The sequence below is a fragment of the Thermoanaerobaculia bacterium genome (assembly GCA_018057705.1).
In the GTDB taxonomy this organism is placed as follows: Bacteria; Acidobacteriota; Thermoanaerobaculia; order Multivoradales; family JAGPDF01; genus JAGPDF01.
Window position 1 is genome coordinate 1 of the sequence record JAGPDF010000006.1, and the last position, 57,671, is coordinate 57,671.

Sequence of the window (57,671 nt, forward strand, 5' to 3'; positions counted from 1 at the left end):
GCGAACGGGCGGCGGGGGCGGCGGCGATCGCGGCGGAGCTGGGGCTGCCGTTCACCTCGGAGCGCCATCCGGTGCCGGAGCCCGCGCAGCGGCGCGAGGGCAGCGAGGCGGCGGCGCGCCGGGTGCGGTATGCGGCCCTCGAGGTCTTTCGCGAGCGCATCGGCGCCGACCGGATCCTTACCGCGCACCACCGGAACGATCAGATCGAGACCCTTCTTCTGCGAATCGCTGCGGGGAGCGGACTTGCCGGACTTCAGGGAATCCACCGCCGCCGAGGGGCGATTCTGCGTCCACTCCTGGATCTGGATCGGTCCGTTCTGGAGGCGTTCGTCGCGGCCAAGGGAATCGTCCCGCTCGCCGATCCCACCAATCTCGACCTCGCGATCGAACGCAATCGCATTCGCCATCGGCTCTGGCCGCACCTCGAGCGGGAGGAGCCCGGCCTGGGTTCGGCCCTGGCCGCCGTGGCCCAGGCGGCGGAGCGAGCCCGGAAAACCCTTGACGGCCGTCTCAGAAGGCTGCTGGTAAGGGAACATGACGATGCCCATCCCTGCCTCGAGGTCGGAGCCCTTCCTCCTTCAACGGCAGGAGAGCCCGAATTGGCCTCCGCGCTCGCTGCCGCGTCTGGAGCTGCAGCGCGAGCTCGCACCGCTCTCGGCCAGTGTTTCGAGAAGCTGCTGGCAAAGGAAGGCCGGGGCCTGCAGCCGCGCCTCGAGATCGCTGCGATTCTTCCTTTACCGGAGCCTTTGCCTTTTTTCGCCCTGGGCCTCCTCGAGCGTCTGGAAGGCCGGGAGAGGCCGGGGTCGACGCGGTCGAAACGCGAGCTGCTCCGCCAACTCTCCGCGGAGGTCCGGGTGCCAGGAGGGCTGGCCGGCGGGCGGTTCGCCGGCACGCCGAGGCTCGCGCTGGCGGCTGGGGACGGTCTCTTTTGGCAGGCATCCGGCGGCTTTTTGTGGCTCGCTCCCCTGCCCGCCGCCGTACCGGCCTTTTCATATATTCTGGAGCTGCCGGGAGAGGTGGAAATTCCGGAGCTGCACGGTCGTATCCGGCTCTCCCGAGAGCCTCTGGCACCCTGGATGCGCATCGGCGAGCGCCGGCGCGCGGCTATTGCCATCCCTTCCCGAAGCCCGGGAGCGGACCCGGTTCGGGTGGAGATTCGCAACCGCCGGCCCGGGGACCGCATCCGGTCCCTGGGAGCGCCTGGAATGCGGCGGCTGAAGGAACTGTTGATCGATCACAAGGTGCCGTCCGTGGAGCGGGACAGGATTCCCCTTCTCCTCATCGACGGCGCCATCGCCTGGGTACCGGGTATCACCGTTGCAGACCGGTTCCGGTTGCAGGACGAAAGTGACGCCTGGGTCGTCGAGTGGATCGACAACCCGAAGCGGGACTTTCGACGTATGACTATCGAAGCAGGTCCGGCCGACGGCCGGGAGGAGTCTCGAACTTGAGTGGAACCTTGCGCACGCTGCTGCTCTGGATGGTCATCTTCGTGGTGGTCATCCTGCTCTGGAACACCTTCCAGGTCGGCAAGACGACCCAGCAGGATCTCACCTACAGTGAGTTCAACGAGCAGCTCAACAAGGGCCAGATCGCCAAGATCACCCTGCGCGACCAGTCGATCACGGGCGTCTTCAAGGAGGGCGGAACGAACGCCAAGGACGCCGAGTTCAAGGTCGAGCTGCCGTTCCGGCCGGACGCCGAGTTCACCGACAAGCTGATCGCCGCCAAGGTCGAGGTTCTGGCCGAGCTGCCGAAAGAGAACACGCTGCTCACGATCCTCGTCGGCTGGGCGCCGGTTCTGCTGCTCGTCGGCCTGTGGATCTTCTTCATGCGCCAGATGCAGAGCGGTGGCAACAAGGCGATGTCGTTCGGCAAGAGCAAGGCGAAGCTCCTGTCGACGACCGGCAAGAAGGTCACCTTCAAGGATGTCGCCGGCGTCGAAGAGGCCAAGGAGGAGCTGCAGGAGATCGTCGAGTTCCTCAAGGATCCGCAGAAGTTCCAGAAGCTCGGCGGCAAGATCCCGAAGGGCGTCCTGCTCATGGGCCCTCCCGGTACGGGAAAGACCCTGCTCGCGCGCGCCATCGCCGGCGAGGCCAACGTGCCGTTCTTCTCGATCTCGGGTTCGGATTTCGTCGAGATGTTCGTCGGCGTCGGCGCCTCGCGGGTGCGCGACCTCTTCGAGCAGGGCAAGAAGAACGCCCCTTGCATCGTCTTCATCGACGAGATCGACGCCGTTGGGCGGCACCGCGGCGCCGGGCTCGGAGGTGGCCACGACGAGCGTGAGCAGACGCTCAACCAGCTGCTGGTCGAGATGGACGGCTTCGAGACCAACGAAGGGGTCATCCTGATCGCCGGCACCAACCGTCCGGACGTGCTCGATCCGGCGCTGCTGCGCCCCGGCAGGTTCGACCGCCGCGTCGTCGTCGACCGCCCGGACATGAACGGCCGGGTCGGCATCCTCGAGGTCCACACGCGCAACATTCCGCTCTCCGAGGACGTGAATCTCTCGGTGCTGGCGCGCGGCACCCCTGGATTCGCCGGCGCCGACCTCGCGAACCTGGTCAACGAAGCGGCGCTCATCGCCGCCCGGCGCAACAAGAAGAAGGTCGAGATGGTCGACTTCGAGTACGCCAAGGACAAGGTGCTCATGGGCGCCGAAAGGAAGTCGCTCGTCCTCACCGAGGACGAGAAGCGCGTCACCGCCTTCCACGAGGCCGGCCACGCGATCGTCGCCGCCTTCCTGATCGGCCACGATCCGCTGCACAAGGTCACGATCATTCCGCGCGGCCGTGCGCTCGGTGTCACGATGCAGTTGCCGACCGAGGACAAGTACACCTACACCAAGAACTACGTGTCGAGCCAGATCGCCATTCTCATGGGAGGCCGGGCGGCCGAGGAGATGACCCAGAAGGACATCACCACCGGCGCCGGCAACGACATCGAGCGCGCCACCGCCATGGCGCGCAAGATGGTCTGCGAATGGGGCATGTCGGAGTTGGGCCCGCTCGCCTACGGCGGCGACAGCGAACCGGTCTTCCTCGGCCGCGACTTCGCCCAGAAGTCGGGCTACAGCGAAGAGACGGCACAGCGCATCGACGCCGAAGTGACGCGCATCGTGCAGCGCGCCTACGAGCAGGCGCGCGACATCCTGAAGCGCCACCGTGCGGTGCTCGACCGGGTCGCCAACGACCTGCTCGAAAAGGAGTCGCTCGACGGCGTCGAGGTCTACGCCACGATCGCCGAGATGACCGGCGAGCAGCTCGACCCGATGCCGCGCCCGCGGCCCGAAGCCGCTCCGGCGGCAGAGGGTACTCCGCCAGGCGCCGACAGCCCGACGGGTCCGGCCTCCGGTCGGCCGGCGTCGGGACCGGCACTCAATCCCGAAGCGACTCCGGCCTGACGCCGCTGGCACTGCGCCCCGCACGGCGTCCCGCACTGCGTCCCGCACTGCGTCCGATGCGCCCCTGCGACGGCCTGCGCCTCTCCGTTAGACTTGCGGGCGGAAGCGTCGCGCCCAGGAGATGATCGCCCAACCCGCCCCAGCCGCTTCGTTCCGCCTCACGCTCGCGCGCGGGCAGGAGCTCGAGCTCATGCCGCGCCGGCCGCGTCTCATGGGTGTCGTCAACGTCACGCCGGACTCGTTCAGCGACGGTGGCCGGTTCCTCGCCCCGCAGAGCGCCATCGACCAGGCCCTCCGTCTGATCGAGGAGGGCGCCGATCTCATCGACCTGGGGGCCGAGTCGACCCGTCCCGGCGGCAGCGTCTACGGCGCGGGCGCGCAGGAGGTCGAGGCTCGCGAGGAGCTCGCGCGCCTGCTGCCAGTGCTTTCTGGCCTGCGGCGGCAGAGCCCGATTCCGATCTCCGTCGACACCCGCAAGGCTCTGGTGGCCCGCGCGGCCCTCGACGCCGGCGCCGACCTCCTCAACGACGTATCGGGCCTCGAAGACCCGGAGACCGCAACGCTCGCCGCGCGCACCGGCTGTCCAGTGGTGCTGATGCACCATCAGGGCATCTTCCAGCGCCCATGGTCGGCGGACGAGGGGCGGGTCTCTGAAACGCCGGGAACGCTCGGGCCGGCCGGAGCGGGCGGGCGGCTCGTCGAGCAGGTCCGTGCGGGCCTCGCCGCCATGCTCGCTCGCGCGCTCGCCGCCGGCTGCCGCCGGGAGCAGATCGTGCTCGACCCGGGACTCGGTTTCGGCAAGTTGGGTCGGCAGAATCTCGAGCTCCTCGGCCGCCTGGGCGACCCGGCGGGCCTCGCCGCGCTCGGCAGGCCGATCCTCGTCGGCGCGAGCCGCAAGAGCTTTCTCGCCAGCGCGTCTGCCGCCCGGCACGCAGCCCCCCCACCGCCGCCCGCGGAGCGCCTGCCCGAGAGCCTGGCGGCTGCGGCCTGGGCGGCGGCCGGCGGGGCCGCGATCCTGCGCGTGCACGACGTCGGCGCGACGCGCCGCTTCCTCGCCGCCTGGACGGCGATCGACGACTGCGGCACGACCGCAGGGAACGCCGATCGCGAGGAGATCCCGGCATGAGCTTCGGAGAGTTCCTGGAGCTCTTGACCTGGCAGGACCTGCTCGACGTCGCCATCGTCACGCTCGTCTTCTACAACCTCCTCCTCCTGATCCGGGGCACCCGCGCGGTGCAGATCCTGGTCGGCCTCGTCTTCGTGGCGGCGACCAGCTACCTCGCCCGCTGGGCGAATCTGGTCGCCCTCGAGACCCTCATCCAGAAATTCCTGATCATCCTGCCGTTCGCGCTCGTCGTGCTCTTTCAGCCCGAGATCCGCCGGGCGCTCGCCCGGTTCGGGCGCGGTCCGTTCTTCGGCGCCGCGCCCAGCAAGGCCCACGCCTACCTGCACGACGTGGTGCTCGCCGCCTCGACGCTCGCCGAGCGCCGGACGGGCGCGCTCGTCGTCTTCGAGCGCAAGGAGGGGCTGCGGGTCTACGTCGAGAACGGCATAGCGCTCGACGCCCGGCTCTCGTTCGACCTCCTGGTCAGCATCTTCACGCCGGACGCTCCGCTGCACGACGGCGCCATCATCATCCAGGCGGAACGCATCGCGGCCGCCTCCTGCTTTCTCCCGCTGACCGCCAACCCAGAGCTCTCGAAGGAGCACGGCTCGCGCCATCGCGCGGCCCTCGGGATCAGCGAGGAGACCGACGCGCTCGCCTTGGTGGTCTCCGAGGAGACCGGAGAGATCTCGCTCGCCGTCGCCGGCGAGCTCGAGAGGCATCTGGACAAGGCGCAGCTCTCCGCCCGCCTGCGCTTCCACCTCGTCACCGACGTCGACGCGTCGTCACGGGAGGATCGATGAGCCGGATGAGCGGCAAGCCGTGGGGACTCCGACTGCTCGCCATTTTCGCCGCGATCGCGGTCTGGTTTTCGGCGTCGTTCGTGAAGCGCGAGCGGGTGAGCGAGAAGTTGATCGACGCGACGGTGACCTACAACCCGGCGCGCGGCACCGTGATCCTCGACCCGATCCAAACGGTCAAGGTGCGCCTGCGCGGGCCCGACAAGCAGATCCGGACGCTTGCGCCGCACGTCGTCGACGTGGTGATCGAGGTTCCCGGTCTCGCGACCGGCACGCTCGACATCCAGCTCGACGAGAGCAACGTCCTGCGGCCCGAGAGTTTCGAAGTCCTGGCGATCGAGCCCAATTCGATCGCCTTGCGACTCGACCGCGAGAAGACCCAGATGCTCCGCGTCTCGCCCCGCCTGGTGGGCGAACCGGCCGCCGGCGCCGAGCCGCTCTCGCCGGTCGCCCGGCCCGACATGGTCCAGGTCACCGGACCGGAGTCGATTCTCGCCGGCATCACCGCCGCCACGACGAGCCCGATCAGCCTCGACGGCCACGCGCTGACCTTCAAGCAGACCGTGAGCGTCGTGCCACCCGATCCCCTGGTGCGCATCATTCAACCCTCGGTCGTCACCGTCGAAGTTCCCATGCACTTCCCCGGCGCCGACACCGACGAGGCCTCGGCCCGGGACCGCGCCGCCGACGCCGGACGACAGGAGAACCCATGAGCCGCCGACTGTTTGGAACCGACGGTATCCGGGCTCCGTTCGGAGTCGAGCCGCTCACGGCCGCGACGGTGCGACGCATCGGCTTCGCCCTGGGCCAGGAGCTCTTCGCGGCGCAGACCGAACCGAAGCCACCACTCGTGCTGCTCGGCGGCGACACGCGCGCGAGCTCTCCGGCGCTCGTCGAGTGGATGACCGAGGGTCTTCGGGTCGCGGGCGCGCGCACGCTCGACCTCGGTACGCTGCCGACACCGGCGGTCGCCTGGGCGGTTCCGCGCTGGGACGGCGCCGCCGGGGTGGTGGCCTCCGCGAGTCACAACCCCGCGGCCGACAACGGCCTCAAGCTGATCGATCGCGCCGGTTTCAAGTGGGAACCGGAGGCCGAAGCACGGCTCGAAGCCCGGCTCGCCGATCTCCTCGAGGATCGCACCGCTTCCGCCGCGGCCGCCGATGCCCAGGATGCCGACGGCCGCGATCGTCGCCTCGGGGCCGGGACGGCTCCGGGCCCGGCGGACTTCCAGCCCGCTTCGCCGGTCACGGCGCGCCCGACCGATCCGGAGGTGATCGGGCGTTACCTGCGTTGGCTGATCGGCGAGAGCGGAGGACGCCAGGCGCTCGCCGGGCTGCGCGTCGCCCTCGACACCGCGAACGGCGCTGCCTCGCGGCTCGCCGGCGAGCTCTTCGCCGGGCTCGGCGCCGAAGTCGAGCTCCTCTTCGCCCATCCGGACGGCAGCAACATCAACTGCGACTGCGGCTCGACCCACCCGGAGGCACTCGCCGCGCGACTCGCAACGGGCGACTTCGACCTCGGCTTCGCCTTCGATGGCGACGCCGATCGCGCGCTGCTGCTCGACGAGCGCGGCCGGCTGCACGACGGCGATGCCATGCTCTACCTCTGGGCCCGCGATCTCGCTCAGCGGGGCCAGTTGGTCGTGCCGACGATCGTCGCCACCAGCATGAGCAACTTCGGACTGGAAAGGGCCCTCGAGGCGCTGGGCGTCGGCGTCCTGCGCTGCGATGTCGGGGATCGCGCCGTCGTCGAGACGCTGCGCGACAACGGTCTGCGCCTCGGCGGAGAGCAGTCGGGTCACCTCGTCGACCTGCACTGTTCGACGACCGGTGACGGACTGTTGACCGCGGTGCGCATCGCGGCGATCGCCGCCCGGGCGGCGCGGGCCGGGCGCACGATCTCGGCCGAGCTCGCCGGTTTTCGCCGCTTTCCCCAGATCCTGCGCAACGTGCCGGTGGAGCGCAAGCCGCCCTTCGCGGAGCTCGCCGGCGTCGCCGCCGCGGCGCGCCGCGTCGAGGAGAGCCTCGGCTCCCAGGGCAGGCTGGTGCTGCGCTACAGCGGCACCGAGCCGCTGGCGAGAATCATGATCGAGGGGCCCGACGAGGCCTCGATCGGCGAGCTCGCCGGCAGCCTCGCTGACGCCATTCAGCTCGAGATCGGAGGCGCCCGATGACCGTCCCTGCGCTGCAGCTCTCGGTGAACGTCGACCATGTCGCCACGCTGCGCCAGGCGCGGCGGGGCGACTTTCCGGATCCGGTCGAGGCGGCCGCGGTCGCCGAGTCCGCCGGCGCCTCCGGCATCACCATCCACCTGCGCGGCGACCGGCGGCACATCCAGGACGGCGACCTCGAACGCCTGCGCGCCTCCGTGCGCGGCAAGCTCAACCTCGAGATGGCGGCGAGCGACGAGATGATCGCCATCGCCTGCCGCTCGCGCCCGCATCAGGTGACCCTCGTGCCCGAGAGGCCGGAAGAGCTCACCACGGAGGGCGGGCTCGACGTCGTCTCTCACCTCCCCCGCCTGCTGGCCGGCGCCGAGCGCCTGCGCGCCGCCGGCATCGACGTCTCGCTGTTCGTCGACCCCGACCCGAAGCGCATCGACGCGCTCGCCCCGCTCGCCGGCCTCGCGACCGGCATCGAGCTCAACACGGATGCCTACACGCGCGCCCGCGGTGGATTCGCCGCCAGCCGCCGGGCCGAAGCCGCGCGCGCCGCGGACATGGCCGCCGCACTCGGCTTCCGCATCTACGCCGGCCACGGCCTGACCGCCGGCAACGTCGGCGGTATCGCCTCGATCCTCCGGATCGAAGAGCTCAACATCGGGCATGCCCTGATCTGCCGCGCCGTCATCCTCGGCCTGGAAGGCGCGGTGCGCGAAATGCTCGCGGCGATGCAAACGGCGCGGGACACCGCCCGCGCCAGTGCGGGTGCCGGTGCCACCGGCGCCGCGCCCGCCCTCGCGCCCTAGCGCTCGATCTCGATCAGCGGCTCGCGCTCGAGCTCGGGCTCGGCGGCGAGGATGAAGGTGCGCGCGATCGGCAGGAGCGAGCGTCGGTAGGACCCACCGAGCTGCAGGTTGACCTCGTAGAAGCCTTGCGGCCAGATCGTCAGCAGACGTCCGCGCTTGGCCTCGCCGGTGATCGAGTCGAAATAGACGAGAACGTCAGCCGGGGTTTCCATGGTTCACTCCTGGTAGTAGCCCTGATCCTTGTAGTCCTTGAGCTTGCGCTGCAACGTGCGGAGGCCGATATCGAGAAGCCTGGCGGCCTCCACCCGGCGGCCGCCGGTGCGGTCGAGGGCGGCGAGAATAGCGTCGCGTTCGATCTCGTCCATGGTCTTCGTGCCGCGCGGTGCCTCCGCCGTGGCTGCCGGCGCCCCGCCGGGCAGGATCGATCTGCGGAAGAACGGCTCCTGCTCCGCCGGGAGCTCCTCGGCGTCGGCCTGCTCCAGGTCCAAGGCGGCTCCGCCCGGTTCGGTCTCCTCGGCGCAGGCCTGCACTTCCGGCGGCAGGTCGCTCACCCGGACGACGTCGCCGCGATGGAAGATGACCACCGACTCGACGGCGTTGCGGAGCTCGCGCACATTGCCGGGCCAGGCGTAGGCCGAGAGCGCACCCAGCGCTTCGCGCGAAAAGCGCTTCGCTTCACGCCCGTGCTCGCGGCAGATCAGATTCAGATAGTGCTCGGCGAGGCGCGGAATGTCGTCGCGCCGCTCGCGCAGCGGCGGAATCCTGAGCGTCACGACCTTGAGCCGGTAGTAGAGGTCTTCGCGGAACCGCCCCTCGGCGATCTCCTTCTCGAGATCCTTGTTGGTGGCCGCGATCAGGCGGAAGTCGACGTCGATCAGCTCGCTGCCGCCGACCCGCATCACCTGCCGCTCCTCGAGCACCCGCAGGAGCTTGACCTGGAGCTCCGGATAGAGCTCGGAGATCTCGTCGAGGAAGAGGGTGCCCTTGTGCGCCAGCTCGAACTTGCCGATCTTCCTCCCGATGGCGCCGGTGAACGAGCCGCGCTCGTGGCCGAAGAGCTCGCTCTCGAGAATGTCCGGCGGGATCGCGCCGCAGTTGATCGCCAGGAAGCGCTCGTTGCGCCGCGGGCTGGTGAGATGCAGCGCGTTCGCGACCAGCTCCTTGCCGGTGCCGCTCTCGCCGATGATGAGCACCGTCGACTTGGTCGGCGCCACCAGGCGCATCTGCTCGAAGAGCGCCTCCATTTTCGCCGAGCGGCCGATGATGCTCTCGAAACCGAAGCGCTTGTCGAGCTGCTGATTGAGCTCGACGACCTTCTCCTTGAGCTGGCGCTTCTCGAGCTGCATCAGGACGCGCTTGCGAAGCTCGTAGAGGTCCACCGGCTTGGTCAGGTAGTCGTCGGCGCCGACCCGCATCGCCTCGACGGCGGACTCGATCGAGCCGAAACCGGTGACCAGGATGACCGCGAGGTCGAGCCCCCGCTTGCGGACTTCGTTCAGGAACCCGAGTCCGTCGAGTCCCGGCATGCGGAGGTCGCAGACGGCGAGTTGCGGGGTGTCCGTCTCCTCCAGAAGCTCGAGCGCCCGACGGGCGTCGTCGAAGGTGCGAACGGCGAATCCGGCACGCTGGATGGCCAGGGCCATCGACTCGCGCGAGCCGGTTTCATCATCAATCACAAGGACTTGCGGCTCCTGCGCCATAGAGTGCCATTCTGGCACAGGTTGACCCTCGGCCCCTCCTGGAATTGCCGCAGCAAGAACAAGAAAGGCTGCTGGTAAAGAAAAAGAAACCGATCATCGCGGCTGAGTCGAACCATCGGCGCGGGCGGCCCACGCCGGCGTTCTGGATGCGAAAGCGAGTCGTCGCAGCCACGAAAGGAACGCCCCCAGCACCCTTTACCGAGCTTTTTTCAGAACCTTGCCAGTCGTTTCAGGAACCCGGCTTCGTCGAGGATCTCGATCCCGAGCGCTCTCGCCTTGTCGAGCTTCGAACCGGCGTCCTCGCCGGCGACGACGAAGGAGGTCTTCGGGGACACCGAGCCGGCGACGCGGGCCCCCAGTGCTTCGAGCTGCGCCGCGGCCTCCTCCCGGCTCATCGACGCGAGCTTGCCGGTGAGGACGACCGTCTTCCCGGCGAGCGGCATGGACGCCGCCGTCGGGCGCGAGACAGCGGGCGGCTCGACGCCGGCGGCGGCGAGCGCCGCGAGCCGCCGCTGCTGACGGGGATCGGCGAAGAAGGCGCGCACGCTCGCCGCCACCTTGGGTCCGATCTCGTCGACCACCTGGAGCTCCTCCTCGCTGGCCGACTCCAGGGCCGCGAGAGAGCCGAAGTGCTGCGCCAGGAGCTTCGCGGTGCGTTCGCCGACCATGCGGATGCCGAGGCCGAAAAGTAGGCGGGCGAGCGGACGATGACGGCTCTCGGCGAGCGCCGCGAGGAGGTTGTCGGCCGACTTCCCGCCCCAGCCCGGCAGCGCCGCGAGCGCCTCGCGGTCGAGCTCGTAGATCCCGGGGATGTCGGTCACCATGCCGGCGGCCACGAGTTGGGCGATGCGCTCGTCGCCCAGCCCCTCGATATCCATGGCGTTCCTCGAGACGTAGTGCCGGATCGTCTCCTGGCGCACCGCCGGGCACTCCGGGTTGACGCAGCGCGTGGCGACCTCGCCCTCGAAGCGCACCACGGCCTCGCCGCACTCGGGGCAGCGGGTCGGCATCTCGAACGGCCGGGCCTCGGCTGGCCGCCGGTCGAGCCGGACTTCGACGACCCGTGGAATGACCTCTCCCGCCTTCTCGATCACCACGGTGTCGCCGACGCGCACGTCCTTGCGCGACAGGTCTTCGTAGTTGTGCAGCGTCGCCCGCCGCACCGTCGAGCCGGCGACCAGCACGGGATCGAACTCGGCGACCGGCGTCAGCACGCCGGTGCGCCCGACCTGCACCAGAATGGCGCGCACGACGGTCTCCGCCTGCTCCGGCTCGTACTTGTAGGCCACCGCCCAGCGCGGCGCCTTCGCAGTCGCACCGAGGCGCTCGCGCAGCGCGAGATCGTCGATCTTGATCACGACACCGTCGGTTTCGAAGCCGAGGGTGTGGCGTTTCTCGCGCCATTGGGCGATGAACTCCTCGACCTCGGCGAGGCCACGGCATCGCCGCCACGACTCGTGCACCGGGAAGCCCCACCCGGCCAGACGCTCGAGGCCATGCGAGTGGGTCGCGAACAGCGGTCCGTCGGCGATCTGGTAGACGACCGCCGCGAGCCGGCGGCTCGCCACCTGGCGGCTTGCCAGGAGCCGGATCGCTCCGGCGGTGACGTTGCGCGGATTGGCGTAGAGCTCCTCTCCCGCCGCCTCGCGCTCCCGATTCACGCGCTCGAACTCCGCGAGCGGCATGTAGACCTCGCCGCGCACCAGGAGGTTCGGAGGGGCTTCGGGCGGCAGGCGCAACGGCAGCGCCCGCACCGTGCGCAGATTCTCGGTGACGTCGTCGCCCACCGTGCCGTTGCCGCGCGTCGCTCCGCGCACGAACAGGCCGTCCTCGTAGAGCAGCGAGGTCGAGATGCCATCGACCTTGAGCTCGGCGACGAACTCGAATCCCGCTGCAGCCTCCTCGGGGGCGAGGCGCGCGAGGCGCGCCGCCCACTCCCGCAACTCGGGGACGTTGTAGGTATTGTCGAGCGACATCATGGGAGGCTCGTGCCGTACTGGCTCGAAGCCCGGGAGCGGTTCTCCTCCGACGCGCCGGGTCGGGCTGTCGGGAGTCGCGAGCTCCGGCTGCGCGGCTTCGAGCTCGACGAGCTCCGCCATCATGCGGTCGAACTCGCGATCGGAGATCTCGGGCCGTCCCGCGCCATAGTAGAGCTGCTCGTGACGCTGGATTTCGCGCCGGAGCTGGGCGGCGCGCTGCGCCGGATCTGGCCTGGTGGCGGTCATGGCCGCCGGTCTAGCAGACCCGTTGGGCTGCGGCGCGGGCGGGATCGCTCCCCGCTGCATCGCTGGAGATGCGCAAGGCGCCCGAGTCGAAGACCGAAGCCGGACGCGGCCCGGCCAGAAGCTCGGGCTCGCGCTCGAGGAGCTCGCGCAGCACCGCGACGACGCGCGGGTCGAACTGCGCGCCCGCCTCGCGTTCGAGCTCGGCGAGCGCCTGTGCCATGTCGCGACCTTTGCGATACGGGCGATCGTTGGTGATCGCGTCGAGCGCGTCGATCACCGACAGGATCCGCGCGCCGAGCGGAATGTTCTCGCCGCGCAGGCCGAAGTAGCCCGGATAGACGACGCCTTCGCGTTTTCCGTCCCAGCGCTCCTGATGGTACTTGACCAGAGGCAGGACGTCGCGCAGCACCTCGATGTTGCCCAGGATCTTGAGACCGATCTCGACGTGCTTGTGCATCAGCACGGTCTCTGCCGCGTCGAGCGGACCCTGCTTGTTGAGGATCGCCTCCGGCACGCCGATCTTGCCGACGTCGTGAAGGAGCGCACCGTAGGCCAGCAGTTGCAGATCGTGCCCGCCGAGCCCGAGCTCCTGTCCGAGCCGCTCGGCAATCCTCGCCACCCTCTGCACGTGACCGACGGTCGTCGGGTCCTTGGCCTCGATCGCCGCCGCGAGCGATACGACCGTGCGATGGAAGTCGCGCTCGAGTTGCGACTGCTGCTGCTGGACATGCTCGATGAGCTGCCGATTCCGCTCCGAGAGCGCTCCGCCGACCGCCCCGAAGAGGCAGAAGAAACCGGCGACGAGGTAGGCAGGCGCCAGCACCTCGCGCAGTGGGCCGGAGTGCGCCGAGAGCGCCGGCAGGACGGTCAACCCGAAATAGGCGAGGCAGACCGGGAGGTTCATCCAGATGGCTCCACCGAGGCCCCCCTGCGCGCCGGCGAGGGCGACCGGAGCGAGGAGGCCGACGGCCATCCACGCCGGGAATCCCCAATCGAGCCGATAGGAGCCCCAGAGCACGACGATCGCCGCGATCAGCGCGAACCCGGTGAGCGCCAATTGCCGGCTGTTGGAGCGCCATTGCACGAAGAGGCGCTGGCCGTAGGTGTCGAGCAGGCTCGCCGGCCGCAGCGCGAGCAGCAGCGGAATTCCCAGGATGAGGCCGGCCATCGTGTCCGCCACCCACCAGGCGAGGAGGTTGCTGACCAGTGCTTCGACCGTCCATTCGAGCCGCCCCAGCCAGGCCAGGGCGAGCGTGCCGAGGATGCCGCTCGCCAGACTCGCGAGCCCGATTCCCAGAAGCATCACGCGAGTCAACCGGGTGCCCGTCGGGCCGGTGGGACGGCGCAGCGTCAACGCCGGAACGAGCGCCGCCGAGGCGTGGACCAGGCAGAACAGCACCATCGCGAGCGGCGAGATCGCCGCGGCCCCCCAGGGGGAGGCGGCGACGGCGAGCAGGACACCGAGCACTCCCCACGGCCCGAACGCAACGCTGGCCGCGAGCGAGACGCCCGCTGGGGGAAAGACGAACGAGGCACCGTAGGACTCGCTGAAGAACTCGGCGACCTCGGACAGGAGGCCGAAGGCCACGGCGGTGGCCAACATCTGCACCAGACCTCGTCCGAAGGGGACGAAATCCGCCGAGCTCGCCTGGCTCGAGGCAGAGGAAGTCGTGGAGCTCGCGTACAAGACGGTGCTTTCTACCCCGAGCCACCGCAACGGTCAAGCACGCCCTCGAGCCCTCTGGCGCCGGCGGACACCCGAGGCGCTCCCGCCGGCGCCGGGATCACCGGCCAGGACAGGCTTCAGGCCCCCCGAGTGTCGTCTTTCGGAGCCTCTTCGGAAGCCGCGAGGTCCTCTGCCAGCTGCAGGTCCGTCGGCTCGGCGAGCGCTCCCGGTTCGGGCGCAGGCGAGCTCGCCGCCGGCGGAGTGACTGGCGGTGCGGGCGGCGCAGGCGGCGCGGGCACTGCGGGCAGAGGCTCCCCAGCGTTCGCCGCTTCGGCTGTCCTCGCGTTTCGGGCCGACAGACCGGGGCCCCCGTCGGACCGTCGCCAATCGCGTCCGAGCAGCGACAGGGTCATCGCACCGAGACCCATCGTCCAGGCGGCGTACTTGAGGAAGAAGCCGAGCGCGATCAGGGCGAAGGCGAAGAGTCCGAGGAAACCGCCGGGCAGGCCGACGAGCCGCGCCAGAATCGTCACGCCCTGGATCATGGCGACGCCGACCACCACCGGCAGGAACGGCTCCGCGAGCTGCCAGCCGAAGCGCTCCGCCGCCCAACGGCCGAGCGACTGGGCGACTGCGGCGAAGCCGAGCAGCGTCGCGACGAGCAGGGCGAGCACCGCCACCGGCACCAGCACCAGCAGCGGAATGCCGACGATCGAAACCGCGAGGATGACGGTGACGAAGATCAGCACCGGGAAGAAGAGGAGCTGGGTCAGAAGGCCGGCAAAGACCGCCTTCCACGGCTCCTCGGTCAACCGCCGCGATGTGTGCTCCATCGGACCACGCGCCAGCAGCACCGAGATGCAGCAGAGCAGCATCAGGAACAGGGCGCGCAAGATGCTCCAGACGAGCTCGCCGGCGTCGCTGTCGAACATGAAGGGCCAGGCTGAGCTCCACCCGTGGTCGCCCTTGCCGCCCCAATCGCCGCCCCAGCCGACCGTCGAGCGCTGTCCCTCGACGGTCGCTCCGTCCTCGGCCTGAACGCTGCCCCCGATGGCGACGGCATCCTGCTCGACAGTCGCTCCGGACTCGAGGCGTACTTTGCCGCCGACCGCGACCGCGCTGCCTCCCACCTGACCACCGCTCTCGACGGTGACGCTGCCACCGACCGCAACCGCGTCCCCTTCGACGTGACCGGAGACGGTCACCGAGCAGCCGATGCAGACGGTGTCTCCGGTGGTCTCGCCGGCCTCGACATGGATCGACCTGCCGAACGAGACGCGATCGTCGCCGTCGCTTTCGACCCGGATGTGACCGATGCCGGGCACCGGCGGTGCCGGCGGAATCGGAGGAGTCGGCGCAAACCCAGGGGTCCCGGAGACGCCAGCTGACCCGTCCTCATCGAGGCCGAGCGCCGCGCGCCGCTCTTCGGCGTCGAGCGCCGCCAGGCTGGCGACGAGCTCGCCATCCTTGCCGAGGAAGGCACGCAGCTCATCATCGGAGAACGCCTTGCCGTTGACCTCGACCTCCGCCTCGTCGTCGACGAGCTCGATCGAACGGATCGCCGGATCGCCTTCGATCGGCCGCAGGCGGATCGAATCGTCCTCCACCCAGACCCGGAATCGCTGATGGATCTGGTCGCCGAGGCTGCCCTTCTCGACGGTCTCGGCCGCGGCGGCGACGGGAACGGTGGGTACGGCGACGGCGCCGCCGGCAAATCCGAGCAGCAGCAGAGTGACCGCAGTGAGGCGAGCGAGACACGGGGAGAGACCCCCGCGCCCGGACACGGGAGCGTCAGGCCGAAAGCGCAGCGATGCCAGCATGGGATGGACTCCTTTTCGACGAAAGCGCGACCAGCCCGCGAAACGCGGCCAGCGCGAGCGCTGCATTCAAGGCGAGAAGTGCGACCAACGGCGGCTGAGCCAGGGCGCGACCGAGAACCCGGCCGACACTCGCCAAGGCACCCCAGATGGAGAGTCCGGCCGTCAGATGCGACATCAGATCGGCAACCGAACTGATCCAGAGATTGAGCACCCCGGCCGGTCCGACCAGCCGGGCCAACGGCCCGACCGCCGGCAGGAGCAGCCCCGCCGAGACCGCCACCGCGAGGAGAGCGGCAGCGAGCGCCGCGCGGCTCCACCGCGAATCGAGCCAGCTGCGCCGCGGCAGCGCCGCCATCACCCGCAGCACGAATCCGGGCCGCGGAGCCGGCTCCGGGAGGTGTGCGAACCAGGCCGCAAGAGAGGCATCCTCGGGCAGGAGCGGTCGGGTATGGGCGTCGCGGGGGGGGGTGTTCATTTCATCTCTCCAGTCGGCCCTACGATTGCTCCACCTCCGGGTTTCACACCCGGGGAATCGGGATCGAGACCGAGCGTCCGCATCTCGCGCGCGAGCTCGGCGCGAGCGCGGAAAATGTGGATCTTCACGGTGCCCAGGGGGAGCCCCAGGACCTCGGCGATCTCGTCGTACGACATCTCCTGGGCGAAGCGCAGGAGCAGAATCCCCCGATAGGCCGGGCGCAGGCGCGCCACGGCGCGCTCGAGCAGCCGGCCCGACTCCCTGGCCAGGGTCCGCAGCAGCGGATTCTCCGCCGCGAGGTCGGCCGGCATCTCGGGCGACTCCTCTTCCCCGGGGAAAGGGGCGTCGAGGGAGACCGTTTCGAGCCCCCCGCGGCGCAGCTCGTCGAGAGCGCTGTTGTGCGCGATCTTGAAGATCCAGCTCGAGAACTTGCGTTCCGGATCGAACCGCGGCAGGGCCTTCCAGGCCTTGAGGAACGTCTCCTGGGCGAGATCCTCGGCGAGCTCCGGTTGCCGGACGATGCGCACTACCAGCGCGTAGACCGGCCGGTGAAAGCGCTCCACGAGCTCGCGGAACGCCTCCTCCGAGCCACGCTTCGCCTCGACGGCGAGCGCCTCGTCGCTCTTCGCCCCGCTCCGCTCCACAACATTGACTCCGGCCACCGGCCATCAAGCCTAGCGTACCCGCCGACGTCGCCTGTGGCACTTGCGTCGGGATCCGTGCCCCGGGTTGCGGGCGGAGGGGTGTCCCCCGGCTGCCCGCCCCAACGCGCTGGGCATCGGAGCCAGCGGCCCGGATATGCTCCGGCGATGCCCGATGCACCCCTCGTTCTGCCGCTCGACGCCCACAACCAGCGGCTGGTCGACAACGTCCATCCGGCGGCCTGGGAGAATCCCGTACCGGCCGGGGTCTACCACCTCGTCGTCCTCGGCGCCGGCACGGCCGGCCTGGTGGCCGCCGTCGGCGCCGCCGGTCTCGGAGCCCGGGTTGCCATCGTCGAGAAGCACCTGCTGGGAGGAGATTGCCTCAACTCGGGCTGCGTCCCTTCGAAGGCGGTGCTGCGCGCTGCGCGCGCCTTCCGCGACCTGCGGCATGCGGCCGAGTTCGGCGTGCGGGCGACGCCGGAGGGCGGCGACTTCGCGGCGGCGATGCAACGCATGCGACGCCTGCGGGCCGAGATCAGCGGCCACGACTCCGTCTGGCGGCTGCGCGACCTCGGCATCGACGTCTTTCTCGGCGAAGGCCGATTCACCGGCGCGGATACCCTCGAGGTCGCGGGGAGCCGGCTGCGGTTCCGCCGGGCGCTGGTGGCGACCGGGGCGCGCCCCGCGGTGCCCGATCTGCCCGGACTCGCCGAGGTCGGATGCCTCACCAGCGAGACGGTCTTCCAGCTCACCGATCTGCCGCGGCGGCTGGCGATCCTCGGCGGGGGACCCATCGGGTGCGAGCTGGCCCAGGCCTTCGCCCGGTTCGGCAGCCAGGTCACTCAACTGGTGCGCGGTCGCCATCTGCTGACGCTCGAGGAGGAGGTCTGCGTCGCGGTCGTCCAGAAGGCCCTCGAAGCCGACGGGGTGCGGATCGTTGTCGACTGCCGACTCCTCGGCGTCCAACGGCCGCAGCGCAGCAAGGTCGTGCACTTCGAGCTCGACGGCAATCAGCATCAGCTGCCGGTGGACGAGATCCTCGTCGCCACCGGGCGCGCGGCCAACGTCCTGGGACTCGGCCTCGAGAGCGCCGGTGTCGCCTTCTCGCCGCGCGGTGTCGAGGTCGATGACCGGCTCCAGACGACGAATCCGCGCATCTACGCCTGTGGCGACGTCGTGTCGGCGCGCCGCTTCACCCATCTCGCAGATGCCCAGGCGAGGATCGTGCTGCAGAACGCCCTCTTTCGCGGCAGGAAAAGAGCCAGTGCGCTGCTCGTCCCCCGGTGCACCTTCACCTCGCCCGAGGTCGCCCAGGTTGGCCTCCATGATGACGAGCTGCGCCAGCGCGGGATCCGCTTCGAGACCCTGGAGGTGTCGCTGGCGGAGAACGACCGCGCGCGCCTCGATGGCGCCGGCGCCGATGCCGGGCTACTCCGCCTCCACTACAAGCGGGGGGGCGACCGGATCCTCGGGGCGACCCTGGTGAGCGAGCACGCCGGCGAGACGATTGGCGAGCTCGTCGTGGCGATCCAGCACGGCGTCGGCCTCGCCCGACTGGCCGAGACGATCCACCCCTACCCCACCCAGGCGGAAGTGGTGAAACGGGCCGCCGACGCCTGGCGCCGGACGAAGCTCACCCGGGGGGCAAAGCGCCTCTTCGCCTTCTGGTTTCGCCGGCAGGAGAAGAGTGAGCTCCGGCGGTTTGCCAAATCCGATGGGCTGGCGGCCGCTCAGTCCGACGCGCTCGCGAAGCCGCCACCCAGCGCGCGATAGAGCTCGACCGCCGCGACCAGTTCGTCACGGCGCGCCGTCTGCAGCTCGAGCTCGGCCACCAGGCGCGAGCGCTCGACGTCCAGCACCTCCAGGAAGCTCGATTCGCCCTCCCGATAGCGGTCGCGAGCGATCGCTGCCGCAGCCTCGAGCGCCGCGCTCTGCTCAGCCAGGGCCGTGCGCCGCTCGCGCCGCGTCTGGGTGGCGAACAGCGCGTCCTCGACGTCGCGGAAAGCGCCTTCGGCGGTCGCGAGGTAGCCGATCACCGCCTGCTTCTGGCGCTCTTCGGTAGCCGCCACCAGCGCACGGTTCCGGCCACCCTGGAAGATCGGCTGCAGGAGGCCGGCCGCCACCTGCCAGACCGCCGCCGCAGGGTTCCAGAGGTTCCCGAGCTCGGCGCTCTCGCGGCCGTAGTAGCCGGTGAGACCGATCGAGGGGAAGAGGGCGGCACGCGCCTGCCCGACGCGCGCTGCGGCGGCCGCGAGGCGGGCCTCCGCGACCGCGACGTCCGGGCGGCGCAGGAGGAGCTCCGACGGCAGGCCGGCCGGCACCTCCGGCACGGCGATCTCCTCCAGAGCCTTGCCACGTTCGATCGCACCGGGCATGCCGCCGAGCAGAATGGCGAGTCGATTCTCGGTCGCGCGGCGACGACGCTCGATTTCGGGCAACGCCGCCGCGGCGGCGGCGCGTTCGGCGCGCGCCCGTTCGAGGTCGAGGCGCGAGACCAGCCCCCCTTCGAAGCGATCCCGGATGAGCTGCTCGGTGCGCTGCCGAGTTTCGACCGTCTCGCGCGTCACCACGGCCTGGCGGTCGAGGCTGGCGAGGTCGAAATAGGTCGAGGCGACGTCGGAGACCACCGCGAGACGCACCGCATCCCGGGTCCAGGTGGCGGCGAGGAGATCCTGACGCGCCGCCTCGGCCTGGTTGCGCGCCCGGCCGAAGAGGTCGAGCTCGAACGAGACCGTCGCTGCCACCCGTCCGTAGTCGACCTCGGTGGCGCTTCCCGGTGCCTGCGCGCCGCTCGACTCCGCGAGGCGCGTGCGCGCCGCCGTGGCCTCGAGCGCGACCGCAGGCAGTCGGTCCGCACCCGCGAGCCGGGCGAGGGCGCGCGACTCTTCCAGCCGCGAGATCGCCAGCGCGAGATCGTGATTGGCCTCGAGTCCGAGCGCCACCAGGGCGTCGAGCTGCGGGTCGTCGAAAGCCAGCCACCAGGAGTCGGCGACTGCCGCTCCCGCACTCCCGTCCGACATCCCGACGGCGGCAGACGAGCGCCAGCTCTCCGGCGCGACCGTCGAAGGCGGCTCCGGAGGGGGGGCGAGGGAACAGCCGGCCGTAGCGAGAAGTACGACCGTGAGAACAGGCAGGAACGCGGGCATGAACGTGCGGCGAATCACGAGGAGACCTCCTGCCCGGCGGAGGATTCCGCGACGCCCGGGCGGCGTCGCCTCTCCCCCAGCCGCGCGATGATCACGTAGAAGACCGGAATGAAGAAGACCGCGATGAACGTCGCGGCGATCATGCCGCCGAAAACGCCGGTACCGATCGAATGTCGGCTCGCGGCGCCCGCGCCGGTCGAGACGACCAGCGGCAGCACCCCGAGGACGAAGGCGAGCGAGGTCATCACGATGGGACGGAACCGCAAACGCGCCGCCTCCTGCGCGGCGCCTTCGATCGTGGCCCCGGCATCCCGCCGCTGGGTGGCGAACTCGACCATCAAAATGGCGTTCTTCGACGCCAGGCCGATGAGCGTGATCAATCCGATCTGGAAATAGATGTCGTTCGCCGCCCCGCCGAAAAGGGCGCCGCGCAACCAGACCGCCGCGAGCGCGCCGAGCACAGCGATCGGCACGGTGAGCAGCACGGCCACCGGCAGCTTCCAGCTCTCGTACTGCCCAGCCAGGATCAAGAAAACCACCAGGATCGAGAACAGGAAGACCACCGCCGAGGAGCCGCCGGTCTTCTTCTCCTGGAAGGCCGAGCCGCTCCAGGCGTAACCGAAGTCCTGTGGCAGTTGGGCGTCGGCGAGCTTCTCCATCGCCGCGATCGCCTCGCCCGAGCTTCGTCCGGGGGCGGCGGCCCCGAGGAGCTTCACCGCCGGAAACCCGTTGAAGCGCTCGAGCACCTCGGGGCCGACCGTCGACTTCACGGTGACCAGCGCAGAGAGCGGCATCATGCGGCCGTCGGCGGCGCGCACGAAGACGCGCCCGAGATCGTCGGGCGACTTGCGGTCGACCGCCTCGGCCTGAAGCTGCACCCGGAAGGCCCTGCCGCTGCGCGTGAAGTCGTTGACGTAGAGCGTGCCGAAGGTGCTCTGCAACGCCGCGTAAACGTCATCGACCGAGATGCCCGACGCCTTGGCGCGTTCACGGTCCAGCGCCACCTCGAGCTGCGGCACGTCCGGCCGGAAGAGCGTGCGTACGCCGGCCAGCTCGGGCAGCTTGTTGGCCTTCTCCATCAGGCCGAACGCCACCTCCGACATGTGGTGGGTGCTGCCCTCGCCGCGATTCTGAACGAAGAACTCGAACCCGCCGGTCGCACCGAGCCCCTGGATCGGCGGTGGATTGAAGCCGAAGATCACGGCCTCCTTGATCCCGCCGGTGCTGCCGTAGAAGCCGCCCAGCACCTGCTCGAGTTTCGACTCGCGCTCGTCCCAGGGTTTCAGAATGACGAAGAAGGTGGCAGCGTTCGACTTGCTGCCGCCGCCGACGAAGTCGAAGCCGACGATCGAAACGATGCGCTCGACCGCCGGATCCGCCAGCACCGCCTGCTCCACCTGACGCGCCACCTTCGCCGTGCGTTGCAGCGTCGCGCCGTCCGGGAGCAAGGCCGCGGCGATGAAATAGCCCTGATCCTCACTCGGCACCAGCCCGCCGGGCACCACGTTGAGCAGCCCGAAAACCGCCAGGAGCGCGACCAGAAACAGGCCGATGGTGAGCGCCTTGTGGCGGATCAGAAAGTCGACCTTGGCGCCGAAACCGTCGGTGCGGCGCTGGAACCAGGCATCGAACCTGCCCAGCAGACCGTGCGGCGCGATGTGCTCCGGGCGGAGCAGGATCGCGCACAGCGCCGGGGTCAAAGTGAGCGCGACCACGCCGGAGAGAAATACCGAGATGGCGATGGTGATGGCGAACTGGCGGTAGAGCTCGCCAGCGAGGCCGCCGAAGAAGGCGACCGGCAGAAAGACCGCCACCAGGACGAGGACGATCGCGATCACCGGTCCGGTGACTTCGGTCATCGCCTTGAACGCCGCTTCGCGCGGCGAGATCTTCTCGGCGCGCTGAATGCGCTCGACGTTCTCGAGCACGACGATGGCGTCGTCGACGACGATGCCGATGGCGAGCACCAGCCCGAACAGCGTCAGGGTGTTGATGCTGAATCCGAGGGCGTACATGCCGGCGAACGCGCCGATGAGGGACACCGGCACGGCCATCAGCGGAATGAGCGTCGCGCGGAACGAACCGAGGAAGACCCAGACGACCAGGAACACCAGCACCATCGCCTCGAGGAGGGTCTTCACGACCTCTTCGATCGACACCCGCACGAACCGGGTCGAGTCGTACGGCGTCGCCCAGGCCATCCCTACGGGAAAGCGCTTGGCGACTTCCCTCATCGTCGCCTGTACGCCATCCGCCGTCGCCAGCGAATTGGCGCCCGGCTGCAGGAAGATCGCCATGTTGATCGCCGGCTTGCCGTTGACGTTCGACACCGTGTCGTAGTCCCGGGCGCCGAGCTCGACCCGCGCGACATCGGCGAGGCGCACCCGCGCCCCATCCGCTGCCGACCGCAGGACGATCTCCTCGAACTGCCGCGGCTCCGTGTAGCGAGGGGGTGCGGTGACGGTGAAAGAGAGCTCGGTCGGGCCCGGCGTCGGCTCCTGGCCGATGCGCCCGACCGCGAACTGCGCATTCTGCTCGCGGATGGCGGCCGCGACGTCCGCCGGCGTCAGGCCGAAGAGCGCCAGGCGGTCCGGCTTGAGCCAGATCCGCATCGAGAAGTCCTGGGCGCCGAAGATCAACGCCGAGCCGACTCCCGGAACGCGCTTGATCTCCTCGAGGATGTTGAGCGTCGTGTAGTTGGAGAGGAAGAGCGGGTCCAGACGGCCTTCCGGCGAAGTCATCGAGATGATCTGCAGGAAGTTCGACGACTGCTTCTGCACCGTGACGCCGTTTCTGCGGACCTCCTCGGGGAGCCGCGGCTCGGCGAGGCGGACGCGGTTGCTGACATTGGTCGCCGCCTGGTCGACGTCGGTGCCGGTCTCGAAGGTCACGGTGATGCTCACCGAGCCGTTCGAAGACGAGGTCGACGACAGATAGAGCATTCCCTCGACGCCGTTGATCTGCTCTTCGATCGGGGCAGCGACCGTGACCTGCAGGGTCTCGGCCGACGCTCCGGGATAGAAGGCGTTCACCGTCACCTGCGGCGGCGCGATCTCCGGGTACTGCGCGATCGGCAGGTTGAAGATCGCCGCCGCGCCGATCAGCAGAATCAGCAGCGAGATGACGGTGGCGAGAATCGGCCGCCGGATGAAGAGATGCGAAATCATGAACCGGCTCCGGATTCGCCCGCCGCCCCATCCGTCTCGACCGCCGGCTCGACCGCGTCGACAGCCGCGTCGACGACCTGCACGACCGCTCCCGGACCGACCTTGAGCGCGCCGTCGACGATCACCCGCTCACCTGCGGCGAGGCCCGAGCCGACGATCCAGTCGCTGCCGCTCCACTGCTCGAGCACGACCGGCCGGGACTCGACCTTGTCGCCGACGCCAACGACGTAGACGAACTGGCCCTCCGGCCCCTGCTGCACGGCGCGCTGCGGCACCACCAGCGCTGCGGACCGGGAGACGCCCTGCAGCACCACGCGCACGAAGAGTCCCGGGAGGAGCGCGGCGTCGGCATTGGGGAATTCCGCGCGCAGCTCGACCGAGCCGGTCGAGACGTCGATCTGCGAGCCGGTGAAGTTCAGCTTGCCGCGCAGCGGATGGATCCGGCCGTCGGCGAGCACGAGCTCGGCGGAGACGTCCGAGAGCGACTTCCCGGCGCGGGCGAGCTCCGCCTGAAGACGCGCGAACTCGCGGTCCGAGACCGTGAACAGCGCCCAGATCGGGTCGATGCGCCAGATGCTCGTCAGCAGCGAATTCTCGCCATCGTCGACCAGACTCCCCTGGGACTTGAGCGCTCGGCCGGAGATTCCCGAGACCGGCGCGACGACCTGCGTGTAGCCGAGCTCGAGCTCGGCCGAACGCAGGGCGGCGCGGGCGCTCTCGAGGCTCGCGCTGGCCTGGTCGCGGGTCGACATGGCGTCGTCCAACTCGCGCCGGGAGACCGCCTCGCGCTCGACCAGGGGACCCAGCCGCGCCACGTCGCGCTCGGCGCGGGTGAGAGCCGCTTGCGCCTCGCCCACCACGCCTTTCGCGCGGTCGACATCGGCACGGTAGGAGGCCGGATCGATCCGGAAGAGGAGCTGCCCCTCGCGAACCGGCTCGCCCTCGTTGTAGGCCCAGCTCTGCAGGATGCCCTTCACCCGCGAGCGGACTTCGACCTCGCGCGAGCCCTGGAGCCGCCCCGGCACCGCGAAGGCCATTTCGAGGGTCTTCGGCGCCAGAGTCACGACCGTGACCTGTGCCGGCGGCGGAGCCAGTTGGGCCGGCGGCTTGCCACCGCCACAGGCGAGGCTCCAAGAGGATGTGATGAGTACTGCGACTGTCATCAAGGAACGATTCACGAGGCTCTCCTCAGAGTTCGAAAGGGTGCGCATTTGGATTCAGGAACCCGCCGGGCGGGGCCGGCAACCATGGATGAAGATTCGGACGGCGCTACGCACCTGCTCTTGGATCTCCTGCGGCGTGACAGGACTCGGGTCGCCGGCGAGCGCCCGGTTGTGCAGGTGTCCGCGCAGGAGCGCCAGGAACTGGCCGGCGGCGCGCACCGGCTCGGCGATCTCGAGCAGCCCCTTGTCCACCTTGTCGCCCAGGTACGAAGCGAGCGCCTGCTGGATCGGCCCGCCCTCTTCGGTCAGGAAGACTTCGCGCAGCTCGGGTGCATGGGGAGCTTCGGCGCACAGCGCGCGCCACCAGGCGACCACCGACGGTTCGAGCACCACGGCCAGGTAGCGCTCGCCGAACGCGAGCAGACCCTGCTCCGGGTCGATCGAGATCCCTTCGACGCAGAGCGGCCGCATCACCGCCTCGGAGTAGTCGCGCAGGATCGCCTCGAACAGGCCGCGCTTGGTGCTGAAGAGTGCGTAGAGCGTGGCGAGCGACCCCCCCGAGACCGCGACGACATCGGCGCAGGTCGTGGCGGCGTAGCCCTTCTCGAGGAAGAGGGTGCGGGCGGCCGCGAGGATCGCCTGTCGGCGCGCTGAAGCGCGGCCCGAGAGGCCATCGGACGCACAGGGGTGGCAGGCGGAGGTGGGCGGAAGGTCGCTCAAGGAGCGTACTGTAACTTACATTACAGTCCATGACAAGAGGGGGGCGAGCGCCTTTCCTCGCGCTGTCCGCCAGCTTCGGCCGGCCTGCAGGTCAGTAGATTTCGGCGACGCAGCAGCGCAGGGAGCCGCCCGCCTTCTCGATCTCGGCGAGCGCCACGGACTTCACTTCGAATCCCCAGGCGGCGAGGTCGGCGCGGTGCTCCCGGGTGAGCGCTTGCGCGGCGGCTTCGCTCATCCAGACGTCGCGGTCCGAGAGCGCGATGCAGTTGCCGGCGAAGGCCGCCTTCTCGGCGTCCGTGATCACGAGGACCCGCTCGCCGTAAAGGCCGGCGATCGCCCGCGGCACCTCGGGGTCGCGGAACGACGGCGGGTGGATGACCAGGGCGCGGCTCGCCAGCACCGACATGACGACGTTGGTGTGGTACTCGGCCGGATCGAGCTCGAAGACGAACATCAGATCGAGGCCGAAGGCCTCGTGCATCTTGTCGGCTCCCCTGCGGTCGCAGCGTTCCGTGAGGCCGCAGAAGCCGATGTTTCTTCCTCGATCGACGATCAGCGGGCCGGTCAGTTCGGCGACGCAGTCTTCCGGCAGTCGCTCGATGCGTTTCGCGAAAAGACCAGTAAATAGGGACGGAATGTCGGAGCGCTTTGCCTCTCTGCGGCGCACCTCGTGGCGCATGGCGCCGAGGATGAGTCTGTCCTTCGTCGTCGCGAAGACGTTGTTCGGGAAGACGGCGTCGGGAGTTTGCGCGTCGCCGGGCAGGGTGAAGACCGGGAGGGTACCGACCAGCGCTCCTGCGAGGTGGGCATGCTCCACCAGTGCGCGCTCCTCCGACGTGCCGGTCTTCATGTCCATGTAGCGGTTGTCGGTCGCCGACTCCTCCGCGAGCCGGAAGCCGAGCGGCGAGACCAGGAAGGCGGCGCGCGCCGCGGTGGGGTGCGCAACGGGAAAACGGCCTCCCGCGATCGCGTCGCGGAAGGCCTGGGGGGAGTCGACGATCATGGGTTCCCTGCGGCGTTCAGCCGGCGCCGCCCGCGGCGCCGCGAGCCATGCGCGGCGGCGCGATCTTCGCCTTGAGGTAGTCGCGGTTCAGCTGGGCGATGAAGTCGACCGAGATCTGCTTCGGGCAGACCGCCTCGCACTCGCCGTAGTTCGTGCAGCTGCCGAACATCTCCTCCTCGAGCTGCGCGACCATCGACTCCACCCGCAGGTAGCGCTCCGGCTGACCCTGCGGCAGGAGGGCGAGGTGCGAGATCTTGGCCGAGGTGAAGAGCTGCGCGGCGCCGTTCGGGCACTGCGCAACGCAGGCGCCGCAGCCGATGCACTGGGCGGCGTCCATCGCCAGATCGGAGTCGATCTTCGGGATCGGGATGGCGTTGCCGTCGGGCGCCGAGCCGGTATTCACCGACACGAACCCGCCTGCCTGGATGATGCGGTCGAAGGCGCTCCGGTCGACCATCAGGTCGCGCAGCACGGGGAAGGCCCGCGACCGCCAGGGCTCGAGGGTCAGCTCGTCGCCGTCCTTGAAGTGGCGCATGTGCAGCTGACAGACGGTGGTCCCCTTCTGTCCGCCGTGGGCGACACCGTTGATCACGAAGCCGCAGGTGCCGCAGATTCCTTCGCGGCAGTCGTGGTCGAAGGCGATGGGCTCCTCGCCGCGGCCGACCAGACGCTCGTTGAGGACGTCGAGCATCTCGAGAAACGACATGTGGGGACTGACATCGGGGGCCTCGTAGGCGACCATCCTGCCCGGAGCATCGGCGGCCGGCTGCCGCCAGACCTTGAGCTTGAGCTTCATCACTTGTAGCTCCTTTGGGCGAGGTGGACATGCTCGAAGGCCAGGGGCTCCTTGTGGAGCGCCCAGCCCTTTTCCGCCCCCAGGTTCTGCCAGGCGGCGACGTAGGAGAACTTCTCGTCGTCGCGCAGGGCCTCGCCCTCGGGGGTCTGGCTCTCCTCGCGGAAGTGTCCGCCGCACGACTCCGCCCGCTCGAGCGCGTCCTTGCACATGAGCTCGCCCAGCTCGAGAAAGTCGGCGACCCGGCCGGCCTTCTCGAGCGACTGATTCAGGCTCTCACCCGATCCGAGGACATTGACGTTCTCGCGGAACTCCTGGCGCAGGGCGGGAATCTTCTCCAGCGCGGCCTTGAGGCCCGAGGCATTCCTTGCCATGCCGCAGTGCTCCCACATGATCTTCCCGAGCTCGCGGTGGATCGAGTCGACCGAGCGCTTGCCGCCGACCGCCAGAAGTTGACTCACCCGCGAGGCGACTTCGGCCTCCGCGGCGGCGAACGGGGCGCTCGCGGTGTCGAGCTTCTCCCCCATGTGCTTCACCAGGTAGTCGCCGACGGTGTACGGAATCACGAAGTAGCCGTCGGCCAGCCCCTGCATGAGGGCCGAGGCTCCCAGCCGGTTCGCGCCATGGTCCGAGAAGTTCGCTTCGCCGGCCACGAACAGTCCGGGCACGGTCGACATCAGGTGATAGTCGACCCACAGCCCGCCCATCGTGTAGTGGACGGCCGGGTAGATCCGCATCGGCACGCTGTAGGGGTCTTCGCCGGTGATCTTCTCGTACATCTCGAACAGGTTGCCGTAGCGCTCGGCGATCGCCTTCTGACCCAGCCGGCCGATCGACTCGGCGAAGTCGAGATAGACCCCGAGGCCGCCCGGACCGACTCCCCTGCCTTCGTCGCAGACCGCCTTGGCGTTGCGCGAGGCGACGTCGCGCGGCACGAGGTTCCCGAAGCTCGGGTACTTCACCTCGAGGTAGTAGTCGCGCTCGGCCTCCGGAATGTCGCCGGCCTTGCGGGTGTCGCCCTTCTTCTTCGGCACCCAGATCCGGCCGTCGTTGCGCAGCGACTCGGACATCAGCGTGAGCTTCGACTGGTACTCCCCCGACACCGGAATGCAGGTCGGGTGGATCTGCGTGTAGCACGGGTTGCCGAAGAAGGCGCCGCGCTTGTGGGCGCGCCAGATCGCCGTCGCGTTGCAGCCGGTGGCGTTCGTGGACAGATAGAAGACGTTGCCGTAGCCGCCGGTCGCCAGCACCACCGCGTGCGCGGCATGCCGGCCGATCGACCCCGTGACCAGGTCGCGGGTGATGATGCCCCGGGCGCGGCCCTCGTCGACCACAACGTCGAGCATCTCGGTGCGTGGGAACATCCGGACGTTGCCGAGACCGATCTGCCGCGACAGCGCCTGATAGGCGCCCAGCAGCAGTTGCTGCCCGGTCTGGCCGCGGGCGTAGAAGGTGCGCGAGACCTGGGCGCCGCCGAACGAGCGGTTGGCGAGCATGCCGCCGTACTCCCGCGCGAACGGTACGCCCTGCGCCACGCACTGGTCGATGATCTCGACCGAGACCTCGGCGAGGCGATAGACGTTCGCCTCGCGCGCCCGGAAATCACCGCCCTTCACGGTGTCGTAGAACAGCCGGTAGACGCTGTCGCCGTCGTTCTGGTAGTTCTTGGCGGCGTTGATGCCCCCCTGGGCGGCGATCGAATGCGCGCGCCGGGGCGAGTCCTGGTAGCAGAAGCAGCTCACCTTGTAGCCGAGCTCGGCGAGCGACGCGGCCGCCGAGGCCCCGGCGAGCCCCGAACCGACGACGATGACGGAGAAACGGCGCTTGTTCGCCGGATTCACCAGCTTCATGTCGAACTTCGTGCGCTCCCACTTGGTCTCGATCGGGCCGTCGGGAATTCTGGCATCGAGCTGCATGACTACCTCACCACGCCGGTCAGCACGGCGATCGGGAATGAGACGTTGCCGAGGGTGATCACGATGGCGAACAGCGTCGCGAACCGGCGGCGCCACGGATTCCACGCCGGCTGGTTCCAACCGAGTGTCTGGAAGAAGCTCCAGAGCCCGTGGAACAGGTGGAAGCCGAGCGCGATGTTCGCCACGATGTAGAAGGCCGCGACCCAGCCGACCTGGAATCCGACGATGACGTTCTGGTAGACCTTGCCGGGGACGAAGTCGGGGTGCGCCGATCCCAGAGTCAGGTGCGCCAGGTGGTAGATCACGAAGAGCAGCAGGAGGACGCCGCCCCAGCGCATCGTGCGCACGGCATAGCTCGACTGCAGCAGCTCGTGGCTCTGGTAGCGCACCGGCCGGGCGCGGCGCGACTGCAGCGTGAGCGACCAGGCGGACCAGATGTGCAGCAGAACCGCCGCGAGCAGCACCGCGCGGGCGATCCACAGCGCCTGGCCGGAGCCGAGAATCGGCTTCCCGAGCTCGCGCAGCGCTTCGGCGTAGTGATCGAACTTCGCCTCGCCCTGGTAGAGCTTCAGATTGCCGAACATGTGGATGAAGACGAAGCCGAACAGGATGAGGCCGGTCACGGCCATCACCGCCTTCTTCCCCAGGGTCGTACGAGAAAAGCCGACGGTCGCGGTCATCTCCAGCTCACCCCACTCTCATTCCTGCTGATCTACGCCGGCAGGGCCGCCGGCGGACTGCCTCGCCGTTCGTTCGCCCGATGATACCGATCCGGTCTGCACCCGCACCATCCCATGGGGCGGGAGGAGAGCCGCCGGAAGGGCCCCGGATTCAGCGCCGCTTGCGCCGGCGGGGGCGCTTGCGCGGCGGCGCTGCACGGGCGCCGCCGAGGGGCGCGCCGAGGGAATCGCCGGAAGCCAGCACCGGGCGCCGGCGGGAGGCCGCCTGCCACTGAGCCAGCTCCTCGAAACCCTCGGCGGTCGCCTCGGCGAGCAGCTCGAAGAGCCAGAGGGCGTCGGGGAACCAGGATCTCGACACCGCGAGATGGCGCTCGCCGGCGGTGCGGTGGGGCTCGCAGAGGCGCAGGAAGCCCTTGAGCGCGTCGGTGGTCTGCTGGGTGCGAACGCGCGAGAGGGCGAAGCGCTTGATGAACGGGGCACAGACTTCGTCGACCAGCAGGGCGAGTTGCTCGCGGCGCAGGGCCTTCCTCGCCAGAGCCTCGATGTCGAAGCGGCGCAGCAGCACGCCGGGCAGGAGGAGCGCAGCCAGAAGACCGCCGTCCGAGACTTGCCGGCCGGCAGCGATCTTGCGGTCGAGCGTGGGGAGGATCTTGCCGAAGTCGCCGAGGCCGCGCTCGCTCGCCTGGACCATCGCGTAGGCCTCGGGCAGCAGAACTTCGAGCACCCCGAGGTCGAGCATCCACTGCATGGCCTTGCCCGAGCTGCCGCAGCGCAGGAGCGCCACGAGCTCTTCGCTGACGCGCGCCGGCGACGCCTTGGTGAGCTCCTGCCGGAGATCGTGGATCGCCGCCTGGCTCTCCGCCTCGATCGTGAAATCGAGCCGCCCGGCGAGCTCGCAGGCGCGCAGCATCCGCACGGGATCTTCGCGGAAGCGCACTTGCGGATCGCCGATCGTGCGCAGAACGCTCTGGCGGAGATCCTCCATGCCGCCGACGTAGTCGAGAATCGAGAAGTCGGCGATGTTGTAGAAGAGAGCGTTGACTGTGAAGTCGCGGCGGAAGGCGTCTTCGACCGCGGTTCCGAAGCTGTTGTCGCTGGTGATCAGCAGCTCGGGTTCCGAGTTCGCGCCCGGCGCCGCCAGCCGGGGCTCGCAGCGAAAGGTCGAGACCTCCACGACCACGTCGCCGAACAGGATGTGCACCAGCCGGAATCGTCGACCGATGATCCGGGCGTTGCGGAAGACCCGGCGGATCTCCTGCGGCTTGGCGTCGGTCGCGATGTCGAAGTCCTTCGGCTGGCGCCCGAGCAGCAGGTCACGGACGCTGCCACCGACCATGTAGGCGAGATAGCCGGACTCCTGCAGGCGATAGAGGACCTTCAGCGCCTCTTTCTGGATCCGGCTGCGGGAGACCGCATGCTCGGAACGGGCGACGATGCGCGGTGGGATCGAGTCGCTCGCTGCGGTGGGTGGGACGGAGACGCTCAAGCGCCTCCGAGTCTATATCGCTTCGGATGCGGGAGCGAGCGGAGCCGGGCGGTCGAGCTCCAGATCCCGATAGAGGGCTTCGGCCAGGCGCTCGAAGCGCTGACGATGGGCGTCGTCGGACGGCATCCCGTTCACCGCCAGCGCCGCGACCAGCCCGGCGTCGGGATCGGCGAACGCCGTCGAACTGCGCGCACCGCTGTGACCGAAGGTCCGCGGCCCCGCGAGCGGCCCGTAGCCGTACGGCATCTGCGGCTCCTGGTAGTGCGCCGAATTGACGATGACCCCCAGGCCCCAGTCGAGACGGGCGCGGAAGGTGGCGTCGACCATGCCGACCCGGTGGCGCGCCGCGAGCGCCTCGACCGTCTCCCGGCGCAGCAGGCGCCGGCCGTCGAGCTCTCCGCCAGCGATCAACATCCGGTAGAGCCGGGCGAGCTCGCTCACCGGCCCGCAGCCGTTGCCACCGGGCGACGGCACGACCAGGCGGGCCTCGGCAGTCGCACCGCTCTCGCTCAGCGCGGGCCCGGCCGCCGCAACCCCGGCTTCGGCCGCGGCCGCAGTCGGCCCCGATGCCGACGCCGATGCTGCGCTGGTATCGAACATCGGCGCGATCCTCGAGCCGTAGTCGCGGAAGCGCTCCGCGGGCATGCCGATCCAGCAGTCGAATGCCCCGAGAGGCTCGAAGATCTCCTCGCGAACATAGCGTTCGAACCGCCGCCCGTCGAGCCGGTGAACGAGCTCGCCGAGGATGAACCAGCTCGAGGCCAGGTGGTAGCCGGCCTTCCTCCCCGGCTCCCAGCGCGGTTCGAGGCGCTGCGCGCAGACGCGGGCCACGGTGCCCTCCCAGCCGGCCTCCGGCCAGCCGGTCGCGAGCATGCGCACTCCCCCGGTGTGCGTCAGCAGATGGCGCACGGTCACCCGCTCTTTGCCGCCCTGCGCGAATTCGGGGATGTGTCGAGCGACCGGATCGTCGAGCTCGAGCCGGCCGCGTTCCCAGAGCTGGCAGATCGCGACCGCCGCGACCGGCTTGGTGGACGACATCCAGAGCATCAGGTGGTCCCGGCGCATCGGCTCGCCCGGGCGAGCCTCGCCGAAGGCGACATCGGCGACGACCGCACCGCGTAGAGCGAGGAAGAGCTGCCCGCCGAGCTCGAGGCCGGCGTCGATCTGCTCTTCGATCTCGGCGGCGGTCCGGCCGAGGCGGCCGCGGTCGAAGAGACCGTCGGTGGCGAACGCCGTCACTCGGCGTTCCCGACCTGAACGCGCTCGCCGTCCTCCAGGCGCACGGCGGTCAGTTGTCCGCCCCAGGCGCAGCCGGAGTCCAGGGCGAGGATCCTCGCACCCTGTCGAAAACCCGCCGCCGCCCAGTGTCCGAAGACGATCTCCGTCCCGGCGCTCTTCCGGCCGGGGACTTCGTACCAGGGCAGGCAACCCTTCGGAGCCTCCTCCGGTGGACCGGCGAACTCGCGACAGAGCTCGCCGTCGGCGCGCACGGTGCGCACCAGAGCGAGAACGCGCAGCGCGCGCACCTCGGCGCTCTCCTCCTCGGCCTCGCCTCCCTTGCGCCGGAGAGTCGCGAGGAGTTGCGCCGCGCCCTCGCCGCGCAGGCGGCTCTCGAGGCGCGCGGCGGTCGAAAGCGTCTCCTCCGCCGTCCAGGCCGGCAGCAGCCCCGCGTGCACCATGAGGCGGGCCGGGGTGCCGACGGCGAGCGGCCGGCGGCGCAGCCAGTCGAGCAGCGGAACCTGGCGGCTGGACTTCAGGATCGGGCGCAGGGTGTCGCGCGGCCGTTCGTGGGCGACGCCGAAAGCGACCGCCAGCAGATGCAGGTCGTGGTTGCCGAGGACCGATTCGATTCGCCAGTCGTGATCGGCGGCCCACTCGAGCACCTCGAGCGAACGCGGCCCCCGGTTCACCAGGTCGCCGGTGAACCAGAGACGGTCGGTGCTCTTCGCGAAGTCGATCTTCTTCAGGAGCTTGCGCAGGGTGCGGTAGCACCCATGCACATCGCCGATCGCCCAGGTCGCCATCCGGTCGGAGGATAGCAATCGGGAGCGCCCGGCGGTCGCTCGGGAGCGATCGGCGGCCGTGACGATCCGGCGACTAGCGCTGGTTGGCCTTGAGGATCCGTTTGCGCAGGCGGAAGGCCTTGGGGGTGACTTCGACCAGCTCGTCCTCCTTGATGAACTCGAGCGCCTGCTCGAGGTTCATGAGGCGCGGCGGAACGAGATGCACGGTGTCGTCGGAGCCGGAAGCACGCATGTTGGTGAGCTTCTTCTCCTTGACGATGTTGACGTCGAGGTCGTTGCCACGGGCATGCTCGCCGACGATCATTCCCTCGTAGACCTCGTCCGTCGGCGAGACGAAGAGGACGCCGCGCGGCTGCAGGCCCTCGATGGCGTAGGCGGTGACCTTGCCGGGACGGTCGGAGACCAGAGCGCCGGTCGCCCGGTGCTCGATGTCACCCTGCCAGAAATCCCAGCCGTCGAACAGCGAGTTCATGATGCCCTGGCCCTTGGTGTCGGTCAGGAACTCGGTGCGGAAGCCGATCAGGCCGCGCGACGGGATGCGGTACTCGATGCCGACCCGGCCGGTGCCGTGGTTGACCATCTTGGTCATCCGGCCGCGGCGCGCGCCGAGCTTCTGCGTCAGGACGCCGATGAAGTCCTCGGGACAGTCGACGATCAGCTGCTCCATCGGCTCGGCGAGCTTGCCGTCGACCATGCGGGTGATGACCTCGGGCTTGCCGACCGAGAGCTCGTAGCCTTCGCGGCGCATCATCTCGATCAGGATCGCGAGCTGCAGCTCGCCGCGGCCCGAGACCTTCATGGCGTCGGCGGTGTCGGTTTCCTCGACGCGGATCGCGACGTTGGTGAGCAGCTCCTTCGCCAGGCGATCCTTGAGCTTGCGACTGGTGACGTGAGTGCCCTCGCGGCCGGACATCGGCGAGTTGTTGATCGAGAAGACCATGGCGATCGTCGGCTCCTCGACACGGATCTGCGGCAGCGCCTGCGGATTCTCGACCGACGAGAGGGTCTCGCCGATCGCGACCTCCGAGAGCCCCGCGATCGCGACGATGTCGCCCGGGCCGGCCTCGGCGATCTCGGTGCGCGCCAGACCGTCGTAGCCGTAGAGCACGGTGACCTTGGCGGTCTCGACCCCGCCGTCGATCCGGATACGCGAGACCTCCTGCGCCTTCTTCACCGAGCCACTGAAGATGCGGCCGATCGCCAGCCGCCCGACGTAGTCGTCGTAGGCGAGGCTGGTGATCAGGAACTGCAAGGGCATCTCCGGGTCGTAGTCGGGCGGCGGAACCGTCGTGACGATCTGCTCGAAGAGCGGCGCGAGGAGCGTGTCCTCGCCGTCGGGTGAGGTGCGGCAGAGACCCTTGCGTGCGTTGCAGTAGAGGACCGGGAACTCGAGCTGCTCTTCCGAAGCGTCGAGATCGATGAACAGGTCGTAGACCTCGTTGACCACTTCGTTGATCCGCGCGTCCGGGCGGTCGATCTTGTTGATCACCACGATCGGCGTGAGGTTGGCTTCGAAGGCCTTGCGCAGCACGAAGCGCGTCTGCGGCAGAGGTCCCTCCGAGGCGTCGACGAGGAGCATCACGCCGTCGACCATCTTCAGGGTGCGCTCGACCTCGCCGCCGAAATCGGCGTGGCCAGGGGTGTCGACGATGTTGATCCGCGTCCCCTTGTAGATGATCGAGGTGTTCTTGGCCATGATCGTGATCCCTTTTTCGCGCTCGAGATCGATCGAATCCATGACCCGTTCCATGACAGCTTCGTTGGCGCGAAAGATCCCGCTTTGCCAGAGCATGGCGTCGACGAGCGTCGTCTTGCCGTGGTCGACGTGGGCGATAATGGCGATGTTGCGGACGTCCGTCCGTTGACTGCGGCTCACTGGTCTCGTCTCCGTGTTTTTGAGTCGGCGCGGAACGCGCCGTGCGTTCACCCGAATGGGCGGAGACAGCTTATCAGATGCCCCCGGGGGGCCGCGAGTGGGCCGCTACAGGTCCGCCAACGGCCCGAGATCGACGCTCCGGCGCCGGGCCACCTCGAGCGCCTGATCGAGGGTCTCCTTCTCGCCGGCCTCGTGCGCCGCTACCGCGAGCAGCAGCCAGCCCTCCGTACCATCCAGGGTCGAGCGCGAAACCACCAGGCGCTTCAAACGCCGATGAGCAGCAGCGGCGTTGCCGGAGGCGAGCTCGAGGCGCGCCACGACCAGCGACGCTTCGCCTTCGATCGCCGCGCGCTGGCTGCGGTCGAGTCCCTGGGCCGCGGCCGCGACCTCGCGCTTCGCTGAGGCGAGGTCGCCGCGATCGATCGCGAGGCGGGCCAGCCCGAGGTGGGCGAGGGCGTCGAGGCCGCGTCCTTCGCGCGCCAGTTCCTCCGGCTCCTCGGCCGGAGCGAAGTCGACCGGCAGGCGGACTTTCGCCGCAAAGACTTCCGCATAGCGCGCGCTCGCGGTTTCGCGCTCGCCGGCGGCGGCCGCGGCCGTCGCATCCCTGAGCGCGGCGCGCTTCGGCGACCGCCCCAGGTCGAAAAACAGCGCGAAGACCTCGTCTCGCGGGTCGAGAACGATGCCGAGCGGCCGTTGGTCGAGCTCGAGCGTCAGCTCGGTTTGCGCACCTGTCAGCCGCAGGCGCCCGTCGAGGCGCGGGCGAGGCGGTGGATCGCCCCGCCTGCGCGGCTGCGGGGGCGGCGGTGCGTCGGCCGGCCAGGGGACGTCGATCGGCACCTGAAAGGGCACCGCGAAAGTCGTGTCGTCGACCTCCATCTCGGCGCGCCCCTCGCGGGCGACGACGGACCGGCCGTCGGCCCCGGCGACGACGCGATAGCGAAACCGGTAGGGCGCCTGCTGCCGGGCACGGATCGTCAGCGGCCACTTCTCGCCCTGCTTCGCGCCGAGCGTGGAATCGAAGTGGATCTCCGGCAGGCCCGTGCCGTAGATGAAGCGTCGCGCAAAACCTTCGAGCCCGGTGCCCGAGAGGCGCTCGATCATCTGGATCAGGTCGCCCGTGGAGAGAACCTTGCCCGAGGCGGCCTCGACGACCGCGCGGAGAATGGCGAGGAAGTCCTTCTCCGTCCAGTAGCGCGAGAGCATGCTCCAAACGACGGCCCCCTTCTTGTAGACGATGGCGTCGTAGGCGGCGGGCTCCTTGCCGGAGAGCAGCCGTGTGCCGAGCGTCACCGGCCCGAGCGATTCGACGGTGTGACCGTCTTCGGTGGTCGCCAGGAGCTCGCCCTGCCAGCCGGAGGTCGGGCCGACGAGTGGACGCTCGGCCGCGGGCAGGCGGTTGCGCGCCCAGAGCATCGCCGCGTACGTGGCCATCGATTCGCTGATCCACTGGTCGCGATAGCTCGCCCAGCCGACCCGGTTCCCCCACCACTGGTGAGCGATTTCATGCGCCACCGTCGTGCGCCGGTCTTCGATCCCCAGCAGCAGACGCCAACCGGGATGAAGATCGCTCATCGCCAGCGAGGACAGCGTGACGAAGCCCGGGAGCCCCTGCGACATGAGGCGAGGCACCGTCACGACCCGCAGCGCGGATCCGGTGTAGGGCGAGAAGATCTCGCCGTAGTAGACCAGCGAGTCGGTGACCGCCGCGACGATCTCCTCGCGCACCTTCTTCGGGAGATCCTCGCTCTCGGCATCGAAATAGACCTCGACCGCTACCGGCGGCAGCTCCGGGCGCTCCACGGTGGCGCGCACGACCTCGAAGCGTCCGGCCTCGAATGAGTACCCGAACGCCGGAGTGCCGAGCTGGCGGCGCTCCCAGTGCGTGCCATCGGGACGCTCGCCGCCGTCGATGCGATCCCCCGCCGCGACCACCTCGAGGCGCTTCGGCCAGTTGAGGGTCACTTCGTACGTTGCCCGATCGAGGGCGCCGACGTGCGGGTACCAGGAGAGCGTGTCGCGCAGGGCGTAGAGCGATCTGCCCGCACGGTCGAGGAAACGCCCGTCGTACTCGACCTCGATCGCGGTTTCGTCGCCTGCCGCCGGCGCCGCCGCCAAGACGATCGCGAGCTCGGCGCCCGATCGGTGAAAGTCCAGCAGAGCCCCCCTGGCGTCCCGCACCACCCGCACGACGAGGTCGGGGTGCAGCGTCGCGACGACGACCCGGTGGCTGACGCTCTGCGATCGCACCACCACTCGCGCCCGGCCGGAGAGGGTGAGGTCGCCGCTGCCCGAGAGCGTCGCCTCGAGAACGTAGCGCACCGGTTCGAAGAGGGTCCGTCGGGCCAGCGGCTTGCCGGTGGCGTCGCGCATGGGCGCGGACATCCATTGCTCCCACTCTCCGAAGTCAGCGAGCTCCAACCCCAGGCCGCGGCCCTTCTTCTGCTGCGTTCGGAGCTCGCGGGCAATGCGCCTCTGCTCGCGTTCGTCGGCCTCGATGGGCGCGAACCGCCCCAGACTGACGGCGTCCTCGGCGGCGGGGTCGATCTGGAAGATGAAAGGGGGCTCGTCTTCCTGGTGCAACCAGGCGACGAAGGCGCCGTTGTAGAGCGCCTCTCCGAGCGCGTCGGCGAGAAGGGTCGCATCGACTCCGAGCACTCGACGCTCACCGCTCTTTTGCCAGCGGGACCAGAGTGCGCTCGCGCGCTCGATCTCGGCGGCGCCCGGAGCGCTCGCGACGGCGCGACGAAACAGCGCGGCACTCGCGGTATCGCTGGCGACGACGAAGACCGCGGCGTCAAAAGGGCGGTCGAGTCGCGTCTCGCCGGTGAAGAGCTCGAGCTGGCCGGCCTCGGTGGCATCCGGCGGCACCAGACTGATTCGGCCTTCGCCGATAAAGACCACCTCCACGACCCGGCCCGCGAGCGGCGTGGCCGGAAAGAGCCAGCCATTTTCGAGACGGACCTCGGCGAGGTCGACGGCCAGATTCAGTCGCGTCACAGGAACGGCCCTGGCGACGTCCAGCGAGCTCTCGATCAGCGCCGCGATGACCGCCTTGGGCTCGAGAGCCGCCCCGCCCGGCGCCGCCGGGGCTTCGGCCGCCCGAGCGCCCTCGGCGCCGGCGCAGAGCGCGGCCAGCAGGAAGGCACGGGACAACAGCGGCCCCCTTCGCCGCGACGGTCCGTCGCGCAGTTGCCACCTCGGATTCGCTGCCGGCATGAGAACTCCTCGGTTCTCTTTAGCTTAACCCGCTGGCTCCGCGCCGCGGCCGCAGCGCCCATCTCGTCGTCCGGGGACACTCAAACGGGACACACAAATGGGACACAGAAACGGACATACCACCGGGGACACGATAGAGGGACACAATGAAGGGACACGATGGAAGGACGCAGTCAAGGGCACTGCTCAGCAGCGCGCCTAGCGGCTAGCGACACGCAGTGCCGATTCCGCCTCTGCCCTGTCGATCCCGCAGCCGAACGCCAGCGGTTGGGTCAGCTGCGCGAGGTGCGACGAGATCCTCGAGGATGTCCAACCCGGCAGCAGTTGGAAAGCAGTTCGCGGCCAGTCGCCTTGGCAATCTCTGCCAGAAAGCGCTCGTCTCCGAGCGGAAAGCCACTCTTCTCGTGCCGCCTCATGCGGGTCCTTTCACTCCAAGTCGACGAGTCTGCGAGAAGGGCGCTCCAGTCGCCGATACGCCTGTCGAGGCCTTCGACTTCGACCAGGTCGTCGGCTCCGCGCTCGACATGGGCCCGCGCGCTGGAATAGGGCCAGTCGACAGCACGATCAGCCAGGCCGGCGCGAACCGGATTCATCAGGACATAGCGTGTCGCCGCATAGAGATGCGGCTCATCCATCGCAAAGGAGGAGAACCGGCCTTGCCAGAGGCAACCGGTCCAGCCCTCTCTCCGGTTGATGATCGTCGTGTAGCGTCTATGGGCCTCCCCTACAGCGCGTGCGAGGCTCCCTGGTTCGCGCGGTACAGCGATCAGGTGAACGTGGTTGGGAAGAAGACTGTAAGCCCAGATCGCGACCGAGTACCTCTGGCACTGGTCGGCCATGAGCTGCCGGTAGAGCTCGTAGTCGAGAGCGCGGAAGAAGGTCGTCTGCCGCCGGTTTCCCCTTTGGGTGACGTGGTGGGGTACGCCCGGAACAACCCATCGCGGGATTCTGGTCATGCCTGTAAGGACGTAATTCAGCGCTCCAACCTCGCACATCGTCCCCTTTGGGTCCTGTTCCCTGTCCCTTTATCGTGTCCCTCCATGGTGTCCCTTTATTGTGTCCTGGCAGTTAAAGACGCCTTTCTCGATTCGAATCTGGCACATTCGGTTCGACGAGCGGCTTTTTCGTGTCCCGGTTGTGTGTCCCGGTTGTGTGTCCTGTTGGTGTGTCCTGTTTGTGTGTCCCGGATCCCCGGTAGCATCGGGGGATGACGCGCGAGCTGACGCCTTTGCCGGTCGACGAAACGCTCGCCGACCTTCTGGACGCGTTGCGGGCACGCGGCAATGCCGTGCTGCAGGCGCCGCCCGGGGCCGGGAAAACGACGCGGGTGCCGCCGGCGGTCGTGGCGTCCGCGGTGGTCGGCAGCGGGCAGGTCCTCGTCCTCGAGCCGCGGCGGATCGCGGCTCGGGCTGCGGCCCGCCGGATCGCCGACGAGCAGGGTTGGACCCTCGGCCGCGAGGTCGGCTGGCAGATCCGCTTCGAGCGGAACTTCACCCGTGACACCCGGATCCTCTTCGTCACCGAGGGCATCCTCGTCCAGCGGCTGCAGCGGGACCCATTCCTCGAGGGCATCGGCGCCGTGCTGTTCGACGAGATCCACGAACGCAGCCTGTTCGCCGATCTGTCGCTCGCCCTGGTCCGCCGCGTGCAGCTCGAGGCCCGTCCGGAGCTGAGGCTCCTCGCGATGTCGGCGACGCTCGACGGCGAGCGTCTGGCGGCCTTCCTCGACGCACCGATCGTCACCAGCGCCGGCAGGCTCTTCCCGGTCGCGCTCGAATACCTCGGGCCAACGCCCGCCGACACGCCGCTCGCGACGCTCGTCGCGCGTGGCGTTCGCAAGGGCCTGGAAACGACCCCTGGCGACCTGCTGGTCTTCCTGCCCGGAGTTCCCGAGATCCGGCGCGCCGAAGAAGCGCTCGCGACGCTCGCCCGGGAGCGCGACCTCGCCGTCGAGAAGCTCTACGGCGATCTCCCCTCAGCCGAGCAGGATCGGGTCCTGCGTCCCGGCCCGCGGCGCAAGATCGTCCTGGCGACGAACGTCGCCGAGACCTCGATCACCGTCGACGGCGTCACCGGCGTCATCGACTCCGGCTGGGTGAAGGAGAGCAGCGCCGATCCGTCGACCGGCCTCGAGAGCCTGACCCTCACCCGGATCTCCCGCGCCTCGGCCGAACAGCGCGCCGGCCGCGCCGGGCGCCAGGCTCCCGGCTGGTGCCTGCGCCTGTGGAGCGAACACGACCAGCGCGGACTCAAGGAGCGCGGCCGCCCCGAGATCCGCCGTGCCGACCTCGCCTGGACCGTCCTGCAGCTCGCCGCCTGGGGAGAACGCGATCTCGGACAGTTTCCCTGGTTCGAACCGCCAGAGGCGAGCGCGCTGACCTCGGCCGAGGCCGCGCTCACCCGCCTCGGCGCTCTGGCCAGCGACGGCATCACGCCGCTGGGCCGGAGGCTCGCCGAGTTTCCGCTGCACCCGAGGCTGGCGCTCCTCGTCCTCGACGGCGAGCGCCGCGGCGTCGCCGACGAGGTGGCGCTCGTCGCCGCGCTGCTCTCCGACCGCGATCCGACGGCAACGCCCGAAAGCCGCATCTCCGGCGCACGCACGTCAGCGCAGTCGGATCTGCTGGTGAAACTCGATTCGCTGCGCTCGGCCAGATCCTCGTCCTCCTCCACACTATTGCGCACAAGGGATTCGCTCCTCGACGTAGTGCGCCGATCACGCGCCGGAGACTCCGGAATGCCGGTCGCCTCGCCGGTGTGGACTGAGGAAAAGGAGGAGCGCCTTCAGAGATCGATCTTCACCGCCTGGGCCGACCGCCTCGCCCGGCGCCGCGAGCCTGGCAGCGACCGCGCCGTCATGGTCGGTGGGCGCGGCGTACGCCTCGCCCGCGAAAGCTCGGTGAAGGAAGCTGAGCTCTTCGTCTGCGTCAGCCTCGACGACAGGAGCGGCCCGCGCTCCGAGGCGCTCGTCCGTATTGCCTCTGCGGTCGAACGCGAATGGCTGCCGCCCGAGCGCCTTCGCGAAGCGACCGTCCTCGAGTTCGACGAGGAGCGCGAACGCGTCGTCGCCCACCGCCGCACCTGCTTCGACGACCTGGTGCTCGACGACAAGGAGATCCCGATCCGCGACACCGAAGCTGCCGGTGCGCTTCTGCTGAAGATCGCGGCCAGCCGGCTCACCGAAGTCCTGCCGCTCGACAACCAGGAGTGGGAGAGCCTTCTCGCGCGCCTCCGTTTCCTCCACCACGCCTGCCCCGACCTCGCCATTCCAGCGCCGATAGAGGCCACCTTTACCGAGCTTCTTTCTTCGCTGTCCGGTTCCGCAAAGTCGTTCGGAGACCTCCGCCGAGCCCCCTGGCGAGAGTCCTTCCTCGGTGCTCTCAGCCACGCCCAGCGCAGCGCGCTCGACCGCGAGGCCCCCGAGAGGCTCGCGGTCCCTTCCGGCAACCAGATCCGGCTCGACTACTCCGACCCGGCGCAGCCGGTCCTCGCAGCGCGCATCCAGGAGCTCTTCGGCCTCGCCGAGACGCCGCGTCTGGCCCGCGGCCGGGTGCCGGTTCTCCTCCACCTGCTCGCCCCGAACGGCCGGCCACAGCAGGTCACCGCCGACCTCTCGAGCTTCTGGAAGACGACCTACGCCGAGGTGCGCAAGGAGCTCGCCGCGCGCTACCCGCGCCACTCCTGGCCGCTCGATCCGACGACCGCCCCGGCCGAGCGCCGCCCGCGGCCGCGCTCCGGGACCCGCACCCGCAATCACTGAGGTTGCCCCGGACGCACCCCGGAGCCCCTGTCACAGTCCCCCCCTGAACGGGTGTTGACGAAAGCTCGATTCCCCGCTAGTCTATCGCTGTATGGTTAACTATCGATTGTTCGTCCTCTCGTCCCTCGCGGCGCTGACAGCATTCGCCGCGAGCCCGGCGCTCACCTCGCCCCTCCGGGCGGAGGAAACGCTCACCCTCGCCTCGGCGCTCGATCGCGGGCGCCTGCAGGCGCGCGAGACGGTCGCCGCCTCCGCCCGCCAACGCGCCGCCGAAGCCCGCGTCAAAGAGGCGGGCGGCTACCGGCTGCCCCAGGTGCGCCTCTCCGAGCAGTGGATTCGCACCGACTCGCCCGCCGACGCCTTCGGAATGCTGCTCAATCAGGAGCGCTTCTCCTTCCCCGCCTTCGTCGCCGGCAATCCGAACGATCCGGATCCGCTCTCGACCGCGATCACCCGGCTCGAGGTCGAGATTCCGATCTGGACCGGCGGCGAGCTCTCCACCCGGCTCGAGCAGGCCCGCTTCGCCGCCGAAGCGGCGGCCGCGAGCGCCGGCCGGGCCGGCGATCAGGCGGCCGTCGCCGCCGCCGAGGCCTGGATCCGCCTGGCGCAGGCGCGCGAAGCGCAGGCCCTCTTCGAGAAGTCGCGCGAAACCGTCGCCGCGCATGTCGAGCTCGCGCGCGCCTACTCCGCCCAGGGGATGCTCGTGCGCTCCGACCTGCTGCGCGCCGAGGTCGAGCTCGCGCGCCTCGACGACCTCCTCGCCGAGGCCCGTGGCAACGTCCGCATCGCCGAATCCAACCTCGCCTTCCGGCTCGGCGAGCCGCTCGACACCCGTTACAACCTGGAGGCCCTCGCCGATCCGCCGCCGATCGCCCAGGAGAGCCCCGGTTGGCTCGCCAGCGCCGAGGCGCGGAGCGACCTGGCCGCAGCCAGGAAGCTCCTCGACGCGGGCGACCTCGAGGCCAAGGCCCTGAAGGGCGGCCTCTTTCCGCGCATCGGCCTCGTGGCGCGTCACGACCTGGTCGACGATCAACTCTTCGGCAACAACGGCGACTCGACGACGATCGCCGCGCTGGCGAGCTTCGATCTCTACGATGGCGGCAAGCGCCGTGCTGCGATGGCCGCCGCCCGCGCCGATGCCGAGGCCGGGCGCGCCGACGTCGAGCGCTTCACCGCCGGCATCGAGCTCGAAACGAAACAGGCTTTCGAGGCGGCTTCGGTCGCCCTCGAGCGTCGCCGTACCGCTGCCGCCGCGCTCGCTGCGGCCGAGGAGACCGTGCGCATCGTCGAGGACCGCTTCCGCGCCGGCGTGATCCGGTCGATCGATCTCCTCGATGCCGCCACCACCCGCCGCGAAGCCGAGATGCGCGAGCTCGTCGCGCGCGCCGAGGCCTGGCTCACCCACCTCCATCTCGCCCTTGCCGCCGGCCTCGAGCCGGAGACCGTCCTGCGCACTTCGACTCCCCGATCCTGAAAGAGCCCGAGCCCATGAATCCACGCTACCCGTCGATCCCGTTCGCAGGTTCCGTCGCGCCGCAGCACTCTCTCGCCCTTGGGCTCGCCGTGCCGATCGCCCTGGCACTGACGCTCGCCGCCTGCGGCAAGCCCCACGAAGCAGCGAAGCCTGCGGAGCCGGCCCCGGTCGCCGCCCGGCTGGCCGTCGCCGAACGCGCCGCCTCCGAGGCGCGCACCGCCTTCGCAGGCACCGTCGCCGCGCAGCAATCGAGCGCCGTCTCGTCGCGCGTCATGGCGATGGTGACCGCCGTTCACGTCGACCTCGGCGATACCGTCGCGGCCGGCCAGGCCTTGCTGTCGATCGATCCGACCGCCGCGCAGGGGCAGGTCTCCCAGGCCCAGGGCGGCCTCGCCCAGGCTGAGGCCGCGCTGACGCTCGCCAAGCGGAATCTGGAGCGCTTCGAGGCGCTCGCCGCTTCGAACTCGGCCTCGGAGCTCGAGCTCGACATGGCCCGCATGCAGTATGAGCAGGCCGCCGGAGCGGTGAAGCAGGCCCGGGGCGCGGTCGATTCCGCGAGCTCCGTGGCGCGCGAATCGCGCGTCGTGGCGCCGTTCGCCGGCCGCGTCGCCGCGCGGCTGGCCGAGGTCGGCGACCTCGCGGCGCCGGGCCGGCCGCTGGTGATGATCGAGTCCACCGTCGGACGCCGCCTCGTCGTCGCCGTGCCCGAAACCGTCGCGCGGACGGCCGGGCTCGCCGCCGGCATGACCGTGGCCGTGACGATCGATGCGCGCCCGGATCTGGGAGAGCTCGCGGGACGCCTGGCCGAAGTCAGCCCGGGCCCCGATCCGGTCTCCCACAGCTACACCGTCAAGATCGACCTGCCGGCGCTCGACCTGCCGGCCGGAGCCGCCGGGAGCGCCTTCTTCGCCACCGGGCAGCGCGACACCGTGCGCATCCCCAGCGCGGCGCTCATCGAGAGCGGCGGTCTCGACCTGGTCGTGGTGCGCGACGAGGCCGGGCGGGCCCAGTCGCGGGTGGTGACCGTCGGAGCCCGGACCGGACCCAGCGTCGAGATCCTCTCGGGCCTGGCGGGCGGAGAGTCGGTCGCTATCGGACTCGGCGTCGCCCCGCCGTCGGGCGCCCGCATCGATCCGTTCGCTCCGATCGCCGAGGCGCAGCCGTGAACGGCACCCAATCGCAGGCCGGGCCGGGTTTCGCCGGCCGCGTCGCCGCCGCCTTTCTCGACTCGAAGCTGACGCCGCTCCTGGTCATCGCCTCACTGCTCCTGGGGGGCTTCGCGGTCCTGGTGACGCCGCGCGAAGAGGAGCCGCAGATCAAAGTGCCGATGGTCGACGTCTTCCTCCAGCTTCCCGGAGCGAGCGCCGATGAGGTCGAGCGCCGCCTGGTCTCGCCGCTCGAGAAGGCGCTGTTCGAGATTCCGGGTGTCGAGTTCGTCTATTCGACCTCGCAACCGTCGGGCGGCATGCTCATCGTGCGCTACAAGGTCGGCACCGACCCCGATCGCGCGGCGCTCGCCGTCCACACGAAGCTCGCCGAGCAGGCGGGAGGCCTCCCGCCGGGAGCCGCTCCCCCGCTGGTCGTGCCGCGCGGTATCGACGACGTTCCGGTCGTCGGCTACACGCTCTGGTCCACCACGGCCTCGCCGCTCGAGCTGCGCCAGGTCGCCCAGGAGCTGCGCTCCGAGCTGGTCCGCCATCCGCAGGTGGCCCAGGTCACGGTGCTCGGCGGCGTCCGCCGGGCGGTCACCGTGCGCTTCGATCGCGAGCGCCTCGCCGCGCATCAGGTTTCGATCCTGCAAGTCCATCAGGCGCTCGCCGGGCTCGACTGGAAGCTCCCGGCCGGATCGTTCTCCGCCGGCAACGTCGAGACCGAGGTCGAAGTCGGGGCCCTCTTCCACAGCGCCGACGAAGTCGGTGCTGCAGTCGTTGCGGTCTACGACGGCCGGCCGGTCTACCTGCGCGACGTCGCGGCGGTCACGGACGGCGCCGACGAGCCGGCGCAGTACGTCTGGATGACCGGCGGGGCGGCCGGCGCCACGAAGGGCCTGCCGGCCGGGCTCGATACGCCCGCGGTGACCCTGGCGGTCGCCAAGAAGCCCGGCACCAACGCGGTGGACCTGGTCACCGAGCTCGACGCCCTCATGGCGCGCCTGCGGGGGCCGGTCCTCCCCGGCAACATCGAGGTCACCAAGACGCGGGACTACGGTGCCACGGCCGACGAGAAGTCGAGCGAGCTCATGAAGCACCTCGGTCTCGCCACGATCTCCGTCGTCCTCCTGATGGCGGTGGCTCTCGGCCGGCGCGAGGCGGTGGTCGTGGCGGTCGCGGTGCCGGTGACGCTCGCCCTGACGCTCGCCTCTTCCTACCTCTTCGGCTACACGCTCAACCGCGTCACCCTCTTCGCGCTGATCTTCGCGATCGGCATTCTGGTCGACGACGCCATCGTCGTCGTCGAGAACATCCATCGCCACTATCAACTGGGCTGGACGAACCCGCGGCACGCGACCATTCACGCCACCGACGAAGTCGGCAATCCGACGATCCTCGCCACTTTCACGGTGATCGGAGCGCTGCTGCCGCTCGCCTTCGTCTCCGGGCTCATGGGCCCCTACATGCGGCCGATTCCGATCAACGCCTCCGCCGCGATGCTGTTCTCGCTGATCGTCGCCTTCGTGGTCTCCCCCTGGCTCACCTATCGCCTGTTCAAGAAGCACGCGACGGAGCTCGCCGAAAGGAAGCTCGCCCAGGCCGGCGAGCTGCCCGACACCCTCGCCCTCGAAACGGTGCAGGAAGACCGCCTCCATCGGCTCTACCAGCGCCTGTTCCAGCCGCTCCTCGCGAGCCGTCCGCGCCGCTTCGCCCTGCTCGGCGGCGTCGTGGTGCTGCTCGCCGCCTCGATGGCCCTCTTCCCGCTGCGCATCGCGGCGGTGAAGATGCTGCCGCACGACAACAAGAGCGAGCTCCAGGTGGTGGTCGACATGCCCGAGGGGACGACGCTCGAGCACACCGCGACGGTGGCACGCGAGCTCGCGCTCGCCCTGCGCGACCTGCCGGAGGTGACCGACATCGAGACCTACGTCGGGACCTCGGCGCCGTTCAACTTCAACGGCCTGGTGCGGCACTACTTCCTGCGCGCAGGGCCCCTGGTCGCCGACCTGCAGGTGAATCTGCTGCCCAAGCACGACCGCGCGACCGCCAGCCATCCGTTCGCCAAGACCTTGCGCCCTCTCATCGCGCCGATCGCCGAGCGCCACGGCGCCAACGTCAAGGTCACGGAAGTACCGCCGGGACCGCCGGTGCTCTCGACCCTGGTGGCCGAGATCTATGCGCCGACCGCGGAAGAGCGCCTCGACCTCGCCGGGCAGGTGAAAGCGATTTTCGAGAGCACCGCGGGCGTCGTCGACGTCGACTGGTTCGTCGAAGGCCCCGGCCCGCGGCTCGATTTCGAGGTCGACCGCGAAAAGGCGTCGCGCGCCGGCGTCTCGCCGGAGGCGATCGCCCGGACGCTTCGGGTCGCTCTCGCCGGCGCCGACGCGGCGCACCTCGCCGACCCGCGCTCGCGCGAGCCCGTGCCGGTCGTGCTGCGCCTCGAACCCGCCCAGCGCTCCGGCGCGAACGAGCTGCTGGCGGTGAAGGTCCACGGAGCCGGCGGCGCGCTGGTGCCCCTCTCCGAGCTCGTGCGCCCGGTCACCACGACGCGCAGCCCGTTCATCTACCACAAGAACCTGCGCCCGGTGACCTACGTCGTCGGCGACGTGGCGGGGGCTTCGGAGTCGCCGGTCTACGCGCTGCTCGACATGAAGGAGAAGATCGCCGCCGTGCGCGACGCCTCCGGCAGGCCGATGGAGGTGCTCTTCGCCGGGCGCCCGGCCGACAGCACGCGCTCGACCCTGATCTGGGACGGCGAGTGGCAGGTGACCCACGACGTCTTCCTCGACATGGGGATCGCCTTCGCCGTCGTGATGATCCTCATCTACCTGCTGGTGGTGGGCTGGTTCGGCTCGTTCGTCACGCCGCTCATCATCATGGCGCCGATCCCTCTGACCCTCATCGGCATCATTCCGGCGCACGCCCTGGGAGGGGTCTTCTTCACCGCCACCTCGATGATCGGCGCGATCGCGCTCGCCGGCATCATCGTGCGCAACTCGATCCTGCTGGTGGACTTCATCAACCTCGAGCTCAAGACCGGCCGCTCACTCGAGAGCGCGGTCATCCAGGCTGCCGCGGTCCGCTTCCGGCCGATCGCCCTCACCGCGGCCGCGCTGGTCGTGGGCGGCATCGTGATCCTGCTCGACCCGATCTTCCAGGGGCTCGCGGTCGCCCTCATCTCCGGCGTCGTCGTCTCGACCGCGCTCACCCTGGTGCTGGTGCCGCTGCTCTACTGGATGTACGTCGACACCGTGGGTGTCGGCGCCGTCGTCGATCTACCCTCCACGGAGACCCACTCATGAACGTCAACGAAGCGCTGCGCCTGATCGCCGGATTCTTCATCCTCCTCTCGGTCGCCCTCGGCTGGTTCGTCCACCCGAACTTCTACCTGTTCACCGCCTTCGTCGGTCTGAACCTCCTGCAGTCGGCCTTCACGAGGTGGTGCCCGATGATGGCCATCCTGCGCAAGGCGGGCGTGAAGGAGTCGTGAGGCTGCCCGGCGGCGCGCTGGAGAAGAGATGAGACCCGAGCCGACGGACGACTTCTACGAGCGCATCGCCGAACGCTTGAAGGCGCTCGCCGAACCGACGCGCCTGAAGATCCTGCACGCGCTCGAAGACCAGGAGCTCTGCGTCTCGGATATCCTGGCGGTGGTCGGCGGCAGCCAGGCGAACGTCTCGAAGCACCTTTCCAAGATGCGGGCGAGCGGCGTGCTGGCGTCCCGCCGCGAAGGAACCAGCATTTTCTACCGGGTCGTCGATCCGGCTGCCTTCACCATCTGCCGCACGGTCTGTGACGCCCTCGAGCAGCGCGCGGCATCCGAACATCAACTGCTCCGAAGCGTCGCCCAGGCGGCGCGAAAGGCCACGCCATGAAAGATGTCCTGATCTTCGCCGGCTTCGTCCTCTTCTGGTGGGTGCTCCAGACCAAGATCCTGCCGCGCTTCGGGGTCCCCACCTGAGCGGTGCCCAACCCGGCCGTGCGCCGGGCAGGCACTGAACCGAAAAACTGCTCCACCCCGCCCGACGACGAGCCGCCGGCCCAACTCCCGCCCGCGAGCTGAACGCGGGTCAACGCCGTTCAGGGAATGGAGAGACTCCACCGCGACAGGTCCGCGGACTCGAAGCCGTCGCTCCACGGCAGGTCGGGCAAGAACGTGAAGGCCCCAGGCAGGCTGGCGACCTGGGCATCCGGGTTGGCGACCGCGACGGCGACGGCACCGGCAGCATGAACCGGTGTCATCGCGGAGATGGAGGTGGAGCTGACGAAGGTCACCGACGTCGCCGGGAGGCCTCCGAACTCGACCGTCGCGCCGTCGACGAAGTTCGTGCCGGTCAGAACGACCAGCGTACCTCCCCACTCGCTCCCGCTGGCCGGCAGAACCGACCCCAGCGAGGGCGCCAGGGCGGGCGTGATCGTGAAGTTCATGTTGGAGACGTCGAAGAAGATGTTGCCGACACAGGCGACGCGCACCCGCGCCTGCGTCGTCGCCAGGTTGGGGACGACGACCGTCTCGGAGCCGTCGTTCGCGGTCGCGGCCGCGAGGACGTTCGCGAGACTCTGCCCGCCGTCGATCGAGAGCTCGATCGCGACTTCGCCGCAGGCGATCGGCGCGGCGTCGGTTCCGGCGACGTTCCAGGTCACCGTCTGAACGCTGTTCCCGGCCCAGCTCAGGGCGGTATCGGGCTGGGTAACCCGGAACGGCCCCGCCGTCGCGTGGACCGTCACCATCGTCGAGTCCCAGTCGACGCCACCCCCGCCGGCGCGGTTGTCCCGCGCCGTCAGGCGGAAGGTCATCGTGCGATTGCGCGTCGACATCGACTCGCCGAGCGTTTCGACATTGGCCAGGATGTCGGAGAGACGCGGGAAGGTCCGGCTCGGTGCGGCGAGCGGCACGAACGAGCGGAAGATCGGCCGCACCGCGGCGGCGTCGGTATTGGGCGGTGAGGCGGTGCCGAGATCGAACTCCTCCCACATATAGGTCGGGGTGTCGCCATCGTCATCGGTCGCCCCACCGGTGAGGGTGAACGGCGTCTGTTTCGGAACGGTGAACGCCGCGCCGGCCTCGGCGACCGGTGGCGTGTTGCCGGTGGCCGAGCTCGCGGCACAGGAGTTCCCGGTCGCGCCGGTCGAAAAGGCGACGATCTGGTCGAAGCTCCGGCTGTGGAACGTGTCGTCGCTGTGCGGCTGCAGATCCTCGGCGCCGCAGATGCCGGCGTAGGCCATGATCGTCGATCCGCTGCCCGGCTCGTAGGCCGAGGAGGCGCTCCGGTTGCCGCCGCCACAGTTGCTGGTCGTGCCGTTGAAGGTGTGGGCGCCGCCGAACTGATGCCCCATCTCGTGGGCGACGTAGTCGACGTCGAAGCCGTCGCCGACCGGATTCGAGCTGCCGGTGACACCCCGCGCCTTGCTGGCGGTGCACGGCACCTGGAGAGCGGCGACACCCCCGCCGCCGGTCGAGAAGACGTGGCCGATATCGTAGTTGGCGCTGCCGATGACGGTGTTGAGGTTGGTCTGGTTCTCACCCAGCATCGTCGAGCCGCTGTTGTTGGTGTAGGGGTCGGTGGTGCCGTTGGTGTAGACAATCAGATTGTTATTGGCGACCAGCACCATGCGGACCGCCACCTCACGCTCGTAGATGGCGTTCACCCGGTTCATCGAGACCACCATGGCATTCAGCGCGCAGGCGACCGCCGCCGGGTTCGGCGCGCAGACCGCCGTCGAATACTCGCCGGTCGCCGCCAACGCCAGGCGATAGGTGCGCAGGGTACCGCCGGAGGCGACGACCGCTGATGGCGGGGCGGGGCGCTCGACTTCCAACGAGCTCGCCTGTCGACCCTCCTCCCGGACCTCACAAACGAAAGGGGCTCCTGGAGCGCGGCGCCCCTCGCTCTTGAAGAAGGAGAGGGCGACCTGCCCCTCCCCGCGACGATAGGGATCGATGTAGATCGTGCCCTCGGTCGCGAGCACCATGGCGTGGAACCCAAGGGGGGTGAAACTCAGGCGCCCGCCAGCCGTCGGGTCGTCCGCGCCCTGAACCGTGAAAGTCCGGAGCTCTGGATAGCGCGCCGCGAGCTCCGGTTCGAGGACCGGGGACTCCTCCACCCGAAAGAGCCGGTCGCTGCCGTCCGGGTAGGGCAGGGCGACGAGGAGCGGCGCGGTGAGCGCCGCGGACGACCCCTCCGCCGGCGCGAGTGCCAGGAGGTCTTCGAGCTCGCCCAGGTCGACCGCGAGCGCACGGAAGCTCCGCGGCAGGGGGGCCTCCGCGACTCCGCGCGGTGCGAGAGCGGCGAACGACGCCGGGGAGAGATCGCGAAAGGGGCCTTGCGCGGCGGCCAGGCCGGGCAGGCTGGTCACGAAGGGAAGGACGAGAGCGAGGGTGGGGAGAAGCCGAGTGACGGCAGCGCGCATCGGATGTCTCACGTTCTCTGGATGCGCGCCGCCGAACGTCCACGCCGGCGCGGGCCCTCCAGAATCCCAGAGTATCAGGCACCAACCGTCGCCGCTTGCCCGGCCTCTCGAGTTCCCCTATCCTTGCTGCAGCCGTTTCACCGGCACTCGGCTGCTCCGCCCGCGCGGGGGCCGTTCCACCGCGCAGGTTCCGGGTCCGCATCCACGCCGGACTGGAGAGTCCTCATGCGCACCGAGTCCTTGCTCCCTGCAATCCTCGCGATCGCCCTGGCGGCACCCGCCGCCGCACAGACGGGCCTGCAGATGCAACCGGCGGGAGGAGAGACAGCGAACCCTGCGGCCCCCGGCCTGGAGCGCTTCGAGACCGAGGCCGCTGCCATCATCCAGTACGACGACGGCGAGCCCGACACCTACAGCTCCGGCTCGAGCTCGTTCGGGCAGCTGGAGTTGATGATGCGCTTCGACGACATCGGCGGGACCGACGTCACGCTCGGGGGCGTGGACGTCTGCCTGCGTCAGACCGGCAGTGACCCGAAGATCCGCTTCGAGGTGATCGTGTGGACAGCGGACGGCCCTGGCGGTGCCCCCGGGCACGAGCTCGCGCGCTACGCCGCCGTGGCGGAGGGCGTCACGGCAACGCCGGGCTTCCACAGCACCAGCTTCAGCTACCCGCTCACCAGCCCCTCGACGGTCTATATCGGGGTGCGCTACAACCCCGTCGTCGACCCCAGCTTCTCCTTCTGCGTGGACCTCGACGGCGCCACGGTGCACCCGGCCTTCTATCGCTACAACGAGGCCGGCGCGTGGGCGAGCCTGCCGGCCGTATTGCCTTCCTACAAGGCCCTCATGGTCCGCGCCTACATCTCCACTCCCGGCGTCTTCCTCGAGTCGCTTCTGCTGCCCTCGTTTCTGATCGACACCCTCAGCCCTGGCGGCACGACCACGCTCTACGCCGTGCGCAATCTGTCCAACGCACCGGTGAACGCCGACGTCGAGTATTTCGACGTTCTCGGAACCAGCCTCCTCAGCGGCACGATCTCTCTCGACCCGGACGAAACCTACACCGCCAACCTCCGCGACGTCGCCGGTCTGCCGGCCGATCCCGATGGCTACGCCCGCGGCTACGTCGAGATCTCGACCGCGGGGGATCCGCACCAGGTGCCGGTCCTCGCCGGGGACTTCTTCCAGGTGGATGTCGCCGACAACTTCGCCACCGGCGACAAGCTGGTGCGGCGCTCGACCGACCTGTGCACCCGGAGCTCGATCCGCTTCCTCACCTTCCCCTTCTCCGGCAGCAGAACGCGCCTGGGACTCTGGATCGCCAATCCACGCGGCGTGGGCGCCGCGGATCCGGCCTCATTCACCGTGCAGGCCTTCGACGAGGCCGGCAACCCCCACGGTCCTCTGATCGGAATCCTCACCGATCAGCACTCTCTCGAGCTCGAGGCCTCCGACTTCGCAGGCGGGCTCTCCTTCGGCTCCCTGCACTTCAACTTCACCAACAGCAGTGGCGGCGTGGCCTACTCCGAGGCGCAGGCTGGCGGCCGCTTCTCGGTGGGCATGACCGGCCAGTGCCACGAGGCCCCCTGATCCGGTCCCGGCGCGCCGCGGCCTGGACCGGCGCGCCGACTCCATGCCCGCCGGTCTTCATGAGCCGGCGGGAGACGACCGCCCGCGCGCAGCGAAACCCGGGCGTCAATCCTTGTAAGGGTCGAGCTCGTCCGCGCCCGCCATGACGACGGCGAGCGGGCGGAGCCGGTGCAGGATCTCGATGCCCGGTTGCTGCGCCAGCACCTCGTCGAGCCGGCGATAGGCGAATGGGCTCTCGTCGGGCCCTGCGCCGCGCAGAACGACTCCCGATTCGCGCACTGCGGTGCGCAGCATCTCGTCCGAGACTTTGCCCGGTCGCACGGCCTTGCCGTCGGCACCGCGCACCAGGGTGCCGGCTCTCGGTCCGAAGCGGTGGCGCCTGCCGGCGGCCTCCGAACGCGACATGACGCGCCCTGCGCCGTGCACCGTCGAGTACATCGCCGCGCGCTGCGCGTCCGCGGCGCCGCCGGTTTCGCCGACGCCGCAGAGGATCACCGAGGTACCGGTCATCGAAGCGCCAACGAAACCGGGTTGACCGGGGAACGCCGGCGTCGCGCCCTTCCGGACCACGATCAGCTCTTCACCGAAGTGTCGCTCGCGCCAGGCGAAGTTGTGGTGGTTGTGGACCGTCTCGACGATCTCGCCGCCGACGATCTGCGCCGCCACCTTGCGGCAGACCCACTCGCGGCCGGCGTAAGCGTAGCGGCCCGCGAGCTCCATCAGGCGCCAGTAGCGCTCCCCCGCATCGCTCGCCAGGTCGAACAGCGCCTCCGTTTCGGGCACCCGCTCCCCCCAGGACCTGCCCTTCCCGATCGCCATGAAGCCCGACGCGACGGTGTGGCCGAAGCCGCGCGAGCCGAAATGCACGCCGACCCAGACCCGCTCCTCCTCGTCGGCGAAGAGGTCCACGTAGTGGTTGCCGGAACCGACCGTGCCCAGCTGATCGCGTGCCAGCTGGCGCAGTCGTTCGCGCTCGGGGAGGCCGGCGGGCACCGCGCTCCAGGCCGCATCCTCGAAGAGCGGGTGGTCGTCCGGAGCGTCGTTCGCGTCGTTGGTCCGGCCGATGCCGAACGAGATCTCGCGCTGGATCCGGTCCGCGAGCAGCTCGAGCCGCTCCCGGGGCAGATCGCCCGCGACAAGATCGGTGCGTACGGCGCAGTTGCCGCAGGCGATGTCGAAACCGACGCCGGCGACGGAAACCCGATGCCGATAGGCCGCCACGCCTCCCACCGGCATGATGTAGCCGAGATGCCCGTCGGCCATGAGCGCCACGCGCTCGGCGCGCCGCGCAACGTCGGCGAGCTGGGCGAGAGTGTTCGGTTCGTGGCTGCCGAGGACGAGCACGGCCGGCATTGTGCCCCATCCGGCTCGGAAGCGGGAGCCGGAACCCCAGCTTAGCCGGCCGCCTCGCGCATCTCGCGGGCGAACGCCAGGAAGGCCTCGGCGTCGGCGAACGTGGAGGCCCAGCCGAACGACACCCGCACCGCTCCCGTCGACTTGTCGTCGATGCAGCGGCGGAAGTCTTCGTAGGTGATGTGCGCGACGTTGTCGCCGACCTCGCGCATGCAGTGGAAGAGCTCGCCCTTCGACAGCCCGAGGGCGAGCTCGCCGGCGCCCGGGTTGCAGAAGCAGCCGGTGCGCAGCGAAATGCGGTGCTCGCCAGCGAGACGCTCGATCACCGGATGGTCGATGAAATGCCCGCGGGCGTCGTAGAAGTTGAGCGTCACCGTGGCACCGCGGCGGTCGGCGGTGCCCGGACCGTAGATCCGCACCACCGGCGCCCCGTTGCCGTGACGCAGCGCCCCGAGCTCCGACAGCAGCCAGCCGGTGAGACAGCGCACCCGCTCATGGACGGTTTCGACCCCGAGTGTCTCGAGCAGGTCGAGGCCGTACTCGACCGCCGGGAGAATCGCGTAGTTCAGCGTGCCGTCCTCGAAAGCGGCTTCGCCCTCGGCGAGAGTGTGAATGTCGGCCTGCACAGAGGCGACGGTGATCGTGCCGCCGGCGAACCAGGGCCGGTGGAGCCGAGCGAGGGCGCTCCGCCGCGCGAGGAGAGCTCCGACGCCGGTCGGATAGCCGAACATCTTGTAGAACGAGAGGGCGACGAAGTCGGGATGCACCACCCCCAGGTCGAGCCGGTTCGACGGCACGAAGGCGGCGGCGTCGAGCAGAACGTCCCAGCCCTGCGCCTGGGCGCGCGCGATCCACGACAGGGGATGCTGCACGCCGGAGAAATTCGACTGCGCCGGATAGGCGAAGAGGTTGTTCCCGCCCGGCCGGGCGCGCGCCAGCTCGCGGTCGAGCGCCGCCTCGTCGACCCGCAGCTCCGGCGGGATCACCGGAACGTAGATCGTCTCCGCACCGTGCGCGCGATCGAACTCCCGGATGCCGTTGACCGAGTTGTGATTGTCGAAAGTGAGCAGGAAGCGGTCGCCGGGCTCGAACGGGTACGACTCGCCCACCAGCTTCAGCGACTGGCTGGCGTTGGCCGTGAAGATCGCCACGTACTCCCGCGGATCGGCGTTGAAGAACGCCAGCACCCGGCGCCGGCAGCTCTCGACATAATGCGTCGCCGCGGCGGAGGTCGGGTTCGTGGAGTGCGGGTTGCCGAGCACCGACCCCAGCAGGAGATCCATGTGGCGCCGCACCTGGCTCTCGCCGTAAAGGCCACCACCCGTGTAGTCGAGATAGACGTGCCCCTCCCGGTCGAGGCGCGCGAGCTCGCGGGCGCGGAAGTCATCGAGCATCCGGGTCGAGTCATAGCCGGGAAAGGCCGCGGAGAATCTCCGGTGGCGCTCCTCCAGTCCGGCGCCTGCCGGAGCCATGGAGCTCCCGGGCTCCCGCAGCGTGCGGTCCGTCACTGCGCGACCGGAGTTTCCGGAGCCGTCTTCGTCGACCGCGAGCTCCAGGTGGCCGGATCGACGACACTCTGGCGAAAGGTGGCGTGACAGGCGGTGCAGGTCGCGAGCGTCCGGCCGAGCGCCTGCAGGACGGCGGCACTGTCGCGCAGGCGCGCTGCCGCGGCGATGGTGTCGGCGGTATGGTGGAACTGCAGCGCCTGCTCGCTGAAGCCGGGCGCCCCCGCTCCCATGTGGTTGCACATCTCGCCCATCTCCTCGGAGTAGCCGATGCGCTCGACTGCGGACTCCACCGCGCCGAAATCGCCGCTCGCGGTAGCGGTCACGATCTCCTGCACGGCGAGAAGGTGATCGCGCATGTTCTGCTTCTGGTGATTCGCCATGTGCGGCAGCAGGGGTACCGGGACGCGCGCGTCCAGGCTTGCGAGCTTCTGCTCGGCCTCGCAGGAGATGCCGCCGCCAACCTGCGGCGCGGCCAGGTCGCCCATGGGAGGGGCGGCGGACGGCGACCTTCGATCGACGGCGGGAGCCTGACCGGCGGCGACGCTGAATGGCGTCGAAGATACGACGGCGAACAGGGCGACCAGCAAGGTCGAACCCAGCATGGAAGCGTGCCTCTTCATTTTGAATCCCCCTTCTCGCGGGCGGCAGGAGCGCCGCAGCAAGGCTCGACCGGCTGGGCCGCTCCGCCCTCCAGGGTTGCGCCCGCGGGCGCTCCGCGCGCCGCCGTTCCGTCTACGGATCGATGTTTGCGGTCGCAACTGCGCGACCTGGGCCCGACGCCGCGCCCAAGCGTAGGATAGCGCTGTTGCCTGACGAGGAGGTACACCATGCGAGACACCGGAATCGCCTACGAGGTGGTGCTCGACCTGCCGTTCGACGAGGCGGTCGCGCGCTGCCGTGCCGAGCTCGCCCGCGAGGGCTTCGGAGTCCTGACCGAGATCGACATCCAGGCCAAGCTCAAGGAGAAACTGGGGGTGGACGTCCCTCGCAACCTCATCCTCGGCGCCTGCCACCCCCCCTCTGCCCACCGCGCCCTCGTGGCCATGCCGGAGGTTTCCGTGCTCCTGCCCTGCAACGTCGCCGTGGCGACCGAGCAGGGCCGGACGGTCGTCCGCGCCATGAACCCGGAGGGGGCGATGAAGCTCCTGGGCAGCGCGGCGCTCGACGAGGTCGCCGTCGGAGTCGGCGCCGCTCTGCGCCGGGTCCTCACCGCCGTCGCCGGCTGACCGGAGAGGGCCCCGCGGGCCCGGCATCGGATGTGCGGCTCCGGTTGGGCTGGACCGGTTGTGCTGTAATCGACCTCCGTGCACATCGCCTCGTACGACTCTCACTCCCTGCGCGATCGCGGCCCGGCCTGGTGGTCGATCGCGGAGCTCTTCTCGGTGGGCCAGAGCGCGCGCCTGCGCCGGCTGCTCTGGATCTGGCTGGGGCTCATCGCCGTCTCGATCGTCTTCGGGATTCTGAACGTCCGCCTCGATTGGAACGGCCTCGAGTTCGCGATCGCGGGCATGCCGTTCGAGGTCACGATCTACCCGCCTTTCCTGATCTCCGTCTTCATCGCGGTCTGGCTCGGCCCGACCTGGGCGGCGATCCCGATCTACTTCGCCAATCTGGCGAGCGCCCTCGCCTCGGGAATCGAGTGGCCGCTCGCGGCTCTCTTCGCCGTCGCCGGCGTCATGGAGACGCTGATGCTCTGGGCGCTCGTCGTCGCGGTGCGCGTCGATCCGGATCTGCGGCGCGGCCGCGATCTCGCCTGGTTCGCCGGCGCCGGACTGGTGGCGGCGGTCACCGGCTCGCTCGCCGCGATCCTGTGGAACAGCAGCCATGCCCTCGACCCGTTCGCCGGCCAGCGCATCTGGCGCGGATGGGTGATCGGCGACCTGCTGCAGCTCCTGCTCATCGTCCTGCCGATCCTGCGACTCGCCGGACGAAGGGTGCGCGGCTGGGTCGACCGCCAGTTCGTCACCCCGCCGCTGCACGACTTCACCTACACCCACGGCGTCGCGCTGACCGTGGTCGGCTTCGGCGTGCTCGGGCTGGTGGTGTTCCTCGGCGTCCATCAGGCGATCGGGACGATCGAGGTCGCACTCGACGCCCGCACCGCGAGCGGCGACCTGCTGCTGCCCCGGCTGCGCGAGATCGTCCTGGTCATGGGGCTGCTGTCGACCGCGCTGATCGTCGCCACGGGCATGTTCTCGACGGCACTGGCCCGCCTCGGCGAACGCCAACGGCGCGACGCGCTGCAGGACAGCCTGACCGGCTGCGCCAACCGCCGCGCCTTCGCGCAGCAGTTCCAGAAAGAGGCGGAGCGCAGCCGCCGGCTGCAGCTCGGAATCGGCCTGCTGTTCGCCGACCTCGACCACTTCAAGGAGGCGAACGATCGGCACGGTCACGCCGTCGGAGATCTCATCCTCGAGCGCGCGGCGCGCCGC

General features: G+C 69.6%; 42 protein-coding genes (1 of these 42 running past the window's edge). 17 read left to right on the plus strand and 25 right to left on the minus strand.

Features of this window, described 5'->3' with window-relative positions; translation table 11 throughout:
• The 7 genes from tilS to KBI44_03125 all read left to right on the plus strand — a co-directional run.
• Positions 1-1,451, plus strand: a 1,451-nt coding sequence (tilS, locus tag KBI44_03095) for a tRNA lysidine(34) synthetase TilS (protein MBP9143444.1), incomplete at its 5' end; no start/stop codon positions are given.
• A gap of 29 nt (positions 1,452-1,480) precedes the next feature.
• Positions 1,481-3,403 (plus strand): ATP-dependent zinc metalloprotease FtsH, encoded by a 1,923-nt coding sequence (gene ftsH, locus KBI44_03100; GenBank protein ID MBP9143445.1) that lies wholly within the window; start codon positions 1,481-1,483, stop codon positions 3,401-3,403.
• A gap of 211 nt (positions 3,404-3,614) precedes the next feature.
• Positions 3,615-4,529, plus strand: coding sequence for a dihydropteroate synthase (gene folP, locus KBI44_03105; protein MBP9143446.1), 915 nt, complete (start codon positions 3,615-3,617; stop codon positions 4,527-4,529).
• Positions 4,526-5,311, plus strand: a complete 786-nt coding sequence (gene cdaA, locus KBI44_03110) for a diadenylate cyclase CdaA (protein MBP9143447.1) — start codon at positions 4,526-4,528, stop codon at positions 5,309-5,311. Before folP ends, cdaA begins: the two co-directional genes overlap by 4 nt.
• Positions 5,308-6,021: a YbbR-like domain-containing protein gene (locus tag KBI44_03115; GenBank protein ID MBP9143448.1), complete on the plus strand. Its 714-nt coding sequence runs from the start codon at positions 5,308-5,310 to the stop codon at positions 6,019-6,021. Before cdaA ends, KBI44_03115 begins: the two co-directional genes overlap by 4 nt.
• Entirely contained in the window at positions 6,018-7,481 is a 1,464-nt protein-coding gene (locus tag KBI44_03120; protein ID MBP9143449.1) for a phosphoglucosamine mutase, read from the plus strand. Before KBI44_03115 ends, KBI44_03120 begins: the two co-directional genes overlap by 4 nt.
• A complete protein-coding gene (locus KBI44_03125) occupies positions 7,478-8,275 on the plus strand; it encodes a pyridoxine 5'-phosphate synthase (protein ID MBP9143450.1) in 798 nt (265 codons plus the stop codon). Before KBI44_03120 ends, KBI44_03125 begins: the two co-directional genes overlap by 4 nt.
• On the opposite strand, the gene KBI44_03130 is transcribed toward KBI44_03125, so the two are convergent.
• From KBI44_03130 to KBI44_03160, 7 genes are all read right to left on the minus strand, one after another.
• Complete coding sequence (locus KBI44_03130; GenBank protein MBP9143451.1) at positions 8,272-8,487, minus strand: hypothetical protein; 216 nt, start codon at positions 8,485-8,487, stop codon at positions 8,272-8,274. The two genes, KBI44_03125 and KBI44_03130, sit on opposite strands and share 4 nt — an antisense overlap.
• Positions 8,488-8,490: 3 nt before the next feature.
• The gene (locus KBI44_03135) at positions 8,491-9,951 is read right to left on the minus strand and encodes a sigma-54-dependent Fis family transcriptional regulator (protein ID MBP9143452.1); all 1,461 of its coding nucleotides are present in this window, start codon (positions 9,949-9,951) and stop codon (positions 8,491-8,493) included.
• Between the two features lie 233 nt (positions 9,952-10,184).
• Positions 10,185-12,200: an NAD-dependent DNA ligase LigA gene (gene ligA / locus KBI44_03140; GenBank protein ID MBP9143453.1), complete on the minus strand. Its 2,016-nt coding sequence runs from the start codon at positions 12,198-12,200 to the stop codon at positions 10,185-10,187.
• A gap of 10 nt (positions 12,201-12,210) precedes the next feature.
• Positions 12,211-13,803 (minus strand): HD domain-containing protein, encoded by a 1,593-nt coding sequence (locus KBI44_03145; GenBank protein MBP9143454.1) that lies wholly within the window; start codon positions 13,801-13,803, stop codon positions 12,211-12,213.
• Between the two features lie 200 nt (positions 13,804-14,003).
• Positions 14,004-15,686 (minus strand): hypothetical protein, encoded by a 1,683-nt coding sequence (locus tag KBI44_03150; protein ID MBP9143455.1) that lies wholly within the window; start codon positions 15,684-15,686, stop codon positions 14,004-14,006.
• On the minus strand, positions 15,658-16,161 hold the full coding sequence (locus KBI44_03155; GenBank protein ID MBP9143456.1) for a hypothetical protein: 504 nt from the start codon (positions 16,159-16,161) through the stop codon (positions 15,658-15,660). The genes KBI44_03150 and KBI44_03155 overlap by 29 nt, the downstream gene beginning before the upstream one ends.
• The gene (locus KBI44_03160; GenBank protein ID MBP9143457.1) at positions 16,158-16,823 is read right to left on the minus strand and encodes an RNA polymerase sigma factor; all 666 of its coding nucleotides are present in this window, start codon (positions 16,821-16,823) and stop codon (positions 16,158-16,160) included. Before KBI44_03160 ends, KBI44_03155 begins: the two co-directional genes overlap by 4 nt.
• 147 nt (positions 16,824-16,970) lie before the next feature.
• Here KBI44_03160 and KBI44_03165 point away from each other — a divergent pair, with 147 nt between their 5' ends.
• On the plus strand, positions 16,971-18,578 hold the full coding sequence (locus KBI44_03165) for a mercuric reductase (GenBank protein MBP9143458.1): 1,608 nt from the start codon (positions 16,971-16,973) through the stop codon (positions 18,576-18,578).
• Here KBI44_03165 and KBI44_03170 read toward each other — a convergent pair.
• From KBI44_03170 to KBI44_03235, 14 genes are all read right to left on the minus strand, one after another.
• Positions 18,536-19,969: an efflux transporter outer membrane subunit gene (locus KBI44_03170; GenBank protein ID MBP9143459.1), complete on the minus strand. Its 1,434-nt coding sequence runs from the start codon at positions 19,967-19,969 to the stop codon at positions 18,536-18,538. The two genes, KBI44_03165 and KBI44_03170, sit on opposite strands and share 43 nt — an antisense overlap.
• Positions 19,966-23,118 carry a multidrug efflux RND transporter permease subunit gene (locus KBI44_03175; protein MBP9143460.1) on the minus strand — a complete coding sequence of 1,051 codons (3,153 nt, stop codon included), beginning with the start codon at positions 23,116-23,118 and terminating at the stop codon, positions 19,966-19,968. The genes KBI44_03170 and KBI44_03175 overlap by 4 nt, the downstream gene beginning before the upstream one ends.
• A complete protein-coding gene (locus KBI44_03180) occupies positions 23,115-24,281 on the minus strand; it encodes an efflux RND transporter periplasmic adaptor subunit (protein MBP9143461.1) in 1,167 nt (388 codons plus the stop codon). Before KBI44_03180 ends, KBI44_03175 begins: the two co-directional genes overlap by 4 nt.
• A 54-nt stretch (positions 24,282-24,335) precedes the next feature.
• Positions 24,336-25,001 (minus strand): TetR/AcrR family transcriptional regulator, encoded by a 666-nt coding sequence (locus KBI44_03185; protein ID MBP9143462.1) that lies wholly within the window; start codon positions 24,999-25,001, stop codon positions 24,336-24,338.
• 91 nt (positions 25,002-25,092) lie between these two features.
• Positions 25,093-26,004: an amidinotransferase gene (locus tag KBI44_03190; protein ID MBP9143463.1), complete on the minus strand. Its 912-nt coding sequence runs from the start codon at positions 26,002-26,004 to the stop codon at positions 25,093-25,095.
• 16 nt (positions 26,005-26,020) lie between these two features.
• A complete protein-coding gene (locus KBI44_03195; protein MBP9143464.1) occupies positions 26,021-26,800 on the minus strand; it encodes a succinate dehydrogenase/fumarate reductase iron-sulfur subunit in 780 nt (259 codons plus the stop codon).
• Positions 26,800-28,713: a fumarate reductase/succinate dehydrogenase flavoprotein subunit gene (locus tag KBI44_03200; GenBank protein MBP9143465.1), complete on the minus strand. Its 1,914-nt coding sequence runs from the start codon at positions 28,711-28,713 to the stop codon at positions 26,800-26,802. The genes KBI44_03195 and KBI44_03200 overlap by 1 nt, the downstream gene beginning before the upstream one ends.
• 2 nt (positions 28,714-28,715) lie before the next feature.
• Complete coding sequence (locus KBI44_03205) at positions 28,716-29,393, minus strand: succinate dehydrogenase cytochrome b subunit (GenBank protein ID MBP9143466.1); 678 nt, start codon at positions 29,391-29,393, stop codon at positions 28,716-28,718.
• A 151-nt stretch (positions 29,394-29,544) separates the two neighbouring features.
• Positions 29,545-30,879 carry a polynucleotide adenylyltransferase PcnB gene (gene pcnB, locus KBI44_03210; GenBank protein MBP9143467.1) on the minus strand — a complete coding sequence of 445 codons (1,335 nt, stop codon included), beginning with the start codon at positions 30,877-30,879 and terminating at the stop codon, positions 29,545-29,547.
• A 12-nt stretch (positions 30,880-30,891) separates the two neighbouring features.
• Positions 30,892-32,118 (minus strand): beta-lactamase family protein, encoded by a 1,227-nt coding sequence (locus KBI44_03215; GenBank protein MBP9143468.1) that lies wholly within the window; start codon positions 32,116-32,118, stop codon positions 30,892-30,894.
• Positions 32,115-32,921, minus strand: coding sequence for a symmetrical bis(5'-nucleosyl)-tetraphosphatase (locus KBI44_03220; GenBank protein MBP9143469.1), 807 nt, complete (start codon positions 32,919-32,921; stop codon positions 32,115-32,117). Before KBI44_03220 ends, KBI44_03215 begins: the two co-directional genes overlap by 4 nt.
• A 55-nt stretch (positions 32,922-32,976) precedes the next feature.
• Entirely contained in the window at positions 32,977-34,779 is a 1,803-nt protein-coding gene (typA, locus tag KBI44_03225) for a translational GTPase TypA (GenBank protein ID MBP9143470.1), read from the minus strand.
• A 105-nt stretch (positions 34,780-34,884) separates the two neighbouring features.
• On the minus strand, positions 34,885-37,932 hold the full coding sequence (locus KBI44_03230; GenBank protein ID MBP9143471.1) for a hypothetical protein: 3,048 nt from the start codon (positions 37,930-37,932) through the stop codon (positions 34,885-34,887).
• Positions 37,933-38,267: 335 nt separating this feature from the next.
• Positions 38,268-38,951, minus strand: a complete 684-nt coding sequence (locus tag KBI44_03235; GenBank protein ID MBP9143472.1) for a transposase — start codon at positions 38,949-38,951, stop codon at positions 38,268-38,270.
• 263 nt (positions 38,952-39,214) lie between these two features.
• On the opposite strand from KBI44_03235, the gene hrpB reads away from it, so the two are divergent.
• The 6 genes from hrpB to KBI44_03265 all read left to right on the plus strand — a co-directional run bounded on the left by hrpB (position 39,215) and on the right by KBI44_03265 (position 48,252).
• The gene (hrpB, locus tag KBI44_03240; GenBank protein MBP9143473.1) at positions 39,215-41,752 is read left to right on the plus strand and encodes an ATP-dependent helicase HrpB; all 2,538 of its coding nucleotides are present in this window, start codon (positions 39,215-39,217) and stop codon (positions 41,750-41,752) included.
• 91 nt (positions 41,753-41,843) lie between these two features.
• Complete coding sequence (locus KBI44_03245) at positions 41,844-43,226, plus strand: TolC family protein (protein ID MBP9143474.1); 1,383 nt, start codon at positions 41,844-41,846, stop codon at positions 43,224-43,226.
• 14 nt (positions 43,227-43,240) lie between these two features.
• A complete protein-coding gene (locus KBI44_03250; protein MBP9143475.1) occupies positions 43,241-44,392 on the plus strand; it encodes an efflux RND transporter periplasmic adaptor subunit in 1,152 nt (383 codons plus the stop codon).
• Positions 44,389-47,679, plus strand: coding sequence for an efflux RND transporter permease subunit (locus tag KBI44_03255; GenBank protein MBP9143476.1), 3,291 nt, complete (start codon positions 44,389-44,391; stop codon positions 47,677-47,679). The genes KBI44_03250 and KBI44_03255 overlap by 4 nt, the downstream gene beginning before the upstream one ends.
• The gene (locus KBI44_03260; protein MBP9143477.1) at positions 47,676-47,867 is read left to right on the plus strand and encodes a DUF2892 domain-containing protein; all 192 of its coding nucleotides are present in this window, start codon (positions 47,676-47,678) and stop codon (positions 47,865-47,867) included. Before KBI44_03255 ends, KBI44_03260 begins: the two co-directional genes overlap by 4 nt.
• A 28-nt stretch (positions 47,868-47,895) precedes the next feature.
• Positions 47,896-48,252, plus strand: coding sequence for a winged helix-turn-helix transcriptional regulator (locus KBI44_03265; GenBank protein ID MBP9143478.1), 357 nt, complete (start codon positions 47,896-47,898; stop codon positions 48,250-48,252).
• A 205-nt stretch (positions 48,253-48,457) separates the two neighbouring features.
• Here the strand turns inward: KBI44_03265 and KBI44_03270 are convergent, their stop codons facing one another.
• Entirely contained in the window at positions 48,458-50,788 is a 2,331-nt protein-coding gene (locus KBI44_03270) for an IPT/TIG domain-containing protein (protein ID MBP9143479.1), read from the minus strand.
• Positions 50,789-51,013: 225 nt separating this feature from the next.
• Here KBI44_03270 and KBI44_03275 point away from each other — a divergent pair, with 225 nt between their 5' ends.
• Positions 51,014-52,378 (plus strand): hypothetical protein, encoded by a 1,365-nt coding sequence (locus tag KBI44_03275; GenBank protein ID MBP9143480.1) that lies wholly within the window; start codon positions 51,014-51,016, stop codon positions 52,376-52,378.
• A gap of 105 nt (positions 52,379-52,483) precedes the next feature.
• Here KBI44_03275 and KBI44_03280 read toward each other — a convergent pair whose 3' ends face one another.
• Genes KBI44_03280 through KBI44_03290 form a run of 3 tightly spaced genes read right to left on the minus strand, consistent with a single transcriptional unit; the run spans position 52,484 to position 55,859 of the window.
• Entirely contained in the window at positions 52,484-53,731 is a 1,248-nt protein-coding gene (locus KBI44_03280) for an RtcB family protein (protein MBP9143481.1), read from the minus strand.
• 41 nt (positions 53,732-53,772) lie between these two features.
• The gene (locus KBI44_03285) at positions 53,773-55,203 is read right to left on the minus strand and encodes an aminotransferase class V-fold PLP-dependent enzyme (protein MBP9143482.1); all 1,431 of its coding nucleotides are present in this window, start codon (positions 55,201-55,203) and stop codon (positions 53,773-53,775) included.
• 32 nt (positions 55,204-55,235) lie between these two features.
• Positions 55,236-55,859: a cytochrome c gene (locus KBI44_03290; GenBank protein ID MBP9143483.1), complete on the minus strand. Its 624-nt coding sequence runs from the start codon at positions 55,857-55,859 to the stop codon at positions 55,236-55,238.
• Positions 55,860-56,066: 207 nt separating this feature from the next.
• On the opposite strand from KBI44_03290, the gene KBI44_03295 reads away from it, so the two are divergent.
• On the plus strand, positions 56,067-56,465 hold the full coding sequence (locus KBI44_03295; protein ID MBP9143484.1) for a DUF302 domain-containing protein: 399 nt from the start codon (positions 56,067-56,069) through the stop codon (positions 56,463-56,465).
• Positions 56,466-56,543: 78 nt separating this feature from the next.
• A protein-coding gene (locus tag KBI44_03300; GenBank protein MBP9143485.1) for a GGDEF domain-containing protein crosses the window boundary here: on the plus strand, positions 56,544-57,671 show its 5' portion. 309 nt of this gene lie beyond the right edge of the window; only the first 1,128 of its 1,437 coding nucleotides appear in the window; it begins with the start codon at positions 56,544-56,546; the stop codon falls past the right edge of the window.

Bases quoted from the DNA above. Each gene is read 5' to 3' on its own strand.
- KBI44_03290 (MBP9143483.1), bottom strand. From the start codon at position 55,859: ATGAAGAGGCACGCTTCCATGCTGGGTTCGACCTTGCTGGTCGCCCTG.
- KBI44_03130 (MBP9143451.1), bottom strand. From the start codon at position 8,487: ATGGAAACCCCGGCTGACGTTCTCGTCTATTTCGACTCGATCACCGGC.
- KBI44_03165 (MBP9143458.1), top strand. From the start codon at position 16,971: ATGCCCGATGCACCCCTCGTTCTGCCGCTCGACGCCCACAACCAGCGG.
- KBI44_03125 (MBP9143450.1), top strand. From the start codon at position 7,478: ATGACCGTCCCTGCGCTGCAGCTCTCGGTGAACGTCGACCATGTCGCC.
- KBI44_03115 (MBP9143448.1), top strand. From the start codon at position 5,308: ATGAGCCGGATGAGCGGCAAGCCGTGGGGACTCCGACTGCTCGCCATT.
- KBI44_03150 (MBP9143455.1), bottom strand. From the start codon at position 15,686: ATGCTGGCATCGCTGCGCTTTCGGCCTGACGCTCCCGTGTCCGGGCGC.
- KBI44_03265 (MBP9143478.1), top strand. From the start codon at position 47,896: ATGAGACCCGAGCCGACGGACGACTTCTACGAGCGCATCGCCGAACGC.
- ligA (MBP9143453.1), bottom strand. From the start codon at position 12,200: ATGACCGCCACCAGGCCAGATCCGGCGCAGCGCGCCGCCCAGCTCCGG.
- KBI44_03180 (MBP9143461.1), bottom strand. From the start codon at position 24,281: ATGACAGTCGCAGTACTCATCACATCCTCTTGGAGCCTCGCCTGTGGC.
- KBI44_03145 (MBP9143454.1), bottom strand. From the start codon at position 13,803: ATGTTGGCCACCGCCGTGGCCTTCGGCCTCCTGTCCGAGGTCGCCGAG.
- ftsH (MBP9143445.1), top strand. From the start codon at position 1,481: ATGGTCATCTTCGTGGTGGTCATCCTGCTCTGGAACACCTTCCAGGTC.
- KBI44_03275 (MBP9143480.1), top strand. From the start codon at position 51,014: ATGCGCACCGAGTCCTTGCTCCCTGCAATCCTCGCGATCGCCCTGGCG.
- KBI44_03295 (MBP9143484.1), top strand. From the start codon at position 56,067: ATGCGAGACACCGGAATCGCCTACGAGGTGGTGCTCGACCTGCCGTTC.
- KBI44_03195 (MBP9143464.1), bottom strand. From the start codon at position 26,800: ATGAAGCTCAAGCTCAAGGTCTGGCGGCAGCCGGCCGCCGATGCTCCG.
- KBI44_03190 (MBP9143463.1), bottom strand. From the start codon at position 26,004: ATGATCGTCGACTCCCCCCAGGCCTTCCGCGACGCGATCGCGGGAGGC.
- KBI44_03280 (MBP9143481.1), bottom strand. From the start codon at position 53,731: ATGCCGGCCGTGCTCGTCCTCGGCAGCCACGAACCGAACACTCTCGCC.
- folP (MBP9143446.1), top strand. From the start codon at position 3,615: ATGGGTGTCGTCAACGTCACGCCGGACTCGTTCAGCGACGGTGGCCGG.
- KBI44_03260 (MBP9143477.1), top strand. From the start codon at position 47,676: ATGAACGTCAACGAAGCGCTGCGCCTGATCGCCGGATTCTTCATCCTC.
- KBI44_03285 (MBP9143482.1), bottom strand. From the start codon at position 55,203: ATGGCTCCGGCAGGCGCCGGACTGGAGGAGCGCCACCGGAGATTCTCC.
- KBI44_03245 (MBP9143474.1), top strand. From the start codon at position 41,844: ATGGTTAACTATCGATTGTTCGTCCTCTCGTCCCTCGCGGCGCTGACA.
- KBI44_03120 (MBP9143449.1), top strand. From the start codon at position 6,018: ATGAGCCGCCGACTGTTTGGAACCGACGGTATCCGGGCTCCGTTCGGA.
- KBI44_03175 (MBP9143460.1), bottom strand. From the start codon at position 23,118: ATGATTTCGCATCTCTTCATCCGGCGGCCGATTCTCGCCACCGTCATC.
- cdaA (MBP9143447.1), top strand. From the start codon at position 4,526: ATGAGCTTCGGAGAGTTCCTGGAGCTCTTGACCTGGCAGGACCTGCTC.
- KBI44_03250 (MBP9143475.1), top strand. From the start codon at position 43,241: ATGAATCCACGCTACCCGTCGATCCCGTTCGCAGGTTCCGTCGCGCCG.
- KBI44_03235 (MBP9143472.1), bottom strand. From the start codon at position 38,951: ATGACCAGAATCCCGCGATGGGTTGTTCCGGGCGTACCCCACCACGTC.
- KBI44_03155 (MBP9143456.1), bottom strand. From the start codon at position 16,161: ATGAACACCCCCCCCCGCGACGCCCATACCCGACCGCTCCTGCCCGAG.
- KBI44_03205 (MBP9143466.1), bottom strand. From the start codon at position 29,393: ATGACCGCGACCGTCGGCTTTTCTCGTACGACCCTGGGGAAGAAGGCG.
- KBI44_03200 (MBP9143465.1), bottom strand. From the start codon at position 28,713: ATGCAGCTCGATGCCAGAATTCCCGACGGCCCGATCGAGACCAAGTGG.
- KBI44_03270 (MBP9143479.1), bottom strand. From the start codon at position 50,788: ATGCGCGCTGCCGTCACTCGGCTTCTCCCCACCCTCGCTCTCGTCCTT.